A 57,671-nucleotide genomic window follows, 5' to 3' on the forward strand; every position below is an offset into this window, starting at 1 on the left:
CTCATAAGCGGGTCCCCCGCACAGCCACGGTAGTGGTGCATCTGGAATCCGTGCCCCCGCACACTCCGCGTTAGCGACAAGGCGCTCATCAGCTCCCACTCCGCACTGCGTGCGTCGCGGATGGGTCTGCCAGGGAAACCTGGCCGGCGCTTTGCATAACTGATGGTTTTTGAACCTGGTGTCGGCGCGCGTAGCGTCGCCGGAGGTATGACTGCCTTGTCACTGAGGCGAAGTGTGCGAGGCGACAGATTCCAGATGCACCACTACCCCCTCCAAGCCAGGGGACCCGCTTATGAGCTGGCGGGGTGAGCCGCTTTCTTTTGCCTACTTTTCTTTGCGGCAGGCAAAGAAAAGTAGGTGCCCCCCGCACAGGGGGAACGCTAATAGACCACTAAGAAACCAAGGAAAGGCCAACAGACCAACCCCAGAACAGACAAAACAACACAGCAAGGCACCGCCAGTCACCCCAACCCTCTCTGTCATTTCCTGGCAGCCAGGTCAACCTCCAACCCCCCATCCACCCCCATCCTGACCGTCCCTTTAGAAACATCCCTCCGATACCCATAAAGATCAAACTTCATCGCCCCAGGATTAGAACTATCCCGAATAAAAGTCCGTGCATTCGTGACCAACGAATTAAACATCTTCACATCCCCAGACTCGATCCACACAAAGCTCTTAGCCGCGCCAGCAGGCGGCCTCGCAGCCACAACCGAACTATCCCGTTTGAACTTCAACACCAACCCCTCATCGGTCACCGTCGCGCTAGCCAGCCGCCCCTGCAGAACCGGCGGCGGAAACACGGTGTACTGATCGAACACCAGTTCGTTACCCTTCAACGCCACACCCTTGCGCGTAAAAGGCGTCAACGACGCCAACGGAATATCCAACGCCCGCAACAACCCCGCCTGCGGCACACCCAGCACCTTCACGGATGTGGGCTCATAGACAAGATGCCGCTCATCTTTCGCCACAATCGTGCCGCTCATCGTCGTGGGCAGCCACACACCAGGAAAGTGATTCCACAACTTGATCCCGCCTGTCACCTCCAACTTGCCGTCCACCGGCTTCAACTGCAAATCGTTCAGCGAACGCGGCTCATAGTCGAGCAGGTAATCGTTGAACAACGCCGCCATCGCGGGCCATGGCTCCACCACCTCGCCCCCAATGATGCGAATGTCGTACTGATCCGGGTCGTCGAGATCGACCGGTTGACCCGGCTTCTTCGGCACCATCTGCGCATCCAGCGAACGCACATGAAAACCAATTCGACCCGATACGTAGAAGTCGACATTCTCGACGTGAATCACCGGCGACGGTCCCGCCGAATGCCGCTCGTCGACGATCGCAGAACCCGGTGTCGACATGCTCCGCCCCGAAAACGCCGCCCGTGTGCCGACCGGAATCGCGTGTGCAACCGACGCGGTCCGCATGGTCTGCGGCACGTGTTGCCAAACGAGACGCGCCTGCGCGAGCGACGCCTGTTGCGCACGAATGAAGCTGTCGTTATAACGCGCGCCCGCACTGCCCATCTGCATCGGCGCGTCTTTCGCCGCGCTGGCTAGCGTCGGATACGACGGCAGATGCACATCCAGAGCGCCCGCTTCGTCGAAAGTAAAGTAGCCGGCCGCCATCTGGTCGCGGTAGTGGTATAGATCGAGCACGAACGGCGCGTTGGTATCGAGCGGAGTCAACGCCATGTCGATGTTCATCGGCATCGAACGCATGAACTTCACGTCACCGCCCTGCACCAGCATGCCGCGCGGCGGCATCGTCGCGGGCCAATCGATCTTCTGCACCGTATGGTCGTCGAGCGTGAAGCGCACGCCCGCGGCACTGGTGTCGATCCGCGTGATCGTCATGCGCAATGCGGGTGGCGGCGTCAGTTTGGCCACCTGCATCACGACGTCGTCACCAGCAAGACGCGCGATCGGCGTGTCCACTTTCAGCAGGTCGGCCATCTTCACGTGCGCGGCCTGCATCAGCTTGTCGGCACCGACCCCGGCGACCTCGACGTGATCGGCATGGAACACGAGTTCGTCGGCGTTGCGCATCGACAGCGATCCAGTCAGCACGATCGGCACCCAGGTGTCGCGATGCATTTCGCCCGTGATGCGTAACGTCCCTCCATCTTGCGGCACGACGCGCATATTGCGCAGCGGCGAACCCTGGTACTGGAACAGGTAAAGGTTGAAAATCGCAGTGAGCTTGACGCTGTCGAGCGTGACATCGCCACGGTGAACATTGATCGTCACGCTAGTCGGGTCGTCGAACACGATCGGCTGGCCGGCGCGCGCCGGGGTCAGCGTCGCCGCCATGTCGTGAATCATGAAGCCGATGTCGCCGGTCACGCGAAAGTCGACATCGCGCGCAAACATCAACGAACCGTCGATACCGGAATCGCGCAACGTCAACGGACGGCTGCGCTTCTCTGTCATGCCGCTCGCAGACGGTACGCGCTCAGCGACACGCCGCTCGTCGGCCAGTTGTTTCGCTTTGACAACCTCGAGCGTGGGACGCGATGCGGAGGCGGATTGAGCGGCGCTCGCGACGGCGCCGTTGGAGGCACCCGCGGCGTCGGCGACAAGTCCCACGTCCGGCTGCGATTTTGCGGTAGGCGGGCTATCGCTGTTGCTCGCGACGTTCGCGTTCGCGCTCGTTTGCGTCGCTGGCGCGGATGCCGCGTCGCCGGTCGTGGAACTCGCGTCGGCGCACGCGGACATCAGCAGGGCGGCTGTCACCAGCGCGGCGCCAGCCCCGGCACGCGTACGCCATGTTTCTCGAAGCGGTGCACGCGCCATTCGAAGCGGCAGCATCGTGCGCTGCGGCCGCAACGAAGCCCGCGCCTGCACGCCATTAGCCGATTGTTCGCCCAATGCGCCTGTTCTTTTCATGATGTCTCCTCCTTGAGCCGCGGCGCGTGTTTCGCGTGTTTCGCGTCTTTCGCGTATCCGGCACGGCATGGTTCGTCGCACATACGCCGGCTTTAAACACCGTGCCGCCGTTGCGCGCCTTTAACCTGATTGTCTTGATTTGTCGGCGCGCTGCCGACAAGATTTCTGGAGGACGCTCACCAAACGATCAAGCGTTTGAATCGCTCCGCCGAATCGTCGAAGAGCCCCACGCGTCGGGCTTGAGCAGCCGGCGAGAAAACGGAATTCAAACGGCATTCTGGAAGCGATCTGGGCGCGCAATGAGGCGCACGGGTATTGCGTGGCGCGTGAGGTGTACTTCAGGGCGACAAAACGGCTGCAATTTCTAATGCGGCGCTGCAATAAACCGTAATTCCGACCCTCACCGGTCGAACGGGCTCGGAGGCACGCGACGCACGACGATGCTCCAGAAATGCGCCAACGGAATAGCAATCGAGCTGCGGCACGCCGGGCTAACCCACGCCGAGCCATTCCTGCATCACATCCGGCCGCCTCACAAACGACGCGAGCGCGTCGTCGAAGACAATTTCGCCGTGCCCCATCACCGCGACCCGACTGGCAATGTCCTGCGCGATCACCAGCCGCTGTTCGATCAGCAGCATCGCCACGCCTCGATCACGCAACTTTCGCAGACACTGCGCGACCTGTCCCATCACCTGACCGGCCAACCCCTCGCCCGGTTCGTCGACCACCAGCAGATCGGGATCGCCGAGCAAGGCCCGCGCGAGCGTCAGCATCTGCTGCTCGCCACCCGATAGCGCGCCGGCGCGCGTGCGCCTTCTTTCGCGCAGGACGGGGAACAGTTCGTAGGCGTCGTCAAAGGTAAAGCGTGAGATGCGCTCGCGCGCACGCGGCGCCACACCGAGTTGCAAATTCTCATGGACGCTCAGCGCCGGGAAGACGTCGCGATGTTCGGGCACGTAACCCAATCCCAGGCGGGCGATCTCGAAGGTGCGCAAGCCGCCGAGCGCATGACCGGCGAAACGCAACTCGCCCTCGCTGCGCACGAGCCCCATGATCGCGCGCGCCAGCGTCGAACGCCCGGAGCCGTTGCGCCCGACCAGCGCGACGACTTCGCCCGGTTCGATCTGCAATGTGACGCCATGCAGGGCCTGGCTCGCGCCATACCAGGCGTCAAGCTGGCGGATGTCGAGCAAGGCGCTCATGCGGGGAAACCGTCGCCAAGATAAGCCGCGCGCACGGCCGCATCCGCGCGAATCGCCGCCGGCGTGCCGGTCGCGATGATGCGGCCTTGCACCAGCACGGAAATGCGGTCGGCGATCGCGAACACGGCGTCCATGTCGTGCTCGACCATCAGAAGCGTGCGCCCCGCGGTGGTCGAGCGAATCAGTTCGATGGCGCGCGCCGCTTCGGCGCGGTTCATGCCGGCGGTAGGCTCATCGAGCAATAAGGTGTGCGCGCCGCCGGCGAGCGCGAGGCCGAGGTCGAGTGCACGCTGCTCGGCATAGCTCAGTGTGCCGGCGAGGCTATGCCGGCGTGCGCTCAAACCGACTGCTTCGAGCACCTGCTCGGCGCGCGCGTCGACCGTGCGCGAGCCGCTGAAACGCTGCCACCAGCGCGTACGGTCGCGTTCGGCCAGCATGGCCGCACAGCGCAGGTTGTCGAACACGCTGAGGCGAGCGAACACGCTGGTGGTCTGGAAGCTACGTGCAAGGCCCCGGCGCATGATCGCGGCCGGCGCGAGACGCGTGATTTCCGCGCCGAACAGATCGATGCGTCCAGCGTTCGGCCGCGCGCCCCCGGCGATCAGATTGAACAGCGTCGACTTTCCCGCGCCGTTCGGGCCGATCAAGGCGTGGCGCTCGCCGGGCTCGATCGCCAGATCGACGCCGCGCAGAATCCGCGTGCCGCCAAAGCGCTTTTCGATGCCATAGACCGCGAGGGCCGGGATCATCGCGCGCCTCCGGCGATCGGTGTGACAACGGTGCGAACAGCAAGGCGTGCCTGGGCGCGAATCGCGTAGCGCGCGGCGAGTGCCCCCGGCGCGGCCAGCATGAACACCACGACGCCGAGCCACAGGTGCGGCGAGCCCGTCTCCAGCGGTACGCCGGCAACGCTGAAAAACGTGCCGTCGTCCGCGCCGAATTGCACGGCGTACGCCCATTGCACCGCAAGCACGACGGCGAGCGTCCACAGCACCGCTGACGCCGCGCCCCACAGATAGGCCTTACCGCACGCGCGCCAGCCGTAGGCAGCGACGCGAGCCGAATGCCGCCGCACAAAACCCGCTATGCCATTCGGCGAGCTCACCACGACAGCGATGAAGAACAGCCCCAGATAAAACAGCCACGCCCGGGTGACGCTCGCCACCGCGACGCTGAAAAAGGTCAGGATTATCGCCCCCGCGACCGGCCCGAAGAATGCCCCGGTGCCGCCGATCACCGTCGCGATCAGCACGGCGCCGGAGCGCATCATGCCGACACTTTCCGTCGACACCAGTTCGACGTTGATCAGCCCCAGGGTGCCGGCAATACCCGCGAAGAACGCCGACATCACCGCCACGCCATAGCGGATGCGGCGCGGATAGCAGCCGATCGCCGCGGCGCGCGCCGGGTTGTCGCGCACGGCGTTGGCGAGGCGCATGAACGGCGTGCGCGACAGCGCGAACATCGCCACGCTCGCCAGCACACACCACAGCGCGATCAGCGCATACGCTTCGCGCGCCGGACCGAAGTTCCAGCTTGCGAGCATCGGCCCGCTCGTGCGATCGATCGGCACGCCGGCCTCTCCGCCGAACCAGTCAGGCAGCGTCCACGCCGCCGCGGCGACGAGTTCGCCGATACCGAGCGTGATCATCGCGAAAGCCGTCCCGGCACGCCGCGTCGACACGAAACCGAACACGATGCCGCACAGCGCGCCGCCGAGGCCGCCGATCAACGGCAGCAGCACCAGCGGCACACCAACGCGGTTGAACACCTGCGCCGCGATGAGCGCACCGAGGCCGGAATAGGCGGCGTGACCAAAGGACAATAGCCCGGTTTCGCCAAGCAGTAGGTTGTACGACAGCGCGAACACGATCATCGTCGCGGTTTGCGCGAGATAGGCGAGCAGCCAGCTTTGCGGCCACACAAAGGGCGGCACGGCGAGGAACAGGACAAGCGCAAGCCATGGCGCGAAGCTACGCGCCGCTGAGTGAGTTGAGGCCGCCGGCATGGCGACCTGTTCGAGCGGCTCACGCATGATCGTCACGCCGGCCGAACAGTCCCTGCGGGCGCAGCGCCAGCATCGCGACAAGCAGCAGATACGGAATCAGCGGCGCGAGTTGCGCAAGCGTGAGCGTGTCCCATGCGGGCGGCAATGCGTCGCCGAATACCGCGGTGAGATCGCCCAGCGACACGTCGCTCGCCACCGCAAAAGTCTGCACACAACCGACGATCAGCGAAGCCGCCAGCGCCCCGCTCAGCGAGCCGAGGCCTCCGATCACCACCACCACGAATACGATCGAGCCGAGCGACTCCGCCATCGCCGGTTCGATGACGAAGATCGGCGCGCCGATCACGCCGGCCAGTGCGGCGAGCGCGGTGCCCGCCGCGAACACGCCGGTGAACACGCGCGGCACGTTGTGGCCGAGCGCCTCGACCGCGCTCGCATGCGTGAGCGCGGCACGCACGATCAACCCCGCCTTCGAGACGCGCAGCACTGCATAGAGCACCGCCAGCATCGCCAGCGATACCGCCATCATGAAAGCGCGATAACGTGCGAAGGCCGCGCCGTAGACGGTGAACAGCGGCCCGTCGAGCACGGCCGGCACGGTCGCGCCAAGCGGACTAAGACCCCAGCCGAGCTTGACCAGTTCGCCGAGCAGATACGCGGCGCCGAATGTCAGCAGCAACTCGGGAAGATGACCATGCACCCGCACGCGGCGCAGCAGCCAGCGCTCGAGCGCCGCGCCGATTACGCCGACGATCAGCGGCGCGATCACCAGCGCACTCCAGAAACCCGCGTGCGCCGACACCGAAAAGCCGACGTACGCGCCGAGCATATAGAAACTCGCGTGCGCGAAATTCAGCACGCCGAGCATGCTGAAGATCAGCGTCAAGCCTGCCGACAACATGAACAGCAGCAGGCCGTAACTGACACCGTTGAGCAGATTGATGACGAACGACTGCACGCGCCTATTCCGCCTGCACAGCGACGCTCAGCGGTTCGAGCGCCGCGCGCAGACCGGCGGGCAACGTCACCGGACGGCGCGTCACGCGATCCACATACACGTGCACGAAATGGCCTTGGGCGGCGGGTTGATCTTCGCCTTCCTTGAAGAGACCCACTTCGTAGCGCACGCTCGACGTGCCGAGCCGCACCACTCGCAGACCCGCTTCGACCCGTTCCGGAAACACCAGCGGTGCGAAGTAGTTGCAATGCGTCTCGACCACGAGGCCAATCGTCGCGCCATGCTCGAAGTCGAGCACACCGGCGCGGATCAGATACTCGTTCACCACCGTATCGAAGTAGCTGTAGTAGACAACGTTGTTGACGTGGCCGTAGACGTCGTTGTCCATCCAGCGCGTGGTGATCGGCAGAAAATGCGGGTAGGCGCTGCGCGCGGCGGGGGCGGGTTTGTTCATCGCTTACTGCCCCGGCTTTTCCACAAACTCGAACGGCAAGCCGCGCCGCCGCATCCATTCGCCGAGCGCCTGACCGGTGCCCGCACGCCACGGACGCAGTTTGGCCGGTTCGATCAGCCGGTACTCGAGCAATTCCGGCGACAGCGCGATCGTGCCATACGCCTTCACGTGATACGCGATGATCAGTTCATTCTTGCGGATGAATTCGTACACGCCGATCAACTCGACCGTCTCCGCGTGCAGCGAGGTTTCCTCCAGCACTTCGCGGGCAATGCCTTGTTCCGGCGTCTCGCCGTTTTCCAGAAAGCCGGTGATCAGCGCGAACATGCCTTCGGGCCACGCGGCGTTGCGCGCGAGCAGGATCTTGCCTTCGTATTCGACGATCGCGGCCACCACCGGCAACGGATTATTCCAGTGGACGTAGCCACATTCCGTATCGGGACAGCTCTGGCGAATCCTGCCGCCTTCGTGTTCGGCATCGGCGCGCTCGATCAAAGGCTTGGCGCAACGCGGACAAAATTGATAATCGGTCATGGCGAGTGGGTCGTTTCTTATGTTCTGTGTCTGTTGTCTTGTTCCGGCGCGGCCGCAACGTGGTGTCAGGCCACGCACAACTCGCGCACTTCCGCCGCGAAACGCTCGACGGTTTCCGGCTGCGTGTCCCAGGCGCACATCAGCCGGCAACCGCCCGCGCCAATGAACTCGTAGAACTTCCAGCCGCGTGCCCGCATTGCCTTGGCGGCCTGCGCGGGCAATTGCGCAAAGACCGCGTTCGATTCTGTCGGGAACATGATGCTCACGCCGGGGATTTCCTGCAACCGCGTTTGCAGCAGTTGCGCCATTGCATTCGCGTGACGCCCGTTGCGCAGCCATACGTCGTTATCCAGCAGACCGAGCCACGGCGCGGAAATGAAGCGCATTTTCGAAGCGAGTTGGCCGGCCTGCTTCAGACGGTAGGCAAAATCGTCGGCGAGCGAGCGGTCGAAGAACACCACCGCCTCACCGACGGGCAAACCGTTCTTGGTCCCGCCGAAGCACAACACGTCGACGCCCGCGCGCCACGTGATCTCGGACGGATGCACGTCGAGCGCGGCAACCGCGTTCGCGAACCGTGCGCCGTCCATGTGCACTTTCAGATGACGCCGTTTGGCGATCGCCGCGATCGCGCGCACCTCCTCGACGGTATAGACCGTGCCTACTTCCGTCGATTGGGTCAGCGTGACGACCTTTGGCTTCGGGTAGTGAATATCGGCGCGGCGCGTGACGACCGCTTCGATCGCATCCGGCGTGAGCTTGCCGCTAACGCCCGGCGCGGTCAGCAGCTTGGAGCCGCCCGAGAAGAATTCGGGGCCGCCGCATTCATCGGTTTCGATGTGCGCGAGTTCATGGCAGATCACCGAGTGGTACGACTGGCACAGCGACGCCAGCGCCAACGAATTGGCGGCCGTGCCGTTGAACACGAAAAACACTTCGCAGTCGGTCTGAAACAGATCCCGCAGACGATCGCAAACCTGGTTGGTCCACGAGTCGTCGCCATACGCCGGTTCGTGGCCGCTAGTGTTGGCGGCGATCAGCGCGGCGAGCGCTTCGGGGCAGATGCCGGCATAGTTGTCGGACGCGAAATGTTGCATGGCGGGCGGCGCACCCGGCGACAGGCGCACTGTGATGACCGGAAAGCGGTCATTTTAGTGCGCTGCTGGCTAATTTGTTTTTCAGCCGTGAGGATTGGCGCGGCGAGCGCCCCTGCGCCGAATGGGAAGACCGTTAGTTGCAGCCGCAATCGGGCATCCGGCCACGGCCACGCGGCATGCGTGCCACGATGATCAGCCCGACCGCGCCCAGCAGTAACGCGCCTGTCGCCAGCCACAAAGCCGGCGAAAAAGACCCTGTGTGTTCGGCTATCGGTGCGGCCACCAGCGGGCCGACGATCTGACCCACGCCGTACGCCGCGGTCGCATAGCCCATCAGACCGGCTGCATTGTCGCCGTGCAGACGCCGTGCTTCGCGCATCGCGAACAGGGTGATCGCCGTAAACGGCAGGCCGATCAGGATGCTGCCCAGCGAGAAACCGGCCGCCGTAGGCCAGACAATGCCGAGCGCAATGCCGGCCGCCTGCAGCACGTAGCAGCCGGCGAGCAGCGTGCGGTTGTCCCAATGCACCGGCAGGCGCGCCGCAAGCAATGCCCCGACGATCAATGCCGCGCCGAACATCGGCCAGAACAGATCAGGCCAGGCCGAGCCCGGCAGCGCGTGGCGCGCGATTACCGGCAGAAAGGTTGCGGTGATGATGTAGCCGAAGCCGGGCACGCCATACAGCAGGACCAGCCAAAGGGCATCGGCGCGATTACCGGGATGGCTCGTGGGAACGTGTTGGCCGGTGGCGGAGCCCGGCGCCGCACGGGTGGCCACGGTGGCGCTGCCCGCGGCCGCCGCCGCGCCTTCTGCGGCGCTGTGGTGCCCTCTTACTGTGCCGAACACGGGCCAAACCGTGATCGAGAGCACGGCAGCGATAAGCCCAAAACCAATCCAACCCGCCGTTGCGCCGTAGCCGCCCGCAGCACTAACCAGCAAACCCGTCCCGACAATGCCGACGCCCGGCCCGGTATAGATCACCCCGCCCCATCCGTGCGCGCCCAGTTCGGCGAGCCGCCGCAAGCCCCACTGCGAGGCGAACACGAAGGTCCAGGCGCTAATCGCGCCGGCGACGAAGCGCACGACCGCCCACAACCAGAACTGGCTCGTTACGCCCATTGCCAAGGTCAGCAAAACGGTCCCCACCAGCCCCATGCGCACCATGCGTGCGGGTTCGACCCGCAGTGCCGCACAGGTGAGCGCTCCGACGAAATAGCCCGCGTAGTTAAACGAGGCAAGCCAGCCGCCATGCTGGATATCGATCTGCGGCTGGCCGAAGGCGCTGCCGTGCAGCATCAGCGGCAGGAGCGGCGTGAAGGCGAAACGTCCAATCCCGAGCACCACGGCCAACGTCACCATGCAGGCAAGCGCCGCGTGACGGGCAGCGTGGCGTTCAGCAAAAGTGTCGTGCGCACGGGAAGCGAGGCGGTTCATGAGTAGGCAGTAAAGAGGTTCGAACCGGCGGTCACCGGTTTCTTCACTCCATACTAGCTTGACCTTTAGATCATGAAAAATGAATAATCAGGATACCAACCATCGCCAGGAGAGAACTATGGATCTGGCCGCCCTGACCATTTTTCGCGCTGTCGTGCGTGAAAACGGCGTGACCCGCGCCGCTGCCAAGCTCAATCGCGTGCAATCGAACGTCACGACGCGCATCAAGCAGCTCGAGGAGCAACTGGGGACCGACCTGTTCATCCGCGATGGCCGGCGCCTCGTTCTGACGCCCGCCGGCGAGACGCTGCTGCCCTACGCGGAGCGTCTGCTCGCGCTCGCCGACGAGGCACGCCATGCGCTGCGTGAGGATCGGCCGAGCGGGCGCCTGCGTTTGGGCACGATGGAAAGCGTGGCGGCAACGCGCCTGCCTGGCCTGCTCGCGCGCTATCACCAGCAGTGGCCGGATGTGGCGCTGGAACTCGAAACCGGCACAACCGGCAAGCTGATCGAGCGGGTGCGTGAATTCGAAGTGGATGCAGCATTGATGGCAACGCCGCTGGATCCTGCCGCGCTCGGTGAATTGTTCGAGACGGTGCCGGTTTTCCGCGAAGAACTGGTGATGCTGTCGCCGCGCGGCCATCGGCCGATTCACGAAGTGCGGGATATCGCGTTATCGACACTGATCGCGTTCGAGCGTGGCTGCGCTTACCGGTCGTATATCGAGAAGTGGTATCTGGAGCACGATGTGAGACCGGCTCGCGTTCTGGAGCTTGGCTCGTATCACGCGATTGTGGCTTGTGTCGCCGCCGGCGCGGGGGTGGCCGTGGCGCCGCGATCCGTGCTCAATCTACAAACCGAAGCGAGCAATATCGCAGTTCACGAGCTTCCCGATATTGGCGCAATCGAGACGCTTCTCGTCTGGCGACGGGGGCATTTTTCGTCCGCGCTCAATGCGCTGCGGCAAACGCTTGTGTCGGGAGGGGATGCGGTGGAGGTACCTGCTGCAACGGTGGGTGTTGCCTGAATTTCTGCCTGAGTTTATGTCTGGGTTTATACCGGGCTTTATACCTGGTGCGTGGCCGGCGTGGCGGGGAACGCCAACCCCACCGTACTCAGCCAGATTGATGCGCGGCAACGCACGCGAAGTCCAGAAACAACTTGGGCCACGGGGACGCAAAAAACACCAGCGTCCCGCGTGGCCCGATCAAACCCGAATCAAAGCTGGGTTTCGACCCAGGCCTTCACGCCTGCCAACGCCGCAGGCAGATTCGCCGGCTCGGTACCGCCGGCCTGCGCCATGTCCGGTCGCCCGCCACCCTTGCCACCAACTTGCTGGGCAACGAAGTTGACGAGTTCACCGGCCTTGACCTTCTTGCTGGCGTCCGCCGTCACCCCGGCGATCAGGCTAACCTTGCCGCCCTCGACCGAGGCCAGCACGATCGCCGCGCTCTTCAGCTTGTCCTTCAGCTTGTCGACGGTCTCGCGCAAGGTTTTCACATCCGCGCCTTCGAGCGTGGCAGCCAGCACATGGACGCCGGCCACTTCGATTGCCTGGCCGGCAAGCTCGTCGCCCTGGCTCGAAGCCATCTTCGACTTCAACGCGCTCAGCTCTTTCTCCAGCGACTTGACCTGATCCTGCACCTGCATGATCCGCTGCGTCAGCTCCGACGGCTGCGCCTTCAACACGGCGGCAGCCGCATTGATCCGCGCATCGAGATCCTGCACGAAACGCACGGCGTTATCGCCGGTGATCGCTTCCACGCGACGAATACCGGCGGCCACGCCGCCTTCCATCACGATCTTGAAGAGGCCAATGTCGCCCGTGCGATGCACATGCGTACCGCCGCACAATTCGCGCGAAAAACCGAGGTCGAGCACGCGCACTTCGTCGCCGTACTTTTCGCCGAACAACGCCATTGCGCCGCCCTTCACCGCTTCGTCGAACGGCATGACCCGCACGATGCCCGGCGCGTTCGCCAGCACTTCCGCATTGACGATCGCCTCGACCTGACGGATCTGCTCGTCGGTCATCGGCGCGTTGTGCGCGAAGTCGAAACGGGTCTTGTCGGCATCGACCAGCGAACCCTTCTGCTGCACGTGCGAGCCGAGCACTTCACGCAGCGCCTTGTGCATCAGGTGGGTGGCCGAGTGATTGCGTTCGGTGCGGGCACGACGCACCGCGTCGATTTCCGCCTTCACGACGTCGCCGACTTTCAGCGTGCCCTGCTCCAGCGTGCCGTGGTGCCCGACCACGTCGGCTTGCACCTTCAACGTGTCGGTTACCGCGAAACGCACGCTCGCGTTCGCCAGCACGCCCTGGTCGCCGACCTGGCCGCCCGACTCCGCGTAGAACGGGGTATGGTCCAGCACGACGACGGCTTGCTGGCCGTGATTCACTTCCTTCACCGAGGCGCCGTCGACATACAGCGCGATCACCTTGGCGTCGTCGAAGACGATTTCTTCGTAGCCGTGGAACGTGGTCTTCGCGCCCGAGTATTCGAGGCCCTGCGCCATCTTGAACTTGCCGGCCGCGCGCGCCTGTTCGCGCTGACGCGCCATGGCTTCGTCGAAAGCGGCCTCGTCAACCGTCACTTCACGTTCGCGGCAGACGTCCGCCGTCAGATCGAGCGGGAAACCGTAGGTGTCGTGCAGCTTGAATGCGAGTTCGCCGTCGAGCGTCTTGCCGCCCTTCGCTTCCAGATCGGCCAGCGCGCTTTCGAGAATCGACATGCCGTGCTCGATGGTCTCGAAGAAGCGTTCTTCCTCCTGGCGCAGCACGTCGATCACGCGTTGCTCCGCGTCCTTCAGCTCTGGATAGGCGGCGCCCATTTGCGCGACGAGGTCCGGCACCATGCGGTGGAAGAACGAACCCTTCTTGCCCAGCTTGTAGCCGTGACGGATCGCACGGCGCACGATTCGGCGCAGCACGTAGCCGCGGCCTTCGTTGCCCGGAATCACACCGTCGACGATCAGGAACGAGCAGGCGCGGATGTGATCGGCAATCACCTTCAGCGAATTGTTGGTCAGATCGGTCACGCCGGTTTCGCGGCCCGCAGCCTTGATAAGCGCCTGGAACAGGTCGATCTCATAGTTGCTGTGAACGTGCTGCAAAACCGCGGCGATACGCTCGAGACCCATGCCGGTGTCGACGCACTGCTTGGGCAGCGGCGTCATGTTGCCTTGCGCGTCGCGGCTGAATTGCATGAACACGAGATTCCAGATCTCGATGTAGCGGTCGCCGTCTTCCTCAGGAGACCCCGGGGGGCCGCCCCACACGTCCGGGCCGTGGTCATAGAAGATTTCCGAGCACGGTCCGCAGGGACCGACGTCGGCCATCTGCCAGAAGTTGTCCGACGCGTAGCGCGCGCCCTTGTTGTCGCCGATGCGGATGATCCGCTCGACCGGCACACCCACTTCCTTGGCCCAGATGTCGTGCGCTTCGTCGTCTTCGTGATAGACGGTGACCCACAGCTTGTCTTTCGGCAACTGGTACACGCCCGTGAGCAGTTCCCACGCGTAGTGGATCGCGTCGCGCTTGAAGTAGTCGCCGAACGAGAAGTTGCCCAGCATTTCGAAGAACGTGTGGTGACGCGCGGTGTAGCCGACGTTTTCCAGATCGTTGTGCTTGCCGCCGGCGCGCACGCTGCGCTGAGCGGTCGTGGCGCGCGCATACGGACGCGATTCGGCGCCGAGGAACACATCTTTGAACTGCACCATTCCCGAATTGGTAAAGAGCAGGGTCGGGTCGTTGCCGGGCACAAGGCTCGACGAGCGAACGATCGTATGGCCCTTCGATTCGAAGAACTTGAGGAATTTCTCGCGGATTTCGGCGGCTTTCATAGCGTGCGTGGGACGGGTTTGCCAGTTCCCTGGCTGTTACCGGCGGCATCAAGGGGATGCGCCAACTGTTTGTTTCTTAAACGACTGATTATACGGGATCAGCGCCCGTGCGCGGCAGCGGCCCTGCCCCGGCCGCGTCGCGTTGGCCATTCGGCCAGGTTTGACCGGGTAGCGGGAGACACGACAAGGTGTGTCGGCCGTCCTATGATGTTCGGCTGACTGCGCCGGCGCGCGGGAATCGCTTAAGATTGCCCCCATTCGCGGCGTCACGCGCGCTGCGTCATCACTCGCAAATTTTGCAGAGGGCCGGTGTACGCGCCAAAGCGCTGAGTCCGATCGACCGCTTTGCATGGGGCCGGACTAAGCGCTAAAGCGCCAAGTCTGCCGACCGCTTTGCATGGGGCCGGACTAAGCGCTAAAGCGCTAAGTCTGCCGACCGCTTTGCATGGGGCCGGACTAAGCGCTAAAGCGCTAAGTCCGGCCGACATTGGAGACATTGAAGAATATGGGCGCTCTTAGTCATATCCGCGTGCTGGATCTCACACGCGTGCTCGCCGGGCCGTGGTGCGCACAGACGCTCGCCGATTTCGGCGCCGACGTCATCAAGATCGAACGCCCCGAAGTCGGCGACGATACGCGCCACTGGGGGCCGCCGTACCTGAAAACGCCGGAAGGCGCCGACACCCGCGAAGCCGCCTATTACCTCGCGGCGAATCGCAACAAGCGCTCGGTCACCGTCGATATCGCCTCGCCCGAAGGCCAGCGGATCATCCGCGAACTGGCCGCGCAAAGCGACGTGGTGCTGGAGAACTACAAGGTCGGGCAGCTGAAGAAGTACGGCCTCGATTACGCGTCGCTCAAGGAAGTGAAGCCCGATCTGATCTACTGTTCGGTAACCGGCTTCGGGCAAACCGGGCCGTATGCGCAGCGCGCCGGTTACGACTTCATCGTGCAAGGCATCGGCGGCTTCATGAGCATTACCGGCGAGCGCGACGGCCAGCCGGGCGGCGGCCCGCAGAAGGCCGGCGTCGCGATCGCCGACCTGATGACCGGTATGTACTCGACCATCGCCGTGCTCACAGCACTCACGCATCGCGACCGGACGGGCGAAGGCCAGTACATCGATATGGCGCTGCTCGACGTGCAGGTGGCCATGCTGGCCAACATGAATTCGAATTACCTGGCGAGCGGCCAGCCACCGGTGCGCTGGGGCAATGCGCATCCGAACATCGTGCCCTACCAGACCTTCCAGACCAGCGACGGCTGGATCATCGTCGCGGTCGGCAACGACGGCCAATTCCGCAAGTTCGTCGAGGCGGGCGGCCGCCCCGAACTCGCGGAAGACGCGCGATTCGCCACCAATCCGGCGCGCGTGCGCCACCGCGACGTACTCGTGCCGATTCTGGCCGACATGGTGCGCCTGCAGGGCAAGCAGCAATGGATCGCCGCGCTGGAAGCGGCGGGTGTGCCGTGCGGGCCGATCAACGATCTGGGCGAGGTGTTCGAAAACGAGCAGGTGGTGGCGCGCGGCATGCGGGTCGATCTGCCACATCCGTCGGGCGGCACGGTCAAACTGGTGCGCAATCCGATCAACATGACCGGCACGCCGCCTGAAGCGCTGGCTCATCCGCCAATGCTCGGCGAACACACCGACAGCATCCTGCGCGACGTGCTCGGCTATGACGAGGCCCAGATTGCCCGGCTGCGGGACCGGTCGGTGATTTGAGGGTGGCTGAGGCGGACGTTTTTTCAGTTACGCCGGCCACAGCGACAGCGCCAGCTCACCCGCCGCCCAGCTACGGCCGCAGCATCAGCGGAAATCAACGGAAACGGAGGTTCAGCGCCGCTCGCCCAATGAAGTCAGCCAGCGCCGCCCCTCGTCCCAATCGCCGAGCCCGCTGTCGGCATTGATGTGGCCACGCGGCCCGATATCGATCCAGCGGCTGCCCCAAGCCTCGGCGCAAGCTTGCGAGAACGGCACGCTGCCGTACGGATCGTCGCTGCTCGCCACCACGATGCTCGCAAACGGCAAGCGCGTCAGCGGCACCGGCGCGAAGCCGTGGGCGTCCCGTGGAAAATGTGCGCCGGACGGATCGGGCACCGCCACCAGCAGCGCGCCCGCCACCTTCGCAAGCTGCGCGGCGCTTGCATACTGCGACGCCCAGAAGGCGGTGGTCAGGCAGCCAAGGCTGTGCGCGGCGAGCACCACGGGCGAGTCTGCCTCAGCCACCGCGGCGTCGAGCGTGCTGCACCAAGCGTCGCGTTCCACATGGTCCCAGTCCGGCATCTGCACACGCACGAAAGCGGGATCAAGCGCCTCCCAGCGCGTCTGCCAATGCCCCGGGCCGGAATTCTGGTAGCCCGGCAGCACGAGTACGTTTAATTTTTGTCCGCTCATCGCGTTCCCCGCCTCGGTTCGTTATCCACGTTCGTCGTTCAAGTTCGTTGTTCAGGCGCGTTAAAAGTGCGTTCATCAAGTCTGCTTCCACACGGCGTTTCCACAGCCCGCCTCAGCAATCCACTTTACCCACGGTCTGCTTCGCACGACCGCGCAAACCACGCGTCAAGGCATCACGCGCCCCACGCCCGTGCCGCGCGGATCGGCCGCCGGCTCGGGCTTCGTCCCTTCAACGCGAATCATCTGCACATCGCCGTTGAACGACTGCGCTTCCAGCGTGTACCCCTTGGCTTTCAACTGATCGGCCAACTCGCCCGTAATCGGATGATACGGCTCAAAGTAAATCGTCTTCGGCGGCAGCAACTGATGATGGAATCGCATCGCGGCCAACGCGTCGGCCGGCGTCATGCCGAAATCGTACAGGTCGGTCATCACCTGGAAAATCGACGTCAGAATTCGCGAGCCGCCGGGCGTGCCGATCACGAGCGACACCTTGTTGTCCTGCAACAGGATGGTCGGCGTCATCGATGAAAGCGGCCGGCGTCCCGGCACCACCGTATTCAGGTCATTCGCCGTCGCACCCGGCGCGCCGGCTGCAACCGGACTCGTCTCGAAGTCGTCCATCGCGTCGTTGAGCAGGAAGCCGCCGCCGTCCACCACCACGCCGGAACCGAATGACCCGTCCAGCGTATAGGTGTTCGAAACGGCGTTACCCCACTTGTCGACCACCGAGAAATGCGTGGTTTGCGTCTTTTCCGGCAACGAATCGCCGAGACCGCCTTTAACGGGCGTCGCGCCCGGCACCTCGTCGGGTTTCACTTCGTCGGCGCGCTGGGCGAGGTAGGCGTTGTCAGTCAGTTTGTCGACCGGTATCCGGTACGAATCGGGGTCGCCGATATATTGCTGGCGATCGGCGAACACACGATCTTCGATCTGCGCGACCAGATGGATATACGGCGCGGAATTGAGCTCCAGGCCGTCGAACGCCTGCTTCAGGTCGGCTTTCATCTTCAGCATCTGGATCAGCCCGATACCGCCTGAGCTCGGTGGCGGCGCGGTCACGATTTTGTAGCCGTTCCAATCGGCGATAAGCGGTTGGCGCCACACGGCCTTGTACTGGATCAGGTCCTGCTTCGTGACCAGACCGTGGCCGTACATCTGCTGGGCGATCAGATCCGCGGTGCGGCCTTCGTAAAACTCGCGGCCGCCGTCGCTGGCAATGCGCGAGAGGGTCTGCGCCAATTCGGGCTGACGGAGCGTCGCGCCCGCCTTCAGGTTCGAGAAGTAGGCGTCGAAATTGGTCTTGCCGGCGAAATTCTTCGCCGCCGCGTCATGTCGCTGCTGCAAGCCCGGTTCGACCTGGAAGCCGTCGGTGGCGTAGCGGATCGCGGGCGCCAGTACCTGTTTCCACTTCAGCTTGCCGAAGCGCTGCTGCGCTTCCCACATGCCTTCGACGGTGCCCGGCACCGCCACCGCGCGATGGCCGACGACACTCATACCCGGTATGAGCTTGCCTTTGTCGTCGAGGTACATGTCGCGGGTCGCCTGCTGCGGCGCGCGCTCGCGATAGTCGAGAAAATACGGTTTGCCGTCCATGAACACCGTCATGAAGCCGCCGCCGCCGATATTCCCTGCGTCCGGGCGGGTCACGGCCAGCGTGAAGGCGATCGCGACAGCGGCATCCACCGCATTGCCGCCGGCGGCGAAGATCTGCTGCGCGGCGTCGGCGCTGTAGCGATCCGGCACAGCGACTGCCGACGCGTCCAGCACGGCCTTGGGCGGGGGCGTTTTCGCGAGCGCGGGTGCAGGCGCCACGAAGCTGCCCGCGAGCGCGGCGAACACGGTCGTGGCCGTCACGATCCGGGCGAAGGACATAGAGGCGAAAGGCACGCGAGGCGCGTCATGAGGCGAAACGGGCATCCGAGAAACTCCGGGAACTGAGGGCGTCATGTTGCACGAACGGCGCGGGCCGTGCAAAACGACCAAGGAGAGCGAGACCTGACTGGACCGTGTGGCCGGACCACGGCCACGCAGGCAAGCGTTGCGCGGCAAGGCATGAGCGTAGGCTTGCACTACCCCGGAAAAGGTCGCGCGGCGCGCGGGTGGCAAGTGTGCCGCCCGCATCCTAAGTCGCCGGCGCATGCGTCAACAAAACGTTTTACCTCCTGTTACAGCACCTTAAACGCAGCTTGCAGGACCCCGCCTGACCCCAAAAACCAGCCGAAACCGCTCAAACGTTGGCTGCGCGCCGCACTCGCCTGCCGTGAGCGAACGCGTCAGGTAGAATTGACAGATAAGTGGGCGCATTGCGCACCCCCGACCGACATTCACCTTCTCGCATGAATACCGAACGCAACGACGCGCCAGCGGCATCCAATTTCATCCGCAACATCATTGACGAAGACAACCGCACCGGCAAATGGGGCCAGCGCGTCGAAACGCGCTTTCCGCCCGAGCCGAACGGCTATCTGCACATTGGCCACGCCAAAAGCATCTGCCTGAACTTCGGCGTGGCGCGCAACTACGGCGGCGTGTGCCATCTGCGCTTCGACGATACGAATCCGGAAAAGGAAAGCGTCGAGTACGTCGACTCGATCATCGATTCCGTGCGCTGGCTCGGTTTCGAATGGCAAAAAGACGGCAAGGAACAGCTTTACTTCGCCAGCGACTACTACGACAAACTGTACGAATTCGCCGAACTGCTGATCGAGCGCGGCAAGGCGTATGTGGATAGCCAGTCGGCCGAGGAAATGCGCGCGAACCGCGGCTCGGCCTCCGAAGTCGGCACGCCGTCGCGCTTCCGCGAGCGTTCGGTGCAGGAAAACCTCGACCTGTTCCGCCGCATGAAAGCCGGCGAGTTCAAGGAAGGCGAGCACGTGCTGCGCGCGAAGATCGACATGTCGTCGCCGAACTTCAACATGCGCGACCCGGTCATCTACCGTATCCGCTTCGCGCATCACTACCGCACCGGCGACAAATGGTGCGTGTACCCGATGTACGACTACACGCACTGCATCTCGGACGCGCTGGAAAACATCACGCATTCGCTGTGCACGCTCGAGTTCGAAGACCACCGTCCGCTGTACGACTGGATTCTGAACGAGCTGGCCGAGGCCGGAATCTTCACGCGCCCGCTGCCGCAGCAAATCGAGTTTTCGCGCCTGAACCTCACCTACGCGATCACCAGCAAGCGCAAGCTGCTGCAACTCGTAACGGAAGGCCATGTCGACGGTTGGGACGATCCGCGCATGCCGACCATCGTCGGGGTACGCCGGCGCGGCTTCACGCCGGAAGCGATCCAGTTGTTCTGCGAACGAATTGGCGTCACCAAGGTCGATTCGTGGATCGACATGAGCGTGTTCGAAGGCGCATTGCGCGACGATCTGGACGACAAGGCGCCGCGTACCGCTGCCGTGCTCGATCCGCTCAAGCTAATCATCGACAACTTCCCCGAAGGCGTGAGCGAGCCGTGCAACGCGCCCGTCCACCCGCATCATCCGGAAATGGGGGTTCGGGAGTTCCCGATTTCGCGCGAGCTGTGGATCGAACGCGACGACTACAACGAAACGCCGCCGAAGGGCTACTTCCGCCTGTTCCCGGGTAACAAGGTGCGTCTGCGCTACGGCTACGTGATCGAATGCATCGGCGCGGACAAGGACGAGAACGGCAATATCGTCGCGGTCCACTGCAACTATTTCCCGGACAGCAAATCGGGCACCGAAGGCGCGAACAACTACAAGGTCAAGGGCAACATTCACTGGGTCAGCGCGGCAGGCGCGGTCCCGGCCGAAGTGCGCATCTACGACCGGCTGTTCAAGGAACCGCAGCCGGACGCCGGTGGCCGCGACTTCCTCGAAGCGCTGAATCCGGATTCGAAGCGCGTGGTCAACGCCTACCTGGAACCGGGTGCACGCGACGCGCTGCCGGAACAACGCTATCAGTTCGAACGCCATGGCTATTTCGTCGCGGACCGTGTCGATTCGAAACCGGGCAAACCCGTGTTCAATCGCATCGTCAGCTTGCGCGACAGTTGGGGCAAGCCGGCATAAACTGAAGCTGCGACGCGAAGTACATTTGACGTTGCGTATTTGACGTTACGCATTTAACGTTGCTTACCAGACGTTGAACATGGCGTGCATTTCGCAAGCGGGATGCACGCCTTTTCGTTGCATCGACATTCCATCGACATGTGACAGCGCGGCCACCATGCCCGCGCCAGTCCGGGAGGCCCGATGAAAGTTGCAGCCCGCAGCGGGGCAAGAACATGGGGGAGCACGGCAGAAGGCACGCGTCACGCTCATACTGCGCCTGCAGCGCGCATCAATCGCGCCGCGCGCGTCGCGCAAAGCATCCGTTGCACAATCGCCGCGTTGGCCGCATTCAGCGCAATGTCGCTCGCCGGCACCGCTCACGCGGACGAACTCACCGGCACACTGAAGAAAATCCACGACGACGGTGTGGTCGTGCTCGGCGTGCGCGAAGCGTCGATTCCCTTCTCGTACTTCGACGGCAAGCGCACGGTCGGCTATTCGCAAACCATCGCGCTGCAGATCGTCGACGAAATCAAGAAAACGCTCGGCCTGCCGCAACTGAAGGTGCACGAAATTACGGTCACCTCGTCGAACCGCACGCCGATGTTGCTGAACAACCAGATCGATCTGGAATGCGGCTCGACCACGCACACAGTGGAACGCGAAAGCGTCGCCGCCTTCTCGAACAGCTTCTTCCAGTACGCGGTACGCATCATCGCGCGCAAGAGCAGCGGCATTACGGATTTTCCTGACCTCGCCGGCAAGCCCGTGGTGACAACCGCGGGCACCTCCGACGAGCGTCTGCTACGCCGCCTGAATACCGAGAAACATCTGAACATGCGCATCATGAGCGCGCGCGATCATCAGGAAGCCTTCACCGCGCTCAAGGACGACCGGGCGGTGGCCTTCGTGATGGACGAACCGATCCTGTACGGTTTCAAGTCGACCGATCCGCACCCTGACGATTTCGTGGTGACCGGCACGCCGCTCGGCTCCGAGGTTTACGCCTGCATGTTTCGCAAAGGTGACGAGCCGCTCCGAGCGCTGGTGAACGGGGTGATCGCGCGCGGCGAGACTAGCGGCGACGCGGAACGTTTGTACAACCAGTGGTTCACGCAGCCGATTCCTCCGCGCGGCATCAATCTGAATTTTCCGCTGTCGGAACAGAATCGCACACTATTCGCTCATCCGAACGACCGGGCACTCGACTGAACATGCAGGCGACACGCCCGTGCTGCGATCTGCTATAGCGTTCGATGCAGTTCGGTGAGCGAAAGCGTGGTCTCAAAGAGTCTTGTGAGACTGCGGCTCGCATACCGCTCGACTTCGTCCGGCGCAACCCAGCGGTATGCATCCATTTCGGGAATCAGCGTGCCGTCAGAGCGGCGCGGAAACAGCGACGTGCAGGTGCACGCACTGAGATCGAGTTCGCCGGCCGTTGCACGGGCCGCGAACAGATGCAAATCCTTGTCGCGCCGGTAGACGAACAGTCCGAGATCCTTCAGACGCTCGGGTTCGATCACGATACCGGTCTCCTCGACCATCTCGCGCAGCGCTGTGACGTGGGGCGCCTCGCCCTCTTCGCCGTGCCCTTTGGGAATGTCCCAGTGAGAGGTTTCGGTGGCGTGGGCGAGCAGCACCCGCCCTTGCGGATCGAGCAGCACAACGCCACACGAGACGACCCGCGCGCTCATTGACACATTGCGCCGCAAGGACGCGTGGTTTCAGGCAGCGCCGGCAGCAAGCCGACACGCATGGTCATACCCGCCGGCACGCTCAGCGCTTTTTCTGCAATTGCCAGTTAGCGCTACCCTGCTTGCAGAACTGCGGGCGCAGCGTCATTGACTGCCCTTTCGCATTCAGTACGACGCCGACGTCGCGGCAGGTGCGCTCGCCGTCTTTCGCGGTGCTGGCGATGGTGATCGTCGCGTCGATCTTGACGCTGTTGCCGGTGCCTTCGTTGACCCAGCTCACGCTTTCGCCGTCCTGCTTGTCATTCAACGCACCGATGACGGCGCCCTTGATCGAATCGACGTCGCGTTGCTTCATGTAGCTGATCGGCGTGTCGTTCAGAAAACCGAGGTTCGCCGCTTGCGCGCCGATCGCGCCGCCAAGCAGCAGGCCACCGACGGTCAAGTGAAACAGGGCACGGGTTCGCATCGACATGAAGGGTACTCCTCGAAGAAAGGTTTGGCTCTATCGAGCGCGCTCGCGGCGGCTCATGATCTGGACCCCAAAAGCATAGCATGTCGCTCCCGAAATGGCCTTGCGGATGCGGCGGCCCGCTCCGCCCGCTCAGGAACCGACGAGCCGACGGACAGACGGACGGGCACCAGGACTTTTAGGACCAGTCCCATACTTTTTTATGGGACGTCTTTCTAAGATAAGTCTGTCGCGCTACTGCGCTGCTCAAGCTTCAAACCCGCCTTATGGACATCTCACTTGCTCTCGAAACCGTCACCGTCGCGCTCGCGTTCTTCTGCGTCGCGCTGGTGCCGTTCGCCATCGGCCGCGATCCCGGTCTTGCGCGGCGCATCGTGCGAATGGACAAGCTCCCCCTCGCACGGTGGCCGAATCTGCTGACGCGCGCAGGCGTTGCATGCCTTCTGATCTCATTCGCACTACTGCTGGCTGCCTGCTATTGCATCCTTGCCGGCACAGGCATCTAACCGCGCGCACCGCGGCGCGCTCAGTGCCCGACAATCAATTCGCAGCCGCGGTCTTTTCGGGCTTGTTTCCCGGTTTGTTTCCCTGCTTGTCTTCCGGTTTGTACCCATCGGTGAGCGTATTCAGAAACGCCACCACGTCCTTGATTTCAGCCTCGTCGAGTGCCGGCTTGTCACCCGGTTTGCGATCGAACGGCGGCTCGGTATTCAGATTGGCCCAGTAACGCTGCGGCAGGTCGTCGAACTTCTGCACCTTGCCCTTCGAGACCGGATAGAACTTCTCCGGGTTGGTGTCGCGCTGCGCGTAAAAACGCACCACCTGATCGAGGGAATGATAGATGCCGTTGTGGAAAAAACTCTTCTTCAACGCAACATTGCGCAGCGTCGGCGTGCGGAAGATGCCGCAAAACTCAGCACGTCCGCCCAGGTCGGTACGCTCCGGGCCGCATGCGCCGAGGTCGTAGAAATGCGGATCGCGATTCACCGGCAGCGCACGGTTGCGCGGCACGCCGATCGCAATCAGCCCAAAGTCGCTGAACTGGGGCGGCGCGCCGTCCATGCTGCGCTGACTGATGTGGCAACTCGCGCAGTTACCTTTCTTTTCGTCGTTGAACACTTCCAGACCGTGTAGTTCGGCCTTGGTCAACTGTGCCTTGCCCGCCAGATACGCGTCGTACTTGCTGGTGTACGGGTAGAAAATCTCCGGGGTCTGCTCGAAGGTTTCCAGCGCCTGCAGCACGGCGTTGAAGGTGGCTTCGTCACTATCGAAAATATGTTCGCCGAAGGCCGCGCGGAAAGCGCCCGCATATGGCGAGGCCTTTACCGCGGCGGCAACTTTGGCGGGCGAGCTGCCCATTTCGAACGACGACAGCAGCGGAATGCGCGCCTGGTCCGAGCCGCGATCGACCCGGCCGTCCCACGTCAAACCACCGGTCGGCCCGGCATCGACGCTTTCATCGCCTTCGTCGTCCGACTCGTGGTAGTGCTCGGCGAACGCCGGCACCGATTGCAGGTACTTGAGCGTGGGCGCGGCACGCATGCCGGTGCGGTGCATGTCGTTGCCGCCCAGTTGGACCGCCAGCGAATTCGCGGGCGAGAAAGCGTGCTCGGGACTGTGGCACGACGCGCACGCCAGCTTGCCCGAGCCGGACAGCGATGGGTCGAAGAACAACTGCTTGCCCACCGCCGTCATCTTCCGCACGGATTCATAGACTTGCGCGCGAGTCTGGCCGCCTTGCTGCGCGGCCGCTTTCACGGCAGAAGCCGCAAGCAATGCAGACGCTTTAGGCGCAATCTCCACGCTTGCATTGGCGTGCGGATTTGCCCGGGCATTTACTTGACCATTTATTCTTTCATTAACATTACTATTAATTTCATTACTATTACTGCTGGCTGTCGACGAGCCAGCGTCGCACGCTGCAAGGCTCAGGATAACCACCGTGAGCGCCACCGTCAGCTTTGCGAGCCCTGCGCCTGTGCTTGCTGGCACCGCGCCCCGCTGCGCCTGCGGCTGAGCCGCCGTTTCCCGAATCCCCGTGAGACCAAGCCGCATATGAATGGTGTGAATTTGCGATATCGAAGTCGGCAAGCGTATTTCACCTGCATGTCGCCAAAATGACATACAGCCGACGAAAATTTTGAAAAAGAGGCAATTCGTAATTATTTACATCTTTCTGTCAAACTCCTTATTCAAACTTTCTCTCACGGTCAGTCTGTAAGCACGGTGCCTGACCGGTCCCCAACGCGAGAGAGAGAACACACACCCAATGAACAAAAAACTGATCTGCGCGACGCCTATCGCGATCGCAGCAGCGCTAAGCTTGTATGCGTGCGGCGGCGACGATGTCACGGCTCAGCCGGACATCACGTCGATCAAGACGGTCGTGGTGATCTATGCGGAGAACCGCAGCTTCGACAATCTCTACGGCAACTTCCCGGGCGCCAACGGTCTGCAGAATGTAACGGCGGCAAGCGCCATGCAGGTCGACCGCAACGGCACACCGCTCGCCACGTTGCCGCAAGTGTGGAACGGCCTGACACAAACCGGCGTGACGCCGGCGGTGACGCAAGCGATGACCGCCAATCTGCCGAACAGCCCGTTCGCCATCGACGACCCGAACGGCTTCAATACGCCGATCACGGCCACGACGCGCGATCTGTATCACCGCTTCTATGAAAACCAGATGCAGATCAACGGCGGCAAGAACGACAAGTTCGCCGCGTGGGCGGATTCGGGTGGTCTCGTCATGGGTCACTACACGCTCAACGCCGACAAGCTGCCGCTGTGGAAAATCGCCCAGCAATACACGCTGGCCGACAACTTCTTCATGGGCGCGTTCGGCGGCTCGTTCCTGAATCACCAGTGGCTGGTGTGCGCGTGTACGCCGACCTACCCGAACGCGGACAAGAGCCCGGCGGTCAATTCGATCTCCGCGGTCGAAAGCGACGGCGTCACACTGAAGGTAGCGGCCAACTCGCCGGCTTCTGCCTTGACCGGCGCGCCCAAGTACGTGAATTCGGGCAACCTGACGCCTGACTTCTACGCGATCAACACGATGCAGCCGCCGTATCAGCCGAGCGGCAACAAGCCGGCTTCGGGCGGCGACGCGAACCTCGCCGACCCCGGCGCGGCCACCACGCTGCCGGCCCAGACGCAACAGCACATCGGCGATCTGCTGAACAACGCGAAGGTGTCGTGGGCGTGGTACGGCGGCGCATGGGGCGCGGCGGTCTCGGCGGCGCAGAACGGCACGTCAAATGTGATCTACGGCGCGAATCTGACGGCGCCGAACTTCCAGCCGCATCACCAGCCGTTCAACTACTTCGCCGACCTCGCACCGGGCTCGGCCAACCGTTCGCAGCACTTGCTCGACGGTGGTCTCGCAGGCTCCGAGTTCATCAAGGCAATCGACGCGGGCACGCTGCCGCAGGTGTCGTTCTACAAGCCGCAGGGCAACTTGAATGAACACCCGGGCTATACCGACGTTGCATCGGGCGACCAGCACATTGCCGACGTGATCTCGCATCTGCAAAAGAGCCCGCAGTGGAACAACATGCTGGTGGTGGTGACGTATGACGAGAACGGCGGCTTCTGGGATCACGTGGCGCCGCCGAAGGCCGATCGTTGGGGTCCGGGCACGCGCATTCCCGCGCTGATCATTTCGCCGTACGCGAAGAAGGGTTTTGTTGATCACACGCAATACGACACGACGTCGATTCTGCGCTTCATCACGCGCCGTTATTCGCTGCCGACGCTGCCGGGTATCGCCACGCGCGATGCGGCGCTGGTCAGCAACGGCAGCAAGCCGATGGGCGATCTGACGGCGGCGTTGAATATCAAACAGTAGGCGGTTCGCGATTCACAGACACGCAAGGTCGGTAAGCAACAGTCCGCTTGATGATGGGACTTTGACAGGGCAGCTTCGGCTGCCCTTTTTCGTTTTCGTTGCGCGAAGAACAGGACGACGCAACACGGCACACGCGGCGTGTCGTGAGCAGGCGGCGACACAACGCGTTTTCATGAGCGGCGTATGCTTCGACGCAGGACGCGATCATTCGCGCCGATGGTCGCATACAGCCGCTTGCAAGCGCTCGCAACCGCTTGCCCCTTGGCAACGTGTTGTGGATTTGCCCACTCATCCAGGAGTTCGACAGCATGACTGAGAAAACCATCAAGGTCCCCGGGCCCGATCATCCGATTACAGTCGAGCCAGCCCAGGCTCGCGTGGTGGTGACGGTAGCCGGCCGCGTGATCGCCGATACACGCAATGCGCTCGTACTGCGTGAGGCGTCGTATCCGCCGGCGTATTACATTCCGCGCAACGACGTCGAGATGACACTGCTGGAGCGCACCGATCACGCAACCTATTGCCCGTACAAAGGCGATTGCGCGTATTACAGCATTCCGATCGGCGGCGAGCGTACGGTGAACGCGGTCTGGACCTACGAATCGCCCTACGCGCCCGTGAAAGAGATCGCGCAGCATCTGGCGTTCTATCCGAACCGGGTCGATTCGATCGAAGTGCAGCCGGCGGGATGAAGGAAGGATCAGGCGCGCATCGCTGCTGTGAGGCGCGATGCGCGAGGCCTAAGTTTTTGAAGTACGGCAGGAGGGACTCGAACCCCCCACCCTCGGCTTAGAAGGCCGATGCTCTATCCAGCTGAGCTACTGCCGTAATGAAGTGAGGCGACGCTACACGAACGTGTACAACATGCATCGCCCGCAATGGGAACCCGTATCGGGCATTGGAACCCGTGCAATATTGCTGCCACAGGGTCCCTGTCACACACCGAAATTCTAACTGACCGGGCCGCAGACTGTGGAAATCCGCTCCGGCCCAGCGACCCCGAGTGCCGGGACGTCGTAAAACAAACGGGCCCGGCGAGTTAAGCCGGGCCCGGATTATAACCGATCGCTTCTTGCCCGCTAGTAGCCCGCTAGCCGCGCATCAGCACTCAGCAGACAGCCGTACGTCTATCGGGCACGATCAATCGAACGCAGTCAGACCGGCTGCGGATGCAGCATAAACCAGCCGAGGAACACGATCCCCGCGATCACGCAATACACGCCGAACGAAGCCAGACGTCCGCGGCCTTCGAAATAACGCATCAGGAAACGCACGCTGAAATAGGCGGCGATTGCAGTCAGCACGCCGCCGAGCAATGCATCGGCGAGTTGGCCTGGCGCATGAAACAGTTTCGGCAATTCGAGTACGCCGGCCGCGAAGATAATCGGCGTGCCGAGCAGGAACGAGAACTCGGCGGCCTTCTCGGTCGTCAGGCCGGCCGCATTGCCGGCGATCATCGTAAGCCCGCTACGCGAGAAACCCGGAATCAACGCGCCAATCTGAGCGAGGCCGACAAAAAACGCCTGGCGGAAAGTCAGCTTCTCCGGCGCCTGATGTGCGCGCGACCGTTGCAGGCGATCGCCGAACCACAGCAGCACGCCGTTCACGATCAGCGCGATGGCGACGATGCGCAGATCGTGGAAAATCCGCTCAAGACGTTTCTCCAGGATCAACCCAACGAGACCCGCCGGAATCGTGCCGATGATGAGCGCCCACATCATGTGTGCGTTGTCGTTGGGACGGCCGCCGAGCGACGCGAAGAAGCCTCGCACCAACTCGCACCAACGCTTGCGGAAGTACCACAGCAGCGCGAAAGCCGTACCGAGGTGCAACGCGACGAGGAACGGCAGCAATTGCGGCGCATGCTTGTCGATATGCATACCGAACAATGCGGGCACAAGCAGCGTATGGCCGAGGCTGCTGACCGGGAACAGTTCGGTGACGCCTTGCAGCACGCTCAGGAAAATCAGAAACGACAGGTTCACGCGGCGGTCCTTGTAAGGAAAATGTCGGGGAACAGCGCGCCGCAATAGAAAATCGACGGCGCGTCAAAAGCGCACCGATTATGCCTGGCTGCAAAGTCAGCGCCAAGCGTTTGGGTCACATTCAGGGAAATATTGACGCGCTGCGTCACAACTGGAAACCGTTGTTACGCCGCGGAAAAGAAACGGGGCGCCGCCGTCGGCCGCCCAGCCATCGCGAGGGATTCAAAGGGCTGGACGCGCCTGACTCACGCCGGGCTCGTGCCGATAGCCCAGCAGAAAATGAGGCGGGCTACGACCGGATCAACGTTCGAGCTTGTAGAAGAAGTAGACAGTGCTTGCCGCGAACATGCCGAACAGCGTCAAACCCATTGCCATTGCCAGATCCATCACGCCTCCTGAGCCGGTCTCGCCCGATCGTCAATATTACCGGGCAGTCAACGGATTATCGGCAAGGTTGGGGTTTCCAGACCACCCGCAATTTCCCCAGAAGGGTTTCCCCGTAGCGCAAAGCAGCGCAAAATCGTCCCGTCGCGAGTTGCCGGGCAGCGCCGCCCGGACGTTCCCAACCTGCGTTCGGGTCATGCTCGCCCACATTGATCGCGCCGCCGAATCACCTTCACACACCCTCAACCCTTTATCAAGCAGCCCACCGACCATGCCGCTCTCCCCGCAACAGGACATTCTCGAGATCGCTCAGGACACCTCCGTGCTCCGTTTCGCGCCGCAAGCCGGTGGCCGTCTCTTGTCGTGGACCATCGACGACAAAGAGGTGATCCATTGGCCCGAAAACGCCGACTGGAGCCAACCCGCGAGAATTCGTGGCGGCAACCCGCTGCTCTTCCCGTTTCTCGGCCGGCATCGTGTCGACGGCAAGATCGGCTACTGGCGTGACGCACAAGGCACGGTGCGCGCATTGCCGATGCACGGCTTTGCCCGCGATCTGCCTTTCGAAGCCCACGCGGACGTGAACGGCGCCGGCTTGCGCATGACCCTCACCGATAGCGACGCGACACGCGCTGGCTATCCGTTCGGTTTCCGCTTCGAGGCAATCTACCGGCTTGCCGATACGCATGCGCTGGACGTCACGCTAAGCACGACCAACACCGGCAACACGCGGCTGCCCTATTACGCGGGTCATCACTTCTATTTCACGCTGCCGCACACGCAACGCGCCGAAACCTCGCTGGAACTGCCGCGCACCGAGCGGCGTTATCAGCAGGACGATGGCTCGATCAGCGCCGCCGAGCCGGGCGCAGCGCGCTACACGTTCGACGAGGCGCGCATTCAGGATCGCTTCCATTGTCTCGTCGGTGAGCCGGACCAACCCGTGCGCGTGGTCGCGCCAGGTCTGAACCGGCTCATCACGATCGATCTGCAACGGCCGGACTCGCTGCCCTGGTACGCGGTCACGACATGGACCGAAGCCGCGGACTCGGACTTCTTCTGCGTCGAGCCGTGGCTGGGCCTGCCGGACGCGATCCACAACGGCATGGGGTTGCGCTGGCTCGAAGCAGGCGAAACCGAAACGGCGACGCTGCGTATTACCGTCAGCGAGAACGTCGCTGATAACACCGGCAAGCCGCGCTGATTGCCGATTTTCCGCACCTTGCTACGTGCCGGATTACGCGGCGTTCGCCGCGTAATCCGGTGTACGCACCCGCCTCGACATCCGTTTTTCGGGTGCTGCAGCGCAAAACCGTTAGAATCGGACGCTTTGCACTTACCTGCCGCGTGATCAGGATCGGCGCGTGGCAGCGCTTTGCGAGGTCCAATGCTCAACAGAACAAGAATGGTGAAACGGCTCGCCTGCGCGTCGTTATTGGCGGTGCTCGCTGCGTGCGGCTCCGCTCCGGTGGGACCTGGTTTTTATCGCGTCGAACGGGGCGATACGCTGTCGAAGATCGCGCGCAGCAACCGGCAATCGGTGCAAAGCATCGCGCGCTGGAACAATTTGACCAACCCGGACAGCATCGAGGTGGGCCAGGTGCTGCGCGTCGCGCCACCGGGCAATGCTGCATCGCCCACGAGCGGGGCGGTCCGCAGCAGCGGCGCAGGCAGTGCTAGCGCTTCAACTGCGCCGCGCCCGGCGCCTGCCGATAGCTCGCCGTCGCCCGCGCCGGCTTCGACCATATCGCTGGTATGGCCGGCCGACGGCACGATAATCCGGCGCTTCGACGGCGGCAATTCGAAGGGCATCGACATTTCGGCGGCAGCAGGCACCCCGGTGGTCGCCGCGGCGGCCGGCACCGTGGTCTATGCGGGTAACGGCTTGCGCGGTTATGGCAACCTGCTGATCATCAAGCACAATGCCGAGTATCTGACCGCCTATGCGCACAACCGCGTACTGCTGGTGAAAGAAGGGCAGTCCGTTGCGCGCGGCGAGAAAATCGCTGAAATGGGCGACACCGATACCGATCGTGTCATGCTGCACTTCGAACTGCGTTATCAGGGCCGCTCGATCGACCCGTCACGGGCCTTGCCGCCGCGCTAGCCGTCCGCTGCGTCAGGCACGCGCCCTGCAACCGTCGAGGGAACCGGGCACGCTGTAACACGCTCCATCCTATGCATGACGTGGCCTCGGCCACGTCCTCCCCGTCACCTGTAAGGAACCTGCAATGAAGAGCGCACTCGCGTCCTTTACAACGGCCGCGGCGATCGGCCTCGGTCTGCTGACCCTCGGCAGCCTCGGCGGCTGCTCCAGCACGACCACGATGACTTACTTGCCGAGCGGCGACACGGGCTTTGCGATCAACTGCAGCGGCAGCGACGCGAGCTCCAGTTGGGCCGAGTGCTATAAGCGCGCCGGCCAGGTCTGCGGCAACTATGGCTACGACGTCATTTCGAAAGACGTCGACAACGGCGCGACCTCGGGCGGTACGGTCGGCGGAATTTTCGGAGCGAACGTCAAAAACCGCTCGATGGTGATTCGCTGCAAGCAGTGAAGGCGAGACAAAACCCAATAACGGACAGGGCGCAACGCTAGCGCGAGCGGCGCCGCCAGCGTCCGGAACGCGGGTCGATGCGCGCAGCGAATGCGAACAGCAGACCGAGCGCAATCGGCCAGATGCCGAGGAAGATGGTCAACCAGGCCATGATCATTGCAAGCGAAAAGTAATTTTCAATGATCCGTGCCACGTGTGAATTCGTGGTGACGCCGGCTTGAAACGGCTGTGACCAGGCAAAAAAAAGCCCGGCACGAGGCCGGGCGAACGGGGGTTCGGCGCATATCGGCAAAGGACCGGTTCACCATGCGCCAAAACGGAATCTAACAACCTGCTTTTACAAGCGCAATCTATTAATTGCACTGAAAATGTGACGCGGCGTACGGAATCCGCATTATGTGAATGAAAATGTCGGAAATAAGCGAGCTGAATACCCCGATCCATTGCGGACGAAACGGCACGCAAACGGCAACACGAAAAACCCACGCGTTGCCGTAATGCCTTATGAATCAATCATCTGCCCGCACTGCACCGGAAAGGCCTGACGAAAGCGATTCCCCGATTCCCGCGCGCCGCGCCCAGTATGATCCGGACGCTTTATGCCTTGCGAACCTTTGGTGCGCCAACGCACCATACTAATCTACTAGTGAATATCGGGCGATCGAATAAAGAGTCGCCTTCCGCCCAACGCATTCGCGAACGGCGAATATATTAAAATAATTGTCAGATCAACTGACAAATCGCAAAGCTTAAAATCAGCCGCGGTTAATGAATCGATAAATCGGATGATAGGCGCGAGTCGCCATTCGTTCAAGCTGGCCGAATGGCTAAACCCAGCCAACTCGAACTGGCGATCACATGACACGCAGGCCCAGTTCGGTCACCAGCACCGCCGCCTGCTGATGCGAAATCGTCGCGCCTTTGAAAAGCGCCGCATCGACGAGCCGCACGCCGCTCAGGTCAGCCTCGCGCAGGTCCGCACCGTCAAAACGCGCACCTTTCAGATGCGCATCTTTCAGGCTGCCGCCGTCGAAAATCGCCTCGCGGAAGTCGACACCGGCCAGATCGGCATCGGAGAAATCGAGTTGCTGCAGCGTGGCCTTGCGAAACGACAGGCCGCGCAAATGCGCCCCCACCAGCAAGGTTTCGACGAAGCTCAAACCGAGCGCCGTACAGGCTTCGAAGTTGGCGCCAGTCAGCTTGCAACTGTGAAACGACGCCGAGGCAAGCTTGGTGCGCCGCCAACTGGTGTTGTTCAGGTCGCTCGACTGAAACGCCGCGTCGACCAGATCGGCCGACGCAAAATCCGCCTCGCGGCCACGACACCGGACCCAGCGGGTGTGGGACAGCAGCGCGCCGAAAAATGACGTCTCGACAATCGTGCAGCGATGAAATTCGGCGCCGCGCAGATCGAGTCGCGACAGATCGGCGCCTTCGAAATCGCAATCCGTGAAATGGAGCGGCTCTTTAGTCCCCGCGGCGCTCGCAGCGATAAGGCGTTCCACGTCGGCGCGCGTGAGTGTGACGCCAACCAACCCGTGAGCTTGTGCGTCCGAAGCCGGCGCCGTTGAATCCAGTGACATGAAGGTTCAAAATGATTTTCGAAAGACCTCAAGCGTACCGGAACGCGCGCCGCCCTGGCGACCCGTGCCGATGGTTTATAGTAACGGCCCCGTCAGAACCCGCTTACGATGACTTCCAACGACGCCACTCATAGCCCGCTGTATGCCAAGCTGCTCGCCGAAACCGCCAGGATCGGCTGGGTCGAACTCGAACGCTTTTTTGCGCGCGGCATACTGCTGCGCGTTGCGCGCGATATCGATCTGGTGAGCGTCGCGGAGGCCATTGCCAGCGACGACACCACACAAGTCACGCAATGGTTGTCGGCCGGCCTCGTCGAGCGTGTGCAGGCGGAAACCGCCGCTGATTTCGCGGCGCGCGATCCCGATCTGTGGGCCGTGGTCGTCTCGCCGTGGGTATGCGTGCAGGAACGTAATTGAGCGACCCGGCGCAGGCCCCGAACGAAGTCCCCCTGGCGGGCGGCGCGGCCGCGACGCCACCCGCGGTTCCGGTGCGCTGGCACCGCCGGGTGCTGACGCTGGCGTTCCCCATCGTCCTCGCCAATCTGACGCAGCCGATTCTCGGCGCGGTCGACACCGCGGTTGCCGGCCATCTGAACGGCGCTTCCTATCTTGGCGGCGTGGCCCTTGGCGGTCTGTTCTTCAACTTCGTGTTCTGGGGCTTTGGCTTCCTGCGCATGGGCACCACCGGTCTCGTCGCGCAAGCGCACGGCGCGGGCGACCATGCCGAATTGCGCAACACAGTCGTACGCGCGCTGTTGCTCGCGGCAGTAATCGGTGCAGCGGTGCTTCTGCTGCAAATGCCGCTGATCGGCTACGCGTTGCGCGCGATCGGCGGCAGCGACGCAGTGCAACGCCACGCGCAAATCTATTGTCACGCGCGCATCTGGGCCGCGCCGCTCGCGCTCGGCAATTATGTGGCGCTCGGCTGGCTGCTCGGCACGCAGAAAGTTCGGCTGGCGCTACTCTCGCAAGTCTTCATCAACAGCGTGAATATCGCAGCGGTGCTGCTGTACGTGTACGTATTCGATTGGGCTGTGGCCGGCATCGGCGCGGCCACGGCTACGGCCGATGCGCTCGGCTTCATCCTCAGCGCTGCATTGTTGTGGCACGGCAGACCGCGTGGCCTGCCCGCGCTGAACCGCGCCGCCCTCTTCGACACTGCCGCGCTCAAACGTCTCGTCGTGCTGAATCGCGATATCTTTGTGCGCACGCTCTGCCTGCTTTCGTCGTTCGGCTGGTTCGCGCATCTCGGTGCGAGGCAGGGTGACGTCACGCTTGCCGCCAACGCGCTGCTGCTCAACTTTCAGACCTTCATGGCCTATGGACTCGATGGCTTCGCGCACGCCGCAGAAGCGCTGGTAGGCGCTGCGATCGGCGCGCGCGACCGGCACGCTTTCGCGCAGGCCGTCAGGGTGACGGCGCTGTGGTCCGCCCTCGGCGCACTGGGCTTCTCGCTGGTGTACTGGGGCGCGGGATCATGGATCATCGGCGGCCTGACCAATCAGGCAGCGGTGCGTGCCACGGCCGAAACCTATCTGCCGTGGGCTGCGCTGTTGCCGGTGATCTCCGTCTGGGGATTTCTGCTCGACGGCGTGTTCATCGGCGCCACGCGCACGCATGAACTGATGATATCGATGATGCTGTCGTTTGCGGTGTTCGTCGTGGCTTCGTGGGCCTTGCTGGCGCTATACGGCAATCACGGTTTGTGGGCCGCCATGCTGATCTTCATGGCGGCGCGCGGCCTCACGCTTGCGCGCTTCCTGCCGGGCGTTGTACGCGGCATGGCAGGCGTCGCCGCGTGAGCTCTGCTGCAGCGTCCGGCGTGCCGACGGTGCATGGTTTTGTCTTAGGAACGCGCACGTCGTGGTCCCTCCGCCGCGGATGAACGGCACACCATGCGTTCATTCCCGCAACGCCGTACACGGTTATTTACGGCTTGAAACAAGCGCACACATATCGCGCGCACACCGCGCCCTAGAATGACCACAGCCCGCGCTCTCCGCGCAAACAGTCTGCGCGGGTCAGAAGCACCGGCGTGCCCGCGCCGGCGCTTCGCTTTTGTTACCAGCAGGCGCTCAGGGCGCTGGCGCTATCACAGGCGGGCGGTCGTCGGTAGGTACGCCGTGGTAATCGACGGGATCTTTCGGCGGCGGCCCGCCATGATGCCCGGAAACATCGTTGGCACAGCCGGCGAGTCCGGCGGTCAGCATCAGCGCAATCAATAAAACGCGGTTCATAGACTCTCGATACAGAATGACGATAACGGCAATGAAGCGCCGAGAGTCTACCTGCAATTCGCGTCCGACGAAGTCGCCGTAAGCAGTCTCCCACCTCCCATTTTGTTACGCGTGACCTACTATAAAGGCACAGTTGCGTGTCATAGGAGACTGCCATGGACGCTGAATCGATCGCAGGTCTGATCGGACTTGCAATAGGTCTGCTCGTGTTGCTCGCCCTGTCGATTTTCGAAGCGAGGACCTACAGACGCGAACACGACGGCGAAGGCTTCCTGCACCACTGGATCGCGCACCAGCACATGCCGCACTGGATGCGCCGCCGGCATTGAGAGGACAACCTTCGTCGACGGCGAGGCCTTTTTTCACTCCGACGCAATTCGTGGTTGACTCTGGCACCTAATGCCACGTAGAATCTCGGATTCGTCGGAGCGTAGCGCAGCCTGGTAGCGCATCTGATTTGGGATCAGAGGGTCGAAGGTTCGAATCCTTTCGCTCCGACCACGAAAAAGCAATACGAAACCCGCGTCGCCTCCGGCTTCGCGGGTTTTTGCTTTTGGCGTCCAGTAGTACCCCGGGGCCCAGGCGCATTTGCTACCTCATGCTCACCCCCTCATAGCCGCCGACGGCGGCATACGCCCGCACCGATACTCCTCACCCGTCCTCACCCGCGCCACCGCCTTGCGCCCTCACGAGCGCGCATGCGACAGTGATTGATATCCGGCGCCGCTATTCACGCCGCAACCAGCGTCAAGGAGACACGCATGAATCTGATCCTCTGGCGTCACGCCGAAGCCGAAGATTTCGCCCCGAGCGATCTCGCCCGTGCGCTGACCACGAAGGGCCGCAAACAGGCGCAAAACGTCGCCAAATGGCTACGCACCCGCCTGCCCGACGATGCCATCGTCCTGGCGAGTCCCGCCGTGCGCACGGTGCAGACGGCGGAAACCTTGAGCGATCAGTATCGCGTGGTGCGCGAACTCGCGCCCAACGCCAGCGTGGACGACGTGCTCACGGCCGCCGGCTGGTCAAAAGGCATTGCGCCGACTGTTGTGATCGTCGGCCATCAACCGACCCTCGGCCATGTTGCGGCGCGTCTGCTCGGCAACAGCGAAGCGAGCTGGCCGCTGAAGAAAGCCGGCCTCTGGTGGATCGAAAGCCGTGAACGCGACGGCGACGACCAGGCCGTGCTGCGCGCGGCAATGAGCCCGGACCTGGTCTAGGCCGGTCGCGCGGAAACAACACATACCGCGAACACCACCCGCGCGGCCCACGACATTACAAGCCGCGCGCGCGCAGCTTACGAGCCGTCACCTAATCGTCATGGCTTTGCCATGCGAGCGTCACCAGGCGTTACTACATTGGCGAAAAAAGAAATCCCCCTCTTTTCGACCAGGACGCCACATGCGAGAACTGCCGACGCCCACCCTGCCCCTGGCTTCCATCTTCGAAACGCGCCGTCTGCCGCGCGCCGAGGAGACGGTCACCGCCCAGCATCGCCTGCAAGTCACATGGGCACGCACCGACGAGGAACTGCGCGAGGCCCAGCGTCTGCGCTACCGTGTATTCGCCGATGAAATGGGTGCCCGCCTGACGGGTCCGGCCGGCCTCGACGTCGATGCATTCGACTCATACTGCGATCACCTGCTGGTGCGCGATCTCGACACGCTGAAGGTGGTCGGCACCTATCGCGCACTGCCGCCGCACCAGGCCGCCCGTATCGGGCGCCTGTATGCGGAAAGCGAATTCGACGTGTCGCGTCTCACACACCTGCGCGCGAAAATGGTCGAAGTGGGCCGCTCCTGCGTGCACCCGGACTATCGCAGCGGCTCGGTAATCATGTCGCTGTGGGCCGGCCTCGCCGCTTACATGAAGCACAACAGCTACGAGACGATGCTCGGCTGCGCGAGCGTCGCGATGGTCGACGGTGGCCACTACGCAGCGAATCTTTACTGCTCGCTGCGCGACAACGCGCTGACGGCGCCGGAATATCGCGCGTTTGCGCATACGCCGTTGCCGGTCGAAGAACTGCAGACCGGCGCCGACGTTGCACCGCCGCCGCTCGTGAAAGGTTATCTGCGCCTCGGCGCGAAGATCTGCGGCGCGCCGGCATGGGATCCCGACTTCAATACCGCGGACTTTCTGACGCTGTTGCGCCTCACGGATATCAACGCGCGTTACGCACGGCACTTCCTCGGCGACGCCTCGCCGCGCTAAGCATCATAAGCATCGAGCAAGCCCGCGCGCACCAGCGGGCAGCTTCAGCCGGCTGACGATGCAGATAAAAAAAGCCCGGCGAATCCGCCGGGCTTTTCATTTACAACGCATCGATTTCAATCGTCGGTGTAGACCACACGATACGGAATGCCAACCTTCTCCCATTCCGCGGCCTCCTGGATCAGGCTGTAATCGGTCAGCGGATTGTTAGCCACCCATTCGTTCGGCAAACGCACCTCATAACCGCCGTTGACCTGCGCAACCGCGATACCCGGCAGGCCGACATCCGCACGCCGGCGGCACAGCAGCGCTGCCAGCCGCAGACAGAACAACAACGGCCATTCCACTTCGCGCGTTTGCGACAGCTTGCCGAGCTTGCCGGCGTGACCGAGCACCAGCGCGGCAAGCCGCGCCTGATCGGTGCGCGAAAACCCCGGCATATCGGCGTTGCTGGCGATATAGGCCGAATGCTTGTGATAGGCGCTGTGGGAAATCGACAAGCCGATTTCGTGCAAGGCCGCAGCCCAACCGAGGAACATGCGGTTCTCGGCGCGCCGCTCCTCATCCGGCTCGGCAAACTGGTCGTAAAAGCGCACCGCAAGTTCACCGATACGCCCGGCCTGCGCACGGTCCACGCCATAACGGCGCATGAAGCCTTCCACCGTCAGCGTACGCATGTCCTCGTGCTGCGCGCGGCCCAGCAAGTCGTACAGCACGCCGAGGCGCAGCGCGCCGTCTGTCGTATCGACGTAATCCACGCCGAGTTCGTCGAACACGGCGATCATGATCGACAGACCGCCTGCCAGCACCGGAATGCGATCGGCCTTCAGCGCGATCAACTTCAGACGATTGACGTTCTCAGCCTTGATCAGCGCGCGTTTGAGACGCTCGAGCCCACCGCGCGAGATACCGTGCGTGATGCCCGGATCATTGAAGCCGTTTGCCTCGACCAGTTCCGCGAGCGCCCGCGCGGTGCCGGACGAGCCAATGGCCTGTTCCCACCCGGTTTTTTTGTACTCCGAGGAAATGATCTGAATTTCCCGGCTTGCGGCGAGTTCAGCCTGGCGCATCGTGTATTCGTCGACATTGCCGGCCGGGAAAAACGCGCGGCTGTGGCTCACGCAGCCGATATACAGGCTCTCCATCTTGATCGGCGTGTAGTGCGAACCGATGATGAATTCCGTCGAACCGCCGCCGATATCCACCACGAGACGCTTGCCCGCGCTGGCAGGCACGGAGTGTGCAGCGCCCGCATAAATCAGACGCGCTTCCTCGCGTCCGGCGATCACTTCGATCGGGAAGCCGAGTGCCGCTTGCGCCTCACCGAGAAACTCATTGGCGTTCTTGGCGATGCGCAGCGTATTGGTGGCGACGGCGCGCACATGGTCCGGATGAAAGTCGCGCAAGCGCTCGCCGAAACGCTTGAGCGCGTCCCAGCCGCGCACTTGCGAGGCGCGGTCGAGCATCTTGTCGCGCGACAGACCGGCGGCAAGACGCACCGGCTCGCGCAATGCGTCGACCTGATAGATCTGGCTGCCTGCATCGGTTTCCTCTACCCGGCCGACGATCAGCCGGAAGCTGTTCGAGCCGAGGTCGACGGCGGCAAGCAGTTGTGGAGTATTGACCATCGAGTAAGCGAACTCCGTGCGCGCGTGTGCGGCGGCGTTGGATGCGCAAGGCGCCGGATGTCCATTCGGTGCCTTGGACGCCTTATGGCCGGCCGCGCGGTTGAAAGACGCCATTCTAAGCGTACCGGGCCTCACGATGTCGCCTCGCAGTAATGGGGGTGCCCTATGCTCCCACATACACTGCGTCACAATTACGACACGTGACGATTACGGCGTAGAATTTATAACATTCCGAATGTCATAACAACGTCATCATACTGTGAGAATTTCCGAGCGTCTTTTCGTCTCCCTTCCTGACATTCCATTCTCGCTGCCGATGTCCATCCGCTACCCCTTATTGAATCGCGAGCTGGGCATTCTGGGTTTCAACGAGCGTGTGTTGGCACAAGCCGCCGACCCCGCCGTCCCTTTGCTCGAACGCCTGCGCTTCATCTGCATCACCAGTAGCAACCTCGACGAATTCTTCGAAGTCCGCATGGCCGGACTGCAGGAACAGATGCGCGACAACCCCGGCGCGATGTCGCCGGACGGCATGTCGCTGCAGCACGTATACGACCTCGTGGTCGAGCGCGCGCAGCGGCTCGTGCATCGTCAGTACACCATGCTGAACGACACGGTGTTCCCCGCGCTCGAAACAGAAGGTATCTATTTTCACGGCACTGAAGCGTGGAACGAAGCGCAGACCGAATGGGCGCGCAATTACTTCTTCGACGAACTGCTGCCGGTACTTACGCCGATCGGCCTCGATCCGGCTCACCCGTTTCCGCGCGTGCTCAACAAGAGCCTGAACTTCGTGGTCGAACTCGAAGGCAAGGATGCGTTCGGCCGCCAGGCGATGATGGGCATCGTGCAGGCGCCGCGCGCCCTGCCCCGGCTCGTGCGCATGCCGCAGGAACTGTCGGGCTATCCGCATGGTTTCGTGCTGCTTAGCTCGTTGCTGCAGCGCTTTGTCGGCGAGCTGTTTCCGAATCTGGTGGTGCGCACCTGCAATCAGTTTCGCATCACGCGCAATAGCGAACTGTTCGTCGACGAAGACGAAATCACCAATCTGCGGGTCGCACTGCAAGGTGAACTGCCGGCCCGGCATCTGGGCAACGCGGTGCGGCTCGAAGTGTCGGCGGATACGCCCACGCACGTCGTGCGGCGCCTGCTCGACGAAAGCAGCCTGACCACCAAGGATTGCTACTTCGCCAACGGCCCCGTCAATCTGGTGCGCCTGATGCAGTTGCCGGAGATGGTGGACCGGCCCGATCTGAAATTCGTGCCGCATATCCCAGCGATTCCGGCGCAGATCGCCAACAGTGCGAGCATGTTCGATGTGATCGACCACGGCGATGTGCTGCTCCATCATCCTTACGAAAGCTTTCAACCGGTGCTCGAATTGCTGCTACAGGCGGCCAAAGACCCGAACGTGATGGCCATCAAGCAGACCATCTACCGCACCGGCACCGATTCCCCGCTGATGGACGCGCTGATGCAGGCGGCGCGCAACGGCAAGGAAGTGACCGTGGTGGTCGAACTGCTCGCGCGCTTCGACGAGGAAACCAATATCAATTGGGCGTCGCAGCTTGAAGCGGTGGGCGCGCACGTCGTGTACGGCGTGGTGGGTCACAAATGCCACGCGAAGATGATGCTGATCGTGCGGCGGGTATCGTGCGGCGGCAAGACCACGCTCAAGCGTTACGTGCATCTGGGCACCGGCAATTATCATCCGCGCACCGCGCGCCTTTATACCGACTTCGCCCTGATGACCGCGGATCAGCAGATCTGCGAAGACGTGCACCACGTGTTCCAGCAACTGACCGGCATCGGCGGCGAACTGAAACTGCACGAGTTGTGGCAGTCGCCCTTCACGCTGCATCCGAAACTGGTCGAGGCGATTCGCGCGGAAGCGGCTCACGCGCGCGCCGGCAAAAAGGCGCGCATCGTCGCGAAGATGAACGCGCTGCTTGAACCCACCGTGATCGCCGAGTTGTACGAGGCCTCGCAGGCCGGCGTGAAGATCGATCTGATCGTGCGCGGCGTGTGTTCGTTGCAGCCGGGCGTGCCGGGTTTGTCGGAGAACATCACCGTGCGTTCGATTGTCGGGCGCTTCCTCGAGCATCATCGCATTTTCTATTTCTACGACGACGGCAAGGAACAGGTGTATCTGTCGAGCGCCGACTGGATGGACCGCAACTTCTTCCGGCGCGTGGAAGTGGCGTTTCCGATCAACAACCGTCGCCTGAAACGGCGTGTGATTGCCGAAGGCCTGTCGGCGTTTCTCGGCGACAACCAGTCCGCGTGGCTCATGCAAAGCGACGGTCACTATAGGCGCCGGCGGCCGGGCAAATCCTCGCGCAATGCACAGATGAGTCTGCTGGCGAAATTCTGTTCGTGAGCGCGTGGTCGCGTTCGCTCGCCACATAACGGCGACGCGCATAAAAAGAGCCCGCCTTTGCTACAGGCGGGCTTTTTTTCGGACCACGACTCCTAAACCGGCGCTGGTTGCCGACGCGCCGTGCGATATGCCGGGAAGCGCACGGTGAACGTGCTGCCCCGCCCTTCTTCGCTCTTCACGTCAAGTTGCGCATCGTGCCGTTGCAGCACATGCTTGACGATGGCGAGACCTAGCCCCGTCCCGCCCGTATCCCGCGAACGGCTACGGTCGACGCGATAAAAGCGCTCGGTCAGACGGGGAATATCCGCGGCCGGAATCCCCAGGCCGCTGTCCGTGACCGAGAAAACCGCACTGCCGCCGTTGCTGTGCCAGGTCACCGTGATCGCTCCGCCGTCCGGTGTATAGCGAATCGCATTGGTCACGAGATTGCCGAGCGCGCTGAGTATTTCCGTTTCCATGCCGGTGACGGTGAGTCCTTCGTCGGCGTCGAACACGATGTTGTGATGGTCGCTCGACAGGCTTTGCGCGTCGTCCTTCAGATGGCGCAACACCGCGCGCATATCGATCATCTGATCGCTCGGCGGCTTGTTGTCGCCTTCGAGTTTCGCGAGCACCAGCAAGTCGTTGACGATATGGCGCATGCGCGAGGCCTGCTGCTCCATCAACTCGAGGTAGCGCGCACGCTCAGCTTCGCCTAACGGCAATTCTCGCATCGTCTCGAGAAAACCGGACAGCACGGTCAGCGGCGTCTTCAATTCGTGCGAGACATTGGCGACAAAATCGCGCCGCATCGCGTCGGTACGTTCGAGCTCGGTGATGTCTTGCGACAGCACCAGCTTGCGATTTTCACCGTACGGAAACACCTGCACCGACAGCACGTTCTGACGCTTGTCGCCCATGCCGCGCATGATCAGCATCTGTTCGTAGCGCTGCGAATTCAGGTAACGCACGAAATCCGGCTGGCGTACCAGATGGGTGATGTGCTGGCGCAGATCGCGTTTCGCGTCGAGCCCGAAATGAAGTTCGGAGATCGCGTTGCACCACTCGATCTGATCGTGATCGTCGAGCATCGCCACGCCGTTCGGCGACGCCTGGATCGCCTGGATAAAACGCGAATGCTGCTGCTCGACCTGGCGCACCTGCGCATGCCAGCGCTTCGCGAGCTTATGCAGACGGTAGTAGATTTCGCCCCAGATGCCGGGGGCGCTCGGCACTTCCCCGTAGACCGGCGCATCGAGCAAACGCCACAAGCGCTGCTTGTGAAAGGTGCTGAACAGAGTTTGCGCGAGCAGCATGACGATCGCGAGGATCAGCCCTGCCTTGACGTTCACGAGTGCGCCGACCACTACGCACAGAACAGCCAGCAGCACGACCGACACGATGGAACGTGCCCAGATGATGTTCATGTTCTAGCGATCGAAGAGAAAGGTACTACCGCGAACTCAGGCGTCAGGCGCTCTTCGCGAGCCGGTAGCCGCTGCCGCGCACCGTCTCAATCATAGCATCGCATCCGGCGGGCTTGAGCGCCGCGCGCAAACGCTTGATGTGCACGTCGACCGTGCGCTCTTCGACGAACACGTGATCGCCCCACACCTGATCGAGCAATTGCGTGCGGCTGTGCACGCGCTCGGGGTGCGTCATGAAGAAGTGCAGCAAACGGAACTCGGTCGGACCGAGATCGAGCTTGATTTCGCTGCCTTCCGCGTGCGCGGCGACGCGATGCGTTGCCGGGTCGAGCTTCAGACCGTTGATCGCCACGAGGTCTTCGGTCAACTGCGGCGCACGGCGGCGCAACACCGCCTTGATACGCGCCATCAGTTCCTTCGGCGAAAACGGCTTGGTGACGTAGTCGTCCGCACCGATTTCGAGGCCGAGCACCTTGTCCTGTTCATCGCCACGCGCGGTCAGCATGATGATCGGAATGTGCTTGGTGCGTTCGTTGTTGCGCAGATCGCGGGCGAACGCAATGCCTGACTTGCCCGGCAACATCCAGTCGAGCAGGACGAGGTCGGGCAGTACGTCGCTGATCAGGTTCTGCGCCTGCTCCGCGTTGTACGCGCGAATCGGGCAGTGTCCGGCGTGTTGAAGATTGACCGAAATCAATTCGGAAATGGCGGGCTCATCTTCAATGACGAGAATGCTGCTGGGCATCGGCACCTCTGATCCTTATCTCTGGATTAACTTAGCGCTTCGCGTTCGAGCGCGTCGCGCGACTTGTGCCGCACGTCGGTGCCCTTGACGATGTAGATGATGAATTCGGCGATGTTCTTCGCGTGGTCGCCGATCCGTTCGATCGCCTTGGCGATGAACAGGAAATCGAGGCCCACCGAAATCGAACGCGGATCTTCCGTCATGTACGAAATCAGCTTGCGAACAAAAGCGCGGAATTCTTCGTCGATCGCCTTGTCGTCGCGCACGATTTGCGCGGCGGCGACCGTGTCCAGGCGCGCAAAAGCGTCCAGTGCACGGCGCAGGATCGACACCGCCATTTCGCCCGACAATTTGATCTCGGCGATATTGATGGTGCGCGACGCGCCGTCTTCCATCAGACGCTTGGTGCGCTTGGCGATTTTTTCGGCTTCGTCGCCGGCGCGCTCGAGATTCGTGATGGTCTTCGAAATCGCGATCAGGAGGCGCAAATCGCGCGCGGCCGGTTGACGGCGCGCGATGATGTTGCTGCACTCTTCGTCGATTTCGACTTCCATCGTGTTCAGGCGCTCTTCGGCCGCGATCACCTGTTCGGCGACGTCGAGGTCGAAGTTATTGAGCGCGATCATCGCGTTGACGATCTGCGACTCGACGAGGCCGCCCATTTCGAGCACCTTCGACGAAACGAGGTTCAGGTCGGCGTCGAACTGGCTGGACAGATGTTTATCGGACATGTCGTACCCCTTTGTTTTGCGCGGCGGCTTAACCGAAGCGGCCAGTGATGTAGTCCTCGGTTTCCTTGCGGACCGGCTTGATGAAGATCTTTTCGGTATCGCCGAATTCGATCAGTTCACCGAGGTACATATAGGCAGTGTAGTCCGAACAGCGTGCGGCCTGTTGCATGTTGTGAGTGACGATCACCACCGTGTAATCGCTCTTCAGTTCAGCGATCAATTCTTCGATACGACCCGTGGAAATCGGGTCCAGCGCGGAACACGGTTCGTCGAGCAGCAGCACTTCAGGACGGATCGCAATGCCGCGCGCGATGCACAGACGCTGCTGCTGGCCGCCGGACAAACCGTAGCCGCTCTGGCCCAGCTTATCCTTCACTTCGTTCCACAGCGCGGCCTTGGTCAGCGCCCACTCCACGCGGTCGTCCATTTCCGAGCGCGGCAGCGTCTCAAACATCTTCACGCCGAACGCGATGTTGTCGTAGATCGACATCGGAAACGGCGTCGGTTTCTGGAACACCATGCCGATCCGCGCGCGCAGCAGCGAGATATCGCGCTTGGAGGTCAGCAGGTTTTCGCCGTCCATCAGGATTTCGCCTTCGGCGCGCTGCTCCGGATAAAGCGCGTACATCTTGTTCAGCGTGCGCAGCAGTGTGGACTTGCCGCAACCCGACGGGCCGATGAACGCGGTCACCTTGCCTTCGGGAATGCGCAGGTTGATGTTCTTCAGCGCGTGATACTTGCCGTAGAAGAAGTTCAGATCGTTGATCTCGATCTTCGGGCGCGACGGCGCTTGCGCCTGGCCGCTTTGGGCGGGATCGAAACCGGCGGGCGCCGTGGGACGCGCGCTCGGATTGAGTTGAGTTTCTGCCATATTCATCGGATTACACTCCGCCCTTACTTATTCGAAAAGATCGTGCGCGCGAGGATGTTCAATCCCAGCACCGCGAGCGTGATCAGGAAGACGCCGGCCCACGCGAGCGATTGCCACTGCGCAAACGGGCTCATCGCGAACTTGTAGATCGTGACCGGCAGGTTCGCGACCGGCTGGTTCATGTCCATCGAGAAGAACTGATTCGACAACGCGGTGAACAGCAGCGGCGCGGTTTCACCGGCAATGCGCGCGACGCCGAGCAGCACGCCCGTCACGATACCGGCGATCGATGCCTTCAGCGTAATCGACAGCACCATCTTCCACTTCGGCGTGCCGAGCGCGAAAGCGGCTTCGCGCAGCGCATTCGGCACCAGCTTCAGCATGTTTTCCGTGGTACGGATCACAATCGGAATCTGCAGCAGTGCGAGCGCGAACACGCCGGCCCAGCCGCTGAAGTGCCCCATCTTCGCGACGACGAGCGCGTAGACGAACAGACCCACCACGATCGACGGCGCCGACAGCAGGATGTCGTTGATAAAGCGCGTAACGCTCGCAAGCCAGCCCTTCTGACCGTATTCGGCGAGATAGACCCCCGCCAGAATGCCGATCGGCGTGCCGACAAACGTTGCGAGCGCAACCAGCATCAAGCTGCCGACGATCGCATTGGCGAGACCGCCACCGTCGGTGTTCGGCGGCGGCGTGGACTGCGTGAACAACTCCACGGACAAGCCGCCGATACCCAGGCGCAGCGTCGTATAAAGAATCCACACCAGCCACAGCAGGCCGAACGCCATGGCCGCGAGCGACAAGGTCAGCGCAACCGCGTTCTTCGCGCGGCGGCGGCCTTGCAGGCGCACGCGCATCGCTTCGAGCGCTTCGGCGTCGTTCGAACCCGGCATATTCAAGGTCGGCTGGCTCATTTCGCGCCCTCCCCTTTTTCGAGGCGCAGCAGCATGATCTTCGAGATTGCCAGCACGATGAAAGTAATCACAAACAGGATCAGCCCGAGTTCCATCAGCGCCGACGTATGCAGACCAGGATCCGCTTCCGCAAATTCATTGGCGAGCGCCGAGGTGATACTGTTGCCCGGCGAGAACAGCGAGACGTTGTCGAGCAGATTGGTGTTGCCGATCACGAAGGTGACGGCCATCGTCTCGCCGAGCGCGCGGCCGAGACCGAGCATCACGCCGCCGATCACGCCGCTCTTCGTGAAGGGCAGCACGATTTTCCACATCACTTCCCACGTCGTGCAGCCGATTCCGTACGCCGATTCCTTCAGCAGAACCGGTGTGACTTCGAACACGTCGCGCATCACCGAGGCGATGTACGGGATGATCATGATCGCCAGAATGACCCCGGCGCACAGGATGCCGATCCCGATCGGCGCACCCTGAAACAGCGCGCCGACGAACGGGATGCCGCCAAGCACGACGCCGAGCGGCTTTTCGAACCAGGTCGCGAAAATCGGCGCGAACACCAGCAGACCCCACATGCCGTAGACGATCGACGGGATCGCGGCAAGCAGTTCGATGGCGATACCGAGCGGACGGCGCAGCCACGCGGGCGCGAGTTCGGTCAGGAAAAGCGCGATGCCGAAGCTGACGGGCACCGCGATGATAAGTGCAATGAGCGAGGTCGCGATCGTGCCGTAGATGGGCACCAGCGCGCCAAATTGTTTGCTGGGTGGATCCCAGTCGGCGGTCCACAGGAACGCGAGGCCGAACTGTTTGATCGACGGCATGGAGGCGACGATCAGCGAAACGATGATGCCGCCGAGCAGCAACAGGGTGATGATGGCGGCGAGCCGGGCAAGTCCGCCGAAAATGACGTCGCCGGCGCGGCTCGGGGCTTTTTGCTGCGACGCGCTGCCGGGCGGTGTCGACCTCGACGCGCCAGACGCTAATTGGATATCGGACATGAGAGCCTGATGGACCTGTTTCCAGTTGCCGCACGACACTTGTCGTGCGGCCGATAAAGCTGACGTAGTGCCGGGGTAATGCCATTGGCCGTCCTCAAGTGAGGACGGCCAATGTCTTGCTGCATGCCTACTGCCTGGCGCTTCGCTTACTCAGCGATAGCCTTGCCCGAAGCATCCTTCACTTTCGACTTCCACTGCGAGCGGATTTCAGCCGTTACCGAATCCGGCAGCGAGATGTAGTCCAGATCGTTTGCTGCCTGGGTGCCGTTCTTGAACGCCCAGTCGAAGAACTTCAGCGTTTCCGTGCCTTGCGCCGGCTTGTCCTGCGCCGTGTGCAGCAACACGAAGGTTGCGCCGACGATCGGCCATGCGTCCTTGCCCGGCTCGTTCGTCAGGATCTGGTAGAACGACTTCGACCAGTCCGCGCCCGCTGCCGCTGCCTTGAACGTTTCCGTCTTCGGCTCGACCACGGCGCCCGTCGAGTTCTTCATCGCTACGTACGTCATGTGGTTCTGCTTCGCGTACGCCCATTCCACGTAGCCGATTGCGCCCGGCAGACGTTGAACGAAAGCGGCGACGCCGTCGTTACCCTTGCCGCCCGTACCCGTCGGCCAGCTGACCGTTGCGCCTTCGCCGACCTTTGCCTTCCAGTCCGCATTGACCTTCGACAGGTAGTTCGTCCAGATGAACGTGGTGCCCGAACCGTCGGCGCGGCGAACCACGGCGATGTCGGTATCCGGCAGCTTGAGCTTCGGATTCAACGCGGCGATTGCCGGATCATTCCACTTCTTGATCTTGCCCAGGTAGATGTCGCCGAGCACTTCGCCCGACAGCGTCAGTTCACCCGCCTTCACGCCCGGCACATTGACAGCCGGCACCACGCCGCCGACTACCGTCGGAAACTGGAACAGACCTGCCTTCGCGAGTTCATCGTCCTTCAGCGGCGCGTCCGAGCCGGCGAAATCGACGGTCTTCGCTTCGATCTGCTTGATACCGCCCGACGAGCCGATACCTTGATAGTTGACCTTGCCGCCACCCGACTTCTGATAGGCGTCAGCCCACTTCGTGTAAATCGGTGCTGCGAAGGTGCTGCCCGCGCCGGTGATGTCTGCGGCTTGCGCTGCGATCGCGAAAAGCGCGCCAGCGACGCCAGCGAACACGGTTTGCATCAATTTCATGAGACCTCCAAGGGTGTGAGCGGTGTAAGCGAATAACACGAACACCGCGAAGCTTAGGGTCTCTTTGTGACAGTAACGTGACTAACCGTGAAACGGATGTGACAGTGGGATTACGAGGTGAAAGGCGCTCGCGCGGCGAAATTGCCGGTTTAGCGGAGTTGCGGGCGCCGCTTTACAGATTAGGCGAAAAAGATGGGGCGCGAACGTTTGCGTGGGGAGTGTGCGTGCGAATGGGAGATGATGCGAGGTGCGTTATTTCGTTGAAAGCTCCGTAGTGCGGCTCAATGCCGCACCGGGAGCGTCCGACTGACGGCGGGGCGGTTTGTGTACTCACAGAGCCGCCCTCGCCGCCGCCGCCGTCGCCGTCACGACGGTATGGCCGGTTTAGGCCGTAGCCTGCTTCACGGCGTCAGCGATCGTTTCGGCATGGCGAACCGCGTCGTTGACGTCTTCCGCCTCCACCATCACGCGCAGCACGGGCTCGGTGCCGGACGCACGGATCAGCACGCGGCCGCGGCCGTTCAGCGCATCCTCGGCCTTGCTGATCGCACCCCGAATTGCGGCGCTACCCTTCCAGTCCGCGCCGGGCTGCATCCGCACGTTGATCAGCTTCTGCGGGAACAGCGTGACACCGTGGAGCAGCTCTGAGAGCGTTTTGTCGCTGCGCTTCATCGCGGCCAGCACCAGGAGGGCCGACACAATGCCGTCGCCGGTCGAATGGCGGTCAAGAGAGAGAATATGGCCGGAACCTTCCGCGCCCAACTGCCAGCCGTGCTCGCGCAACTGCTCGAGCACGTAGCGGTCGCCCACCGCCGCGCGGACAAACTTCACACCGGACTCCTGCAGCGCGACTTCGACTGCCATATTGGTCATCAAGGTACCGACCGCGCCTTCCACTTTGCCGTCGGTCGCCATGCGGTCCTTGACCAGCACGTACAGCAGCTCGTCGCCGTTATACAGGCGGCCGGCCGAGTCCACGACCTGCAGCCGGTCGGCGTCGCCGTCGAGCGCGATGCCCAGGTCCGCGTGGTTCGCGCGCACCGCGCGCACCAGCGCGTCCGGCGCGGTCGCACCGACGCCGTCATTGATGTTGAATCCGTTCGGCGCGACACCGATCGGAATCACATCGGCGCCGAGTTCATGGAACACGTGCGGCGCGACGTCGTACGCGGCGCCGTGCGCGCAGTCGACCACCAGCTTCATGCCCCGCAAGTCAAACGCTGCCGGGAAGGTGCTTTTGCAAAATTCGATGTAGCGGCCGGCTGCGTCGTCGAGGCGGCGTGCCTTGCCGAGTTGCTCGGAGGCAGCGCAGGCAAGCGGCAGATCGAGTTGTTCCTCGATCTGCAATTCCACTTCGTCGGGCAGCTTGTTGCCATCGGCGGAGAAGAATTTGATGCCGTTGTCGTAGTACGGGTTATGCGACGCACTGATCACGACGCCGGCGGCGAGCCGCAGCGCGCGCGTCAGGTACGCAATGCCCGGGGTCGGCATCGGCCCGGCCAGCATGACGTCGACGCCGGCTGCGGAGAAGCCCGCTTCGAGCGCGGCTTCGAGCATATAACCCGACACGCGGGTGTCTTTACCGATCAGCACCGTGGGCCGCGTACCCGTTTTGGCCCAGCGATCCGCGCCCGCGAGCACCTTGCCGGCCGCGTAGCCGAGGCGTAAGACAAACTCCGGCGTGATGGGCCCTTCGCCAACCTTGCCCCGAATTCCGTCCGTTCCGAAATAGCGACGTGCCATCTTTTATGTTCCTCCTTGGCTTTTTTGGGGTCAGCCGCGCGCGCGGCTGTAGTGTGCCGCGTCGCGCATGGCTGCCCAGACTTTCAATGCATCCACCGTTTGCGCGACATCGTGTACGCGCAAAATGGCCGCGCCACGCCCGGCGGCGCACACCGCTGCGGCGACGCTGCCCGCCACGCGCTCCGGCGCCGGGCGTCCGACCACCGCGCCGATCATCGACTTGCGCGACATGCCGGCGAGAATGGGGTATGGCGGCTCGGCCTGCGGCGCCGTGTCCGGCAGATGCGCGAGCAACGCGTAATTGTGTTCGACCACGGACTTGCCGAAGCCAAAGCCCGGATCCACGCTGATACGCGCGCGGGCGATACCTGCCTGCCTCAACGTCGTCACCCGTTCTTCGAGAAACTGCCGCACTTCGCTCACCACGTCCTGATAATCAGGCTCGCGAAGTTGCATGGTCTGCGGTTCACCGAACATATGCATCACGCACAAACCGCACTCGCTGTCGCGCACGGCATCGAGCGCACCGGGCATCCGGAAGCCCCAGATGTCGTTGATCAGATCGGCGCCCGCGGCCAGCGCGCGGCGCATCACTTCCGGCTTGTACGTATCGACCGACAGCGGCACGTTCGCGCCGTGCAGTTGCTCGATCAGCGGGATCACCCGCTCCAGTTCTTCATCGAGCGGCACGGGCGGTGCCCCCGGCCGCGTCGACTCGCCGCCGATGTCGACGATGTCCGCGCCGGCGAGCAGCATGCGCTCGGCCTGGCGCAGCGCTTCGCCGCGCATCGCGTACTGGCCGCCATCGGAAAAGGAATCAGGGGTGACATTAAGGATGCCCATGACCAACGGGCGTTCGAAGGTCAGCTTGAAGCGGCCGCATTGCAGCGGTTCGGGAATGGGAAGAGAGGGGATTTCGACTTTCGGCACGTAGCGGTCAATCACGTAAAACAGATAAATGCAAAACGGGCCGGTGTGAAACACACCGGCCCGCACTTTCTACTGGTCGCCTATCAGGCCGGCGCGGTCGCGCTGCCCGGCTTGACCTCGGTGCCCGGGCTGCCGCCCGACGAGGCATCGCTTGCCGACGGCGGCGAGCTCTTCGGCGAACGCGGAGGACGGCCAGCCATGATGTCGTTGATCTGATCGGCGTCGATCGTTTCCCACTCCATCAGCGCGGCGGTCATCGCTTCGACCTTGTCGCGGTTCTCGTCCAGCAGGCGCTTGGCAAGGTTGTACTGCTCGTCCAGCACGCGGCGGATTTCCGCGTCGACCTTCTGCTGCGTCGCTTCCGAAATGGTCCGCGTGAAGCCGCGGCCAAACGGCGTTGCGTCGTTTTCGTCGTCGACGTAAACCATCGGTCCGAGTGCATCCGTCATACCGAAGCGAGCCACCATGGCGCGGGCCGTAGCCGTTGCCTTGTTGAAGTCGTCCGATGCGCCGGTGCTGATCAGGTTCAGGAACAACTCTTCCGCGACACGGCCACCGAACAGGATCGCGAGGCGGTCCAGCAGGTAGTCCTTCGAATACGTTTCGTTGTCATGCTCCGGCAACTGCCACGTGACGCCCAGCGCACGGCCGCGCGGGATGATCGTGACCTTGTGCACCGGATCGGCCTTCGGCAACAGCTTGGCGATGACCGCGTGACCCGATTCGTGATACGCCGTAGCACGCTTCGATTCTTCGCGGATCACGGCCGACTTGCGCTCCGGGCCCATGAAGATCTTGTCTTTCGCGTCTTCGAAGTCCGTCATTTCGACGATGCGCTTGCCGCGGCGAGCCGCGAACAGCGCTGCTTCGTTGACCAGGTTCGCCAGATCGGCGCCCGAGAAGCCAGGCGTGCCGCGTGCGATCACCGCTGCGTCGACGTCGTTCGAAATCGGCACCTTGCGCAGGTGGACCTTCATGATGTGTTCGCGGCCGCGGATATCCGGCAAACCGACGTACACCTGACGGTCGAAACGGCCCGGACGCAGCAGCGCCTTGTCCAGCACGTCCGAACGGTTCGTGGCAGCAATCACGATCACGCCCGAGTTCGCTTCGAAACCGTCCATCTCGACCAGCATCTGGTTCAAGGTCTGTTCGCGTTCGTCGTTACCGCCGCCCATGCCGGCGCCGCGATGACGGCCGACCGCATCGATTTCGTCGATGAACACGATACACGGCGCATGCTTCTTGGCCTGCTCGAACATGTCTCGCACACGAGCCGCACCGACACCCACAAACATTTCCACGAAGTCCGAACCCGAGATGCTGAAGAACGGCACCTTGGCTTCGCCGGCGATAGCGCGCGCCAGCAACGTCTTACCGGTTCCCGGGGGGCCGACCAGCAGCACGCCGCGCGGGATGCGCCCGCCCAGCTTCTGGAATTTCTGCGGATCGCGCAGGAAGTCGACCAGTTCGGAGACTTCTTCCTTGGCTTCGTCGCAACCGGCGACGTCGGTGAAATTGATTGCGTTGTTGTTTTCGTCGATCAGACGTGCACGGGATTTACCGAACGAGAACGCACCGCCTTTCCCGCCCCCCTGCATCTGTCGCATCATGTAGAACCAGAAGCCGATGATCAGGATCGTCGGTCCGAGGTAGTACAGCGCGGAAACCAGCGCATTCGGTTCGTCATCAGCCTTGCCGCTCACCTGAACGCCATACTTCATCAGATCGCCGACCATCCAGATGTCGCCGGGCGACACGATCTGGTACTTCTGGCCGTCTGCTGGAGTGACCGTGAGGTTCCGCCCCTGGACAATGACGTTCTTGACTTTGCCGTTCTTCGCGTCGTCCATGAACTGCGAATAGGAAACGCCCTCCTGGACACGGGGCTTGTCGAACTGCTTGAACACCGTAAACAGCACCAGTGCGATAACCAGCCACACTGCTGCTTTCGAAAACATATTGTTGTTCAAAGCACCACTCCTTCACTTAGACGGGCGCCTACATTTTCCTTGCGGCACCACGAAAGCATTCTAATCCAGTCCGCAGACCCCTGCCATAAGGTTTCGCTACCACATAAATAGCGTAGCGGGCTGTCGGAGCGCCGATTTCCGGCGCCCTGAGCACATTATCGGCAGGTGCGGAACCTTCCTGCAGCGCCCCTACGCGGGCCGCTTGAGGTGCCTACCTAAAATAAACGTTTCTGACGACTTGTCCCGCGAAGCTTTCGGCTTGCGGGCCGCGACCACCTTGAACTGGCGCTTGAACTTTTCGACAATCTGGCTATAACCGCTGCCATGAAAACATTTGACTAAAAGGGCGCCATCCGGCTTCAGGTGGTTTTGCGCAAATTCCATCGCGATATCGCACAAATGCTCGATTCGCGCGGCATCCGCCACCGCCACTCCCGACAGGTTGGGCGCCATATCCGAAATTACAAGGTCAACTTGTCGTTCCCCGACCAATTCTTCCAATTGTTGAAGCACCGCGTCTTCGCGGAAGTCACCCTGAATGAAGTGAACGTCGGAGATCGGCTCCATGGGCAACATGTCCAGCGCGATGATCGTGCCATCGATCCCGCCTTCGCGCTCGGCGTCGCGTTGTGCGCCCTTGGCCAGCTTGTTGCGGGCGTACTGACTCCAACTGCCCGGCGTGGAGCCGAGGTCGACGATTACCTGACCGGGCCGGATCAGCTTGTCCTGCTCGTCGATTTCCTTCAGCTTATAGGCAGCGCGGGCGCGGTAACCCTCCCGCTGCGCCATTTTTACGTACGGGTCGTTGATGTGATCGTGCAGCCACGCGGTGTTGAACTTGTTTTTTGCCATTAATCGTAGAACTCTTGCTGCGTGATGTCGCGCTTTAGGGGATAATACGCGGTTAATTCGCGCGGCCACCGCCAAAACTGGCAGTTATCCGCGATTCTGTTGTTCTGACGCGCCGCCCTGCGCCATGGTCCGGATCTATCCGGACTGCAGGTGCCGCCATTTTAGTCGAGTCTCCCACTTTCCATGCCAGCCCTTAAAGTCTCTTCCGATCAACGCGCCGAATTGCGCTCCCAGGCACATGCGCTCAAACCGGTCGTGCTCGTCGGCGCCGAAGGCTTGACCGACGCTGTGCTGTCGGAGATCAAGGTTCACCTTGGCGCCCATCAACTGATCAAAATCCGCGTATTTGGCGACGACCGCGAAGAGCGCATCGCCATCTACGAACAGATTTGCGACCAGCTGAACGCCGCACCGATCCAGCATATCGGCAAGCTGCTGGTGATCTGGAAGCCGGAAGCAGCGGCGCAACCGGCGGTGAAGGCCAAGCGCGGCGCCCTGCCGAGCGCCCGCGAAGCGGCTGTCGAAGCCAAACCGGGCAAGGGCCGCGCACCGCGCGTGGTCACGGTGGTGAAGCCCAGCGAAATTCCAATGCGCAAGCCGAAGGCAAAGGCAGTCGTGGTGCGCGGCAATGAACGCGTCACGCAGGGCGGCAACATCAAGCGCGCCAAGAAACGCCAGACCAGCGCGAAACGCGCGCATCAGTCGTCGAAATAAGCGAATGATGAGAAGTGCGGGCGGTGTCCGCACTTTGGCGTGAACTGCTCAGACCGTCTCGGCAACACCGCTTAGGCAACCCGTAGCGCGGCAGACAGAAACGCCTGGACCGGCTCCTGGCCTCGCACCACTCAGCCGGTGACTTTCCCGGTGGCGCTACGCGCGGCCTGCTCTGCAGTCACAACGCCGACGCTCGCCGGCAGCTTCCACACCAGCGCCACGCCCAGCAGGCTTTCGATCAGGTAAAACAGACTCGACACGCCGTGCAGGATGCCGAAGCGTGTCGCATAAGCCGAGTGTCCGACGTCACTGCCCGCCTCAAGCGCGGCAATGCGCATTGCATTCATGAACGGCTGCAAAGCAAAGTACCCCACCAGCACGCACACCAGCATACCGGCGATCAACCAGCGCAACCGGCGATAAGCCTCGCTGCCGCGGCGAATCAGGATATTCGCCAGAACCAGTAACAAAATACCGCACACCGCGCCCAGCACGCCCTCGATGCGGAACAGTTGCGCCGCCACGGCGCCCGCCGCGATGCGGTCGAGCGACGTAAACAGCACCGGCGCGACGGCATAGCCGATCGTCAGCAGACTACCGACCCATACCACCGTCAACAGACGGAAGAAACGATGCGGCATCAAAGACACCGGCGCCGCCTTCAAACGTAGCTCACCGCGATGATTTCGTATTCGCGCACGCCGCCCGGTGCCTGCACCGACGCAACGTCGCCTTCCGACTTGCCGATCAAAGCGCGCGCGATCGGCGAGCTGATCGAAATCAGACCGTGGTCGATGTCCGCTTCGTCGTCGCCGACGATCTGGTACTTGACCGACGCACCCGAATCCAGATCCTCCAGTTCGACGGTCGCACCGAACACCACGCGCCCGTCCGCTTCAACCGCGGCCGGGTCGATCACCTGCGCACCGGCCAGCTTCGATTCGATTTCGGCAATCCGGCCTTCGATGAAGCCCTGCTTTTCCTTCGCCGCGTCGTATTCCGCGTTCTCCGACAGATCGCCCTGGGCACGCGCTTCCGCGATCGAATTGATCACCGAGGGACGCTCAACCGATTTCAGGCGCTGCAATTCATCGCGCAACATTTCCGCGCCGCGCTTCGTCAATGGAACAGTGCTCATAAACAACTCTATGCAAAAAACAGCCGTAAAAAAAATCACCGCGGTTAAGTGCATTCCGCGGGACTGACGCTCCGGGCAAAAACCCGGGCACAGCCCCTGCGGAACGCCGCTTAACCGCGGCACTTACATCTTGGACAGGTATTCGAAGCCTTAGTTTAGGCGAGCGTGGAGTCCTTGTAAATCATAGACTTCCAGGTTCTTCAAATAGCGCAAACCTTCAACCGCGGCCCGTGCACCGGACATCGTCGTGTAGTACGTGACCTTGTTTGCCTGCGCGCTCATGCGGATCGAGCGCGAGTCGGCGATCGCCGCGCGGGTTTCGTCGACAGTCGTGAAGACCAGCGCGATTTCGCCGTTCTTGATCATGTCGACGATGTGCGGACGGCCGTCCTTCACCTTGTTGACGACCTTGACCGGCACGCCGGCCGCTTCGATTGCGGCAGCCGTGCCCTTGGTCGCGACGATCGGATAGCCGAGTTCGTGCAGCATGCGCGCGACTTCGACGGCCTTCGGCTTGTCAGCGTCCATCACGGTCAGGAGCACCGTGCCCGATTCCGGCAGACGCGAGCCCGCCGCGAGCTGCGACTTGAACAGCGCTTCGCCGAATGTCTGCCCCACACCCATCACTTCACCGGTCGAACGCATTTCCGGTCCGAGCACCGGATCGACTGCCGGGAACTTGACAAACGGGAACACGGCTTCCTTCACGCTGAAGTACGGCGGATCGATTTCCTTCGTCACGCTCTGGGCGGCGAGCTTCTGGCCGACCATCGCGCGCGCCGCGATTTTCGCGAGCGGCAGGCTGGTCGCCTTCGACACGTACGGCACCGTGCGCGATGCGCGCGGATTCACTTCGAGCACGTAGATGATGTCCTCTTTCGAGCCATCGGCCTGCGGCACCTGCTGGATCGCGAACTGCACGTTCATCAGGCCGACCACGTTCAGCGCCTTGGCCATTGCACCGGTCTGGCGCTTCAGCTCGGCAATGGTTTCCTTCGACAGCGAGTACGGCGGCAGCGAGCAAGCCGAGTCGCCCGAGTGCACGCCCGCCTGTTCGATGTGCTCCATCACGCCGCCGATGAACACGGCTTCGCCATCGGAGATGCAGTCGACATCGCATTCGATCGCGTCGTTGAGGAAGCGGTCGAGCAGTACCGGCGAATCGTTCGACACCTTCACGGCTTCGCGCATATAGCGCTCGAGGTCGCGCGGCTCGTGAACGATTTCCATTGCGCGGCCGCCCAGCACGTACGACGGACGCACCACCAGCGGATAGCCGATTTCCTCGGCGAGCTTGAGCGCTTCGTCTTCAGCACGCGCGGTGCGGTTCGGCGGCTGACGCAGGCCGAGGTCCTGCAGCAGCTTCTGGAACCGCTCGCGGTCTTCCGCGGCGTCGATCATGTCCGGCGACGTGCCGACGATCGGCACACCGTTCGCTTCGAGATCGAGCGCGAGCTTCAACGGCGTCTGGCCGCCGTATTGCACGATCACGCCAACCGGCTTTTCCTTGTCGACGATTTCGAGCACGTCTTCGAGCGTCAGCGATTCGAAGTACAGACGATCGGAGGTGTCGTAGTCGGTCGAAACAGTTTCAGGGTTGCAGTTGACCATGATCGTTTCGTAGCCGTCTTCG

50 protein-coding genes and 2 tRNA genes (1 of these 52 running past the window's edge) are annotated in these 57,671 nt (G+C 62.5%); 18 read left to right on the forward strand and 34 right to left on the reverse strand.

Features of this window, described 5'->3' with window-relative positions; genetic code table 11:
- Positions 1 to 479: 479 nt before the first annotated feature.
- The 9 genes from AC57B6_RS00755 to AC57B6_RS00795 form a co-directional block, all read right to left on the reverse strand.
- Positions 480 to 2,894: a hypothetical protein gene (locus AC57B6_RS00755; protein WP_496420557.1), complete on the reverse strand. Its 2,415-nt coding sequence runs from the start codon at positions 2,892 to 2,894 to the stop codon at positions 480 to 482.
- A gap of 491 nt (positions 2,895 to 3,385) precedes the next feature.
- Entirely contained in the window at positions 3,386 to 4,099 is a 714-nt protein-coding gene (locus AC57B6_RS00760) for an ABC transporter ATP-binding protein (protein ID WP_144192506.1), read from the reverse strand.
- Positions 4,096 to 4,848: an ABC transporter ATP-binding protein gene (locus AC57B6_RS00765; RefSeq protein WP_028199122.1), complete on the reverse strand. Its 753-nt coding sequence runs from the start codon at positions 4,846 to 4,848 to the stop codon at positions 4,096 to 4,098. The genes AC57B6_RS00760 and AC57B6_RS00765 overlap by 4 nt, the downstream gene beginning before the upstream one ends.
- Positions 4,845 to 6,134, reverse strand: coding sequence for a branched-chain amino acid ABC transporter permease (locus tag AC57B6_RS00770; RefSeq protein ID WP_496420558.1), 1,290 nt, complete (start codon positions 6,132 to 6,134; stop codon positions 4,845 to 4,847). Before AC57B6_RS00770 ends, AC57B6_RS00765 begins: the two co-directional genes overlap by 4 nt.
- The gene (locus AC57B6_RS00775) at positions 6,127 to 7,065 is read right to left on the reverse strand and encodes a branched-chain amino acid ABC transporter permease (RefSeq protein ID WP_496420559.1); all 939 of its coding nucleotides are present in this window, start codon (positions 7,063 to 7,065) and stop codon (positions 6,127 to 6,129) included. Before AC57B6_RS00775 ends, AC57B6_RS00770 begins: the two co-directional genes overlap by 8 nt.
- A 4-nt stretch (positions 7,066 to 7,069) precedes the next feature.
- Entirely contained in the window at positions 7,070 to 7,519 is a 450-nt protein-coding gene (locus AC57B6_RS00780; RefSeq protein ID WP_106351573.1) for an acyl-CoA thioesterase, read from the reverse strand.
- 3 nt (positions 7,520 to 7,522) lie between these two features.
- Entirely contained in the window at positions 7,523 to 8,053 is a 531-nt protein-coding gene (locus AC57B6_RS00785) for an NUDIX domain-containing protein (RefSeq protein WP_028199126.1), read from the reverse strand.
- A 65-nt stretch (positions 8,054 to 8,118) separates the two neighbouring features.
- Positions 8,119 to 9,150, reverse strand: coding sequence for a threonine aldolase family protein (locus AC57B6_RS00790; RefSeq protein WP_028199127.1), 1,032 nt, complete (start codon positions 9,148 to 9,150; stop codon positions 8,119 to 8,121).
- Between the two features lie 133 nt (positions 9,151 to 9,283).
- Positions 9,284 to 10,585 carry a YbfB/YjiJ family MFS transporter gene (locus AC57B6_RS00795; RefSeq protein WP_281663279.1) on the reverse strand — a complete coding sequence of 434 codons (1,302 nt, stop codon included), beginning with the start codon at positions 10,583 to 10,585 and terminating at the stop codon, positions 9,284 to 9,286.
- A gap of 118 nt (positions 10,586 to 10,703) precedes the next feature.
- Between AC57B6_RS00795 and AC57B6_RS00800 the strand changes: the two genes are divergently transcribed.
- Complete coding sequence (locus AC57B6_RS00800) at positions 10,704 to 11,612, forward strand: LysR family transcriptional regulator (RefSeq protein ID WP_496420560.1); 909 nt, start codon at positions 10,704 to 10,706, stop codon at positions 11,610 to 11,612.
- A 191-nt stretch (positions 11,613 to 11,803) separates the two neighbouring features.
- On the opposite strand, the gene alaS is transcribed toward AC57B6_RS00800, so the two are convergent.
- On the reverse strand, positions 11,804 to 14,428 hold the full coding sequence (gene alaS, locus AC57B6_RS00805) for an alanine--tRNA ligase (RefSeq protein WP_028199130.1): 2,625 nt from the start codon (positions 14,426 to 14,428) through the stop codon (positions 11,804 to 11,806).
- 505 nt (positions 14,429 to 14,933) lie between these two features.
- Between alaS and AC57B6_RS00810 the strand changes: the two genes are divergently transcribed.
- Positions 14,934 to 16,154, forward strand: a complete 1,221-nt coding sequence (locus AC57B6_RS00810; protein WP_030101381.1) for a CaiB/BaiF CoA transferase family protein — start codon at positions 14,934 to 14,936, stop codon at positions 16,152 to 16,154.
- A gap of 111 nt (positions 16,155 to 16,265) precedes the next feature.
- On the opposite strand, the gene AC57B6_RS00815 is transcribed toward AC57B6_RS00810, so the two are convergent.
- On the reverse strand, positions 16,266 to 16,826 hold the full coding sequence (locus tag AC57B6_RS00815; protein WP_106351577.1) for an RBBP9/YdeN family alpha/beta hydrolase: 561 nt from the start codon (positions 16,824 to 16,826) through the stop codon (positions 16,266 to 16,268).
- A 165-nt stretch (positions 16,827 to 16,991) separates the two neighbouring features.
- Positions 16,992 to 18,746: a gamma-glutamyltransferase gene (gene ggt / locus AC57B6_RS00820; protein WP_496420561.1), complete on the reverse strand. Its 1,755-nt coding sequence runs from the start codon at positions 18,744 to 18,746 to the stop codon at positions 16,992 to 16,994.
- A gap of 419 nt (positions 18,747 to 19,165) precedes the next feature.
- On the opposite strand from ggt, the gene AC57B6_RS00825 reads away from it, so the two are divergent.
- Positions 19,166 to 20,875 (forward strand): glutamine--tRNA ligase/YqeY domain fusion protein, encoded by a 1,710-nt coding sequence (locus tag AC57B6_RS00825; RefSeq protein ID WP_106351579.1) that lies wholly within the window; start codon positions 19,166 to 19,168, stop codon positions 20,873 to 20,875.
- A gap of 339 nt (positions 20,876 to 21,214) precedes the next feature.
- Positions 21,215 to 22,069 (forward strand): transporter substrate-binding domain-containing protein, encoded by an 855-nt coding sequence (locus AC57B6_RS00830; RefSeq protein ID WP_096335779.1) that lies wholly within the window; start codon positions 21,215 to 21,217, stop codon positions 22,067 to 22,069.
- A gap of 32 nt (positions 22,070 to 22,101) precedes the next feature.
- Here the strand turns inward: AC57B6_RS00830 and AC57B6_RS00835 are convergent, their stop codons facing one another.
- Both AC57B6_RS00835 and AC57B6_RS00840 read right to left on the reverse strand, forming a co-directional pair.
- On the reverse strand, positions 22,102 to 22,551 hold the full coding sequence (locus AC57B6_RS00835) for an NUDIX hydrolase (protein ID WP_030101376.1): 450 nt from the start codon (positions 22,549 to 22,551) through the stop codon (positions 22,102 to 22,104).
- Between the two features lie 82 nt (positions 22,552 to 22,633).
- Positions 22,634 to 23,023 carry a hypothetical protein gene (locus AC57B6_RS00840; protein WP_028199137.1) on the reverse strand — a complete coding sequence of 130 codons (390 nt, stop codon included), beginning with the start codon at positions 23,021 to 23,023 and terminating at the stop codon, positions 22,634 to 22,636.
- Between the two features lie 263 nt (positions 23,024 to 23,286).
- Between AC57B6_RS00840 and AC57B6_RS00845 the strand changes: the two genes are divergently transcribed.
- The gene (locus tag AC57B6_RS00845; RefSeq protein ID WP_046568243.1) at positions 23,287 to 23,526 is read left to right on the forward strand and encodes a hypothetical protein; all 240 of its coding nucleotides are present in this window, start codon (positions 23,287 to 23,289) and stop codon (positions 23,524 to 23,526) included.
- Between the two features lie 34 nt (positions 23,527 to 23,560).
- On the opposite strand, the gene AC57B6_RS00850 is transcribed toward AC57B6_RS00845, so the two are convergent.
- The gene (locus AC57B6_RS00850; protein ID WP_496420589.1) at positions 23,561 to 25,075 is read right to left on the reverse strand and encodes a cytochrome-c peroxidase; all 1,515 of its coding nucleotides are present in this window, start codon (positions 25,073 to 25,075) and stop codon (positions 23,561 to 23,563) included.
- Positions 25,076 to 25,289: 214 nt separating this feature from the next.
- On the opposite strand from AC57B6_RS00850, the gene AC57B6_RS00855 reads away from it, so the two are divergent.
- Both AC57B6_RS00855 and AC57B6_RS00860 read left to right on the forward strand, forming a co-directional pair.
- Positions 25,290 to 26,870: an acid phosphatase gene (locus tag AC57B6_RS00855; protein WP_030101373.1), complete on the forward strand. Its 1,581-nt coding sequence runs from the start codon at positions 25,290 to 25,292 to the stop codon at positions 26,868 to 26,870.
- Positions 26,871 to 27,178: 308 nt separating this feature from the next.
- Positions 27,179 to 27,562, forward strand: a complete 384-nt coding sequence (locus tag AC57B6_RS00860; protein WP_183796589.1) for a DUF427 domain-containing protein — start codon at positions 27,179 to 27,181, stop codon at positions 27,560 to 27,562.
- 62 nt (positions 27,563 to 27,624) lie between these two features.
- Here AC57B6_RS00860 and AC57B6_RS00865 read toward each other — a convergent pair.
- Together AC57B6_RS00865 and AC57B6_RS00870 are read right to left on the reverse strand one after the other, a co-directional pair.
- Positions 27,625 to 27,698 (reverse strand) — tRNA-Arg (locus tag AC57B6_RS00865).
- A 326-nt stretch (positions 27,699 to 28,024) separates the two neighbouring features.
- Positions 28,025 to 28,855 (reverse strand): undecaprenyl-diphosphate phosphatase, encoded by an 831-nt coding sequence (locus AC57B6_RS00870; protein ID WP_496420562.1) that lies wholly within the window; start codon positions 28,853 to 28,855, stop codon positions 28,025 to 28,027.
- 655 nt (positions 28,856 to 29,510) lie between these two features.
- On the opposite strand from AC57B6_RS00870, the gene AC57B6_RS00875 reads away from it, so the two are divergent.
- The 3 genes from AC57B6_RS00875 (at position 29,511) to AC57B6_RS00885 (ending at position 31,797) form a co-directional block, all read left to right on the forward strand.
- On the forward strand, positions 29,511 to 30,443 hold the full coding sequence (locus AC57B6_RS00875; protein WP_496420563.1) for an aldose epimerase family protein: 933 nt from the start codon (positions 29,511 to 29,513) through the stop codon (positions 30,441 to 30,443).
- Between the two features lie 183 nt (positions 30,444 to 30,626).
- Entirely contained in the window at positions 30,627 to 31,346 is a 720-nt protein-coding gene (locus AC57B6_RS00880) for a peptidoglycan DD-metalloendopeptidase family protein (RefSeq protein WP_252888271.1), read from the forward strand.
- 124 nt (positions 31,347 to 31,470) lie between these two features.
- Positions 31,471 to 31,797: a hypothetical protein gene (locus AC57B6_RS00885; RefSeq protein WP_030101370.1), complete on the forward strand. Its 327-nt coding sequence runs from the start codon at positions 31,471 to 31,473 to the stop codon at positions 31,795 to 31,797.
- 37 nt (positions 31,798 to 31,834) lie between these two features.
- On the opposite strand, the gene AC57B6_RS00890 is transcribed toward AC57B6_RS00885, so the two are convergent.
- The gene (locus AC57B6_RS00890; RefSeq protein WP_158380690.1) at positions 31,835 to 31,990 is read right to left on the reverse strand and encodes a hypothetical protein; all 156 of its coding nucleotides are present in this window, start codon (positions 31,988 to 31,990) and stop codon (positions 31,835 to 31,837) included.
- A gap of 661 nt (positions 31,991 to 32,651) precedes the next feature.
- Positions 32,652 to 33,380, reverse strand: a complete 729-nt coding sequence (locus tag AC57B6_RS00895; RefSeq protein ID WP_028199145.1) for a pentapeptide repeat-containing protein — start codon at positions 33,378 to 33,380, stop codon at positions 32,652 to 32,654.
- Positions 33,381 to 33,488: 108 nt separating this feature from the next.
- On the opposite strand from AC57B6_RS00895, the gene AC57B6_RS00900 reads away from it, so the two are divergent.
- The 6 genes from AC57B6_RS00900 (at position 33,489) to AC57B6_RS00925 (ending at position 37,831) form a co-directional block, all read left to right on the forward strand.
- The gene (locus AC57B6_RS00900; RefSeq protein ID WP_028199146.1) at positions 33,489 to 33,797 is read left to right on the forward strand and encodes a DUF2288 domain-containing protein; all 309 of its coding nucleotides are present in this window, start codon (positions 33,489 to 33,491) and stop codon (positions 33,795 to 33,797) included.
- Positions 33,798 to 33,829: 32 nt separating this feature from the next.
- On the forward strand, positions 33,830 to 35,182 hold the full coding sequence (locus AC57B6_RS00905; protein ID WP_496420590.1) for an MATE family efflux transporter: 1,353 nt from the start codon (positions 33,830 to 33,832) through the stop codon (positions 35,180 to 35,182).
- Positions 35,183 to 35,772: 590 nt separating this feature from the next.
- Positions 35,773 to 35,946 carry a hypothetical protein gene (locus AC57B6_RS00910; protein ID WP_167346787.1) on the forward strand — a complete coding sequence of 58 codons (174 nt, stop codon included), beginning with the start codon at positions 35,773 to 35,775 and terminating at the stop codon, positions 35,944 to 35,946.
- A gap of 95 nt (positions 35,947 to 36,041) precedes the next feature.
- Positions 36,042 to 36,118: transfer RNA gene (locus AC57B6_RS00915), tRNA-Pro, on the forward strand.
- Between the two features lie 260 nt (positions 36,119 to 36,378).
- Positions 36,379 to 36,837, forward strand: a complete 459-nt coding sequence (sixA, locus tag AC57B6_RS00920) for a phosphohistidine phosphatase SixA (RefSeq protein WP_028199148.1) — start codon at positions 36,379 to 36,381, stop codon at positions 36,835 to 36,837.
- A gap of 181 nt (positions 36,838 to 37,018) precedes the next feature.
- Positions 37,019 to 37,831, forward strand: a complete 813-nt coding sequence (locus tag AC57B6_RS00925; protein WP_028199149.1) for a GNAT family N-acetyltransferase — start codon at positions 37,019 to 37,021, stop codon at positions 37,829 to 37,831.
- Positions 37,832 to 37,947: 116 nt separating this feature from the next.
- Here the strand turns inward: AC57B6_RS00925 and ppx are convergent, their stop codons facing one another.
- Positions 37,948 to 39,573, reverse strand: a complete 1,626-nt coding sequence (ppx, locus tag AC57B6_RS00930; protein ID WP_046568231.1) for an exopolyphosphatase — start codon at positions 39,571 to 39,573, stop codon at positions 37,948 to 37,950.
- A gap of 202 nt (positions 39,574 to 39,775) precedes the next feature.
- On the opposite strand from ppx, the gene ppk1 reads away from it, so the two are divergent.
- Positions 39,776 to 41,839, forward strand: coding sequence for a polyphosphate kinase 1 (gene ppk1 / locus AC57B6_RS00935; protein ID WP_496420564.1), 2,064 nt, complete (start codon positions 39,776 to 39,778; stop codon positions 41,837 to 41,839).
- 92 nt (positions 41,840 to 41,931) lie between these two features.
- Here the strand turns inward: ppk1 and phoR are convergent, their stop codons facing one another.
- The 11 genes from phoR to AC57B6_RS00990 all read right to left on the reverse strand — a co-directional run bounded on the left by phoR (position 41,932) and on the right by AC57B6_RS00990 (position 54,186).
- A complete protein-coding gene (gene phoR, locus AC57B6_RS00940; RefSeq protein WP_046568228.1) occupies positions 41,932 to 43,245 on the reverse strand; it encodes a phosphate regulon sensor histidine kinase PhoR in 1,314 nt (437 codons plus the stop codon).
- A gap of 43 nt (positions 43,246 to 43,288) precedes the next feature.
- Entirely contained in the window at positions 43,289 to 43,990 is a 702-nt protein-coding gene (phoB, locus tag AC57B6_RS00945) for a phosphate regulon transcriptional regulator PhoB (protein WP_028199153.1), read from the reverse strand.
- Between the two features lie 26 nt (positions 43,991 to 44,016).
- Positions 44,017 to 44,721 carry a phosphate signaling complex protein PhoU gene (gene phoU, locus AC57B6_RS00950; protein ID WP_028199154.1) on the reverse strand — a complete coding sequence of 235 codons (705 nt, stop codon included), beginning with the start codon at positions 44,719 to 44,721 and terminating at the stop codon, positions 44,017 to 44,019.
- A 28-nt stretch (positions 44,722 to 44,749) separates the two neighbouring features.
- Positions 44,750 to 45,598, reverse strand: a complete 849-nt coding sequence (pstB, locus tag AC57B6_RS00955) for a phosphate ABC transporter ATP-binding protein PstB (RefSeq protein WP_028199155.1) — start codon at positions 45,596 to 45,598, stop codon at positions 44,750 to 44,752.
- Positions 45,599 to 45,615: 17 nt separating this feature from the next.
- On the reverse strand, positions 45,616 to 46,512 hold the full coding sequence (pstA, locus tag AC57B6_RS00960; RefSeq protein WP_030101333.1) for a phosphate ABC transporter permease PstA: 897 nt from the start codon (positions 46,510 to 46,512) through the stop codon (positions 45,616 to 45,618).
- A complete protein-coding gene (gene pstC, locus AC57B6_RS00965; protein ID WP_028199157.1) occupies positions 46,509 to 47,510 on the reverse strand; it encodes a phosphate ABC transporter permease PstC in 1,002 nt (333 codons plus the stop codon). The genes pstA and pstC overlap by 4 nt, the downstream gene beginning before the upstream one ends.
- A gap of 146 nt (positions 47,511 to 47,656) precedes the next feature.
- Entirely contained in the window at positions 47,657 to 48,688 is a 1,032-nt protein-coding gene (pstS, locus tag AC57B6_RS00970) for a phosphate ABC transporter substrate-binding protein PstS (RefSeq protein ID WP_106351585.1), read from the reverse strand.
- 384 nt (positions 48,689 to 49,072) lie between these two features.
- Complete coding sequence (gene glmM / locus AC57B6_RS00975) at positions 49,073 to 50,431, reverse strand: phosphoglucosamine mutase (RefSeq protein ID WP_028199159.1); 1,359 nt, start codon at positions 50,429 to 50,431, stop codon at positions 49,073 to 49,075.
- A 30-nt stretch (positions 50,432 to 50,461) separates the two neighbouring features.
- Positions 50,462 to 51,361: a dihydropteroate synthase gene (gene folP, locus AC57B6_RS00980; RefSeq protein ID WP_035520106.1), complete on the reverse strand. Its 900-nt coding sequence runs from the start codon at positions 51,359 to 51,361 to the stop codon at positions 50,462 to 50,464.
- An 83-nt stretch (positions 51,362 to 51,444) separates the two neighbouring features.
- Positions 51,445 to 53,334 (reverse strand): ATP-dependent zinc metalloprotease FtsH, encoded by a 1,890-nt coding sequence (gene ftsH, locus AC57B6_RS00985; RefSeq protein WP_028199161.1) that lies wholly within the window; start codon positions 53,332 to 53,334, stop codon positions 51,445 to 51,447.
- Between the two features lie 189 nt (positions 53,335 to 53,523).
- Positions 53,524 to 54,186: an RlmE family RNA methyltransferase gene (locus AC57B6_RS00990; RefSeq protein WP_183796583.1), complete on the reverse strand. Its 663-nt coding sequence runs from the start codon at positions 54,184 to 54,186 to the stop codon at positions 53,524 to 53,526.
- A 183-nt stretch (positions 54,187 to 54,369) separates the two neighbouring features.
- On the opposite strand from AC57B6_RS00990, the gene AC57B6_RS00995 reads away from it, so the two are divergent.
- Positions 54,370 to 54,900 (forward strand): YhbY family RNA-binding protein, encoded by a 531-nt coding sequence (locus tag AC57B6_RS00995; protein WP_030101330.1) that lies wholly within the window; start codon positions 54,370 to 54,372, stop codon positions 54,898 to 54,900.
- 131 nt (positions 54,901 to 55,031) lie between these two features.
- Here the strand turns inward: AC57B6_RS00995 and AC57B6_RS01000 are convergent, their stop codons facing one another.
- From AC57B6_RS01000 to carB, 3 genes are all read right to left on the reverse strand, one after another.
- Positions 55,032 to 55,541 carry a DUF4149 domain-containing protein gene (locus tag AC57B6_RS01000; RefSeq protein WP_046570183.1) on the reverse strand — a complete coding sequence of 170 codons (510 nt, stop codon included), beginning with the start codon at positions 55,539 to 55,541 and terminating at the stop codon, positions 55,032 to 55,034.
- Positions 55,542 to 55,561: 20 nt separating this feature from the next.
- Positions 55,562 to 56,038: a transcription elongation factor GreA gene (greA, locus tag AC57B6_RS01005; RefSeq protein WP_012433846.1), complete on the reverse strand. Its 477-nt coding sequence runs from the start codon at positions 56,036 to 56,038 to the stop codon at positions 55,562 to 55,564.
- A 150-nt stretch (positions 56,039 to 56,188) separates the two neighbouring features.
- Positions 56,189 to 57,671 carry the 3' end of a carbamoyl-phosphate synthase large subunit gene (gene carB, locus AC57B6_RS01010; RefSeq protein ID WP_496420565.1) on the reverse strand. 1,772 nt of this gene lie beyond the right edge of the window, so only the last 1,483 of its 3,255 coding nucleotides appear in the window; its start codon lies off the right edge, out of view — the gene reads right to left on this strand; the stop codon is at positions 56,189 to 56,191.

This window comes from Paraburkholderia sp. BGA-UO-ETr-F12, assembly GCF_059567945.1.

Coding starts and splice junctions, on each gene's coding strand:
- AC57B6_RS00755 (WP_496420557.1), bottom strand. CDS start 2,894: ATGAAAAGAACAGGCGCATTGGGCGAACAATCGGCTAATGGCGTGCAG.
- AC57B6_RS00760 (WP_144192506.1), bottom strand. CDS start 4,099: ATGAGCGCCTTGCTCGACATCCGCCAGCTTGACGCCTGGTATGGCGCG.
- AC57B6_RS00765 (WP_028199122.1), bottom strand. CDS start 4,848: ATGATCCCGGCCCTCGCGGTCTATGGCATCGAAAAGCGCTTTGGCGGC.
- AC57B6_RS00770 (WP_496420558.1), bottom strand. CDS start 6,134: ATGCGTGAGCCGCTCGAACAGGTCGCCATGCCGGCGGCCTCAACTCAC.
- AC57B6_RS00780 (WP_106351573.1), bottom strand. CDS start 7,519: ATGAACAAACCCGCCCCCGCCGCGCGCAGCGCCTACCCGCATTTTCTG.
- AC57B6_RS00785 (WP_028199126.1), bottom strand. CDS start 8,053: ATGACCGATTATCAATTTTGTCCGCGTTGCGCCAAGCCTTTGATCGAG.
- AC57B6_RS00790 (WP_028199127.1), bottom strand. CDS start 9,150: ATGCAACATTTCGCGTCCGACAACTATGCCGGCATCTGCCCCGAAGCG.
- AC57B6_RS00795 (WP_281663279.1), bottom strand. CDS start 10,585: ATGAACCGCCTCGCTTCCCGTGCGCACGACACTTTTGCTGAACGCCAC.
- AC57B6_RS00800 (WP_496420560.1), top strand. CDS start 10,704: ATGGATCTGGCCGCCCTGACCATTTTTCGCGCTGTCGTGCGTGAAAAC.
- alaS (WP_028199130.1), bottom strand. CDS start 14,428: ATGAAAGCCGCCGAAATCCGCGAGAAATTCCTCAAGTTCTTCGAATCG.
- AC57B6_RS00810 (WP_030101381.1), top strand. CDS start 14,934: ATGGGCGCTCTTAGTCATATCCGCGTGCTGGATCTCACACGCGTGCTC.
- AC57B6_RS00815 (WP_106351577.1), bottom strand. CDS start 16,826: ATGAGCGGACAAAAATTAAACGTACTCGTGCTGCCGGGCTACCAGAAT.
- ggt (WP_496420561.1), bottom strand. CDS start 18,746: ATGCCCGTTTCGCCTCATGACGCGCCTCGCGTGCCTTTCGCCTCTATG.
- AC57B6_RS00825 (WP_106351579.1), top strand. CDS start 19,166: ATGAATACCGAACGCAACGACGCGCCAGCGGCATCCAATTTCATCCGC.
- AC57B6_RS00830 (WP_096335779.1), top strand. CDS start 21,215: ATGTCGCTCGCCGGCACCGCTCACGCGGACGAACTCACCGGCACACTG.
- AC57B6_RS00835 (WP_030101376.1), bottom strand. CDS start 22,551: ATGAGCGCGCGGGTCGTCTCGTGTGGCGTTGTGCTGCTCGATCCGCAA.
- AC57B6_RS00840 (WP_028199137.1), bottom strand. CDS start 23,023: ATGTCGATGCGAACCCGTGCCCTGTTTCACTTGACCGTCGGTGGCCTG.
- AC57B6_RS00845 (WP_046568243.1), top strand. CDS start 23,287: ATGGACATCTCACTTGCTCTCGAAACCGTCACCGTCGCGCTCGCGTTC.
- AC57B6_RS00850 (WP_496420589.1), bottom strand. CDS start 25,075: ATGCGGCTTGGTCTCACGGGGATTCGGGAAACGGCGGCTCAGCCGCAG.
- AC57B6_RS00855 (WP_030101373.1), top strand. CDS start 25,290: ATGAACAAAAAACTGATCTGCGCGACGCCTATCGCGATCGCAGCAGCG.
- AC57B6_RS00860 (WP_183796589.1), top strand. CDS start 27,179: ATGACTGAGAAAACCATCAAGGTCCCCGGGCCCGATCATCCGATTACA.
- AC57B6_RS00875 (WP_496420563.1), top strand. CDS start 29,511: ATGCCGCTCTCCCCGCAACAGGACATTCTCGAGATCGCTCAGGACACC.
- AC57B6_RS00880 (WP_252888271.1), top strand. CDS start 30,627: ATGCTCAACAGAACAAGAATGGTGAAACGGCTCGCCTGCGCGTCGTTA.
- AC57B6_RS00885 (WP_030101370.1), top strand. CDS start 31,471: ATGAAGAGCGCACTCGCGTCCTTTACAACGGCCGCGGCGATCGGCCTC.
- AC57B6_RS00895 (WP_028199145.1), bottom strand. CDS start 33,380: ATGTCACTGGATTCAACGGCGCCGGCTTCGGACGCACAAGCTCACGGG.
- AC57B6_RS00900 (WP_028199146.1), top strand. CDS start 33,489: ATGACTTCCAACGACGCCACTCATAGCCCGCTGTATGCCAAGCTGCTC.
- AC57B6_RS00910 (WP_167346787.1), top strand. CDS start 35,773: ATGGACGCTGAATCGATCGCAGGTCTGATCGGACTTGCAATAGGTCTG.
- sixA (WP_028199148.1), top strand. CDS start 36,379: ATGAATCTGATCCTCTGGCGTCACGCCGAAGCCGAAGATTTCGCCCCG.
- AC57B6_RS00925 (WP_028199149.1), top strand. CDS start 37,019: ATGCGAGAACTGCCGACGCCCACCCTGCCCCTGGCTTCCATCTTCGAA.
- ppx (WP_046568231.1), bottom strand. CDS start 39,573: ATGGCGTCTTTCAACCGCGCGGCCGGCCATAAGGCGTCCAAGGCACCG.
- ppk1 (WP_496420564.1), top strand. CDS start 39,776: ATGTCCATCCGCTACCCCTTATTGAATCGCGAGCTGGGCATTCTGGGT.
- phoR (WP_046568228.1), bottom strand. CDS start 43,245: ATGAACATCATCTGGGCACGTTCCATCGTGTCGGTCGTGCTGCTGGCT.
- phoB (WP_028199153.1), bottom strand. CDS start 43,990: ATGCCCAGCAGCATTCTCGTCATTGAAGATGAGCCCGCCATTTCCGAA.
- phoU (WP_028199154.1), bottom strand. CDS start 44,721: ATGTCCGATAAACATCTGTCCAGCCAGTTCGACGCCGACCTGAACCTC.
- pstB (WP_028199155.1), bottom strand. CDS start 45,598: ATGAATATGGCAGAAACTCAACTCAATCCGAGCGCGCGTCCCACGGCG.
- pstA (WP_030101333.1), bottom strand. CDS start 46,512: ATGAGCCAGCCGACCTTGAATATGCCGGGTTCGAACGACGCCGAAGCG.
- pstC (WP_028199157.1), bottom strand. CDS start 47,510: ATGTCCGATATCCAATTAGCGTCTGGCGCGTCGAGGTCGACACCGCCC.
- pstS (WP_106351585.1), bottom strand. CDS start 48,688: ATGAAATTGATGCAAACCGTGTTCGCTGGCGTCGCTGGCGCGCTTTTC.
- glmM (WP_028199159.1), bottom strand. CDS start 50,431: ATGGCACGTCGCTATTTCGGAACGGACGGAATTCGGGGCAAGGTTGGC.
- AC57B6_RS00990 (WP_183796583.1), bottom strand. CDS start 54,186: ATGGCAAAAAACAAGTTCAACACCGCGTGGCTGCACGATCACATCAAC.
- AC57B6_RS00995 (WP_030101330.1), top strand. CDS start 54,370: ATGCCAGCCCTTAAAGTCTCTTCCGATCAACGCGCCGAATTGCGCTCC.
- AC57B6_RS01000 (WP_046570183.1), bottom strand. CDS start 55,541: ATGCCGCATCGTTTCTTCCGTCTGTTGACGGTGGTATGGGTCGGTAGT.
- greA (WP_012433846.1), bottom strand. CDS start 56,038: ATGAGCACTGTTCCATTGACGAAGCGCGGCGCGGAAATGTTGCGCGAT.